A 56,758-nucleotide genomic window follows, 5' to 3' on the forward strand; every position below is an offset into this window, starting at 1 on the left:
TGGAGGAGAGGGTACACCCGATCCCATCCCGAACTCGGCAGTTAAGCTCTCCATCGCCGATGATACTGCATATCTTCTTGCGGGAAAGTAGGCCGTTGCCAAAGATTGTTAGAAAGCCCCCGACGCCACCGGCGCGGGGGCTTTCTCGTTTGCCTCCGCCCCGGCCCGCCAAACCCCTCTCTCCCCCCACATGCCACGTCTGTCGCGCCGTCACGCGGCATGGAGATCCTCCCCGTGCAGCCAGCACTGCTCCGCTTGCAGTTTGACGAGGAACATGCGCCCCTGATCCTCGCGCGCTTTGGCCTGATGGTATTTGAAGAGCCAGCGTTCGTTGCCGGCCGGGCCAAGTATTTCTATCTTGCCTGTCTCATGCGACAGGACGTAGCGGAAAGCTTTGCCCAGGCCGTTTTGTGACTGCCTGGCCTGTTCCACCAGGGAGCACGCGCGGGCAATGGGGATCTGAAAGCGATTTTTCACGCCGGTCACAGGGCGGCATTGGAAGAGATAATAGGGCATTACGCCGACGCGGATCAGACGTCGCAGCAAGTCCCCCATGGTTTTTGCGTCATCATTGACCCCGCGCAGCAGCACGGTCTGATTGCGCACGATCAGGCCGCAGCGGTTGAGGGCCTCCAGAGCCCTGTGCGCCTCTTTGGTCATTTCCCTGGGATGGTTGAACTGGGTCACCACATACAGGCGTTTCCTGCGCCCATATTCACTGAGCATCTGCAGCAGTTGCCGGTCCTCATAGATGCGCATGGGCAGGACCACGGGCGTGCGGGTGCAGATTCTGACGGCGTCCAGATGCTCCATGCCGCAGAGCGCTTCCAGGTATCCCCTGAGAACAGCCGCAGGCGTGAGCAGGGCGTCCCCGCCGGAGAGCAGCACATTGTTGATTTCCGTGTGTTGCCGGATATAGTCCAGAATTTTGTCGCACGCGCCCGGGGCTTGCCGGCCTTTTTGTTCCTCAAGGCCTACCATGCGTTTGCGGAAACAATGGCGGCAGTACATGGCGCAGGCGCTGGTCGTGAGAATCAGCGCCGTCTGGCGGTATTTATGCTGGAGGCCGTCCAGAATCGTGTTGGCGCTCTCGCCGCTGGTATCAAAGCGGCCGTCGGGATCCCATTCCTCACGGTCCGGCACGCACATTTTTCTGATTGGATCGTGCGGATCGGTCGGGTCCACAAGGGACAGATAATAGGGCGGAATAGAGAACGGAAAACGCCTGGCAATTTTTTCCAGATCCCGCACATGCGCAGCATCCAGCGCAAGAGGTTCCCGCAGATCCCGGACTTGCGCAAGATTTTTTTGCAAGAGGCTTTTCAGCGGCATAAAAAATCTCCTTTTCATCTATTCAGATCAAGATAACACGATTACCTGATTCAGGGAAAGATTTTTTTCTTTCTTTCAGTGAAGATAAGATGAAAAAATTATGATTGTATAATCAGGAAAAATGTATCTGAAAAATGTATTCATATAATTTTTTACTATAAATATTAATTTTGAAATATAATTTTTTATAAGTGTATTTAAAAAAAACTGCACAATAGTACATATATGATGCTATCTGCTATGGTTTTTTGTGAACTGCTTGCGGTCTGATTGTGACATGCCTGGCCCGCTCTTTGCATATTTCCCGGCAAAGGCCTGTACGGTCCGGGGCAGGGGCTTTGCGCCGGTTTTGCCCCCGGGCCGCGGAAAAAGGAGCTTACCATGCAAGACGCCATGTTCAGCGGGCTCTTCGGCGCGCTGACCACTGAACACCGTATGAATTTCATTGCCAATAATTTGGCGAACGTGAATACCCACGGCTACAAGCGCGACACGCTCGCGTTCAAGGACACTATGGCTTACTACGCGCACGATGAAATCCGCGAGCCGCTCATGAATCTGCGCTCCGAGCCGCTTTTCCCGGAGCCAAAGAACATGGCGCGGGCGCGCGTCGCGGTATCCCGCATAGATTTTTCCCAGGGTTCCATGCAATTCACCGGCGACCCGCTGGATGTGGCCATCTGCGGCGAGAACGCCTTTTTCCGGGTGGCCACGCCTACGGGCGACTATTTGACGCGCAATGGCCATTTTCTGCTTTCCGAGGACGGTACGGTGATGACGCCCCAGGGTTTTGCCTTGCAGGGCGTGGGCGGCAACATCGTCATCCCGCCGGGGACGCGCAACGTGCAGATCAGTGGCGACGGCCAGGTGATAGCCGACGGCGTGGCGGTCAACCGGATTGCCTTGTTCAGCGTGGATGAGCCCCAGAATCTGGAAAAGATGGGTCATAATCTTTTCCGGCCGCGCGAAAACACGCAGGTTGCCGAAGACGACGCCTATCTGGCCGGGGCGCGCGTGGAGCAGGGTTTTACCGAGGCGGCCAATGTGGAAGTGGTTTCCGAGATGGTCAATATGATTGAAGTGCAACGCCAGTTCGAGGCCTATCAGAAGGTCATGCAGACGTCGGACACGCTGGATCGCGCGGCCAATGAAAAAATAGGCCGCCGTCAGGGCTAGGGCGTTTTGCTCATGAAAACAGTTCAACGCTCTGGCAGGGCGAAGCCATGCCCGCCCGCGTCAGCCGTTGGCGGCTGTGCCCCGGCAAACCCGCCGGGTCCGGGAAAAGGCGCGCAACCCGGTCGGATATGAGGAGATTTTCCCATGATGCGTTCTCTGTACACGGGCGCCACCGGCATGGTGGCCCAGCAGCTCAACATTGATGTCATTTCCAATAACCTGGCCAACGTCAACACCACGGGCTTCAAAAAAAGCCGGGCCGAGTTTGAGGATCTGATGTATCAGACCATGAAAATCGCCGGTTCCATTACCGACGGCGACAACCGCCTGCCTGTGGGCATTCAGGTCGGCATGGGCGTGCGGCCCACCGCCGTGCACAAGTTCTTTACCCAGGGCGATTTTCAGAATACCGGCAACACCCTGGACGTGGCCATTGAGGGCGACGGCTTTTTTCAGGTGGATGTCAACGGCGAGCTTATGTACACCCGCGCCGGCTCCTTCAAGCTGAATCAGGACGGCACGGTGGTCACGGCCAACGGCTACATCCTGCAGCCGGAGTTTGCCGTGCCCCCGGAAACCAAGAACATTGCCATTTCCTCCTCAGGGCATATTGCGGCCCTGGACGCCCAGGGGCAGGAAATCGCGGGCGCGGACATACCTTTGTATACCTTCATCAATCCGGCGGGCCTGGATGCCCGCGGCCGCAACCTTTACACGCCTACCGAAGCTTCGGGCGCGGAAACCGAAGGCGTGCCCGGCACGGACAACGTGGGCACTCTGGCCCAGGGCTTTTTGGAAATGTCCAATGTGGAAGTGGTGGATGAGATGGTCAATATGATCGTGGGCCAGCGCGCCTATGAAGTGAACTCCAAGTCCATTCAGACCTCGGACTCCATGTTGGGCATCGCTGTGCAGCTCAAGCGCAGCTGATGAGGCTTGCCATGATTTTCCGCCGCGTTGACACCTGCCGCGGGTTCTGGGCGGCCTTGGCGCTCTGTCTGGCTCTGCTGCCGGTCTGGGCCTGGATTTCAGGATCGGTCCCGGCGTGTGCCGCGGCGCAGGGCGGCGTGCCGCAGGCCGTCTGGCAGGACACTGATCGCAACCACCGCCGTTCCCCGGCCCAGATCAAAACGCAATTGCGGTCGCCGCAGGTTCGCGCCGCCCAATTGCCCCTTGCCCCTGAAGCACAGGCGCAGCGCGCCGCCAAAACCAGGGACCTGCTCGCGGCCAATGCAGTGCCGCTGGCCCGCGAGGGGCAGGTGGAAATGCTCGGCCAGGGCGACTGGCGGCTCAAAGTGGCCGCGGCAGCCGTGACCAGCGGCGATATGGTCCTGTTGGGCGACATCGCAAGCCCCTTGGGGCAGATCGACCCGGCGCTCTGGGCGGATCTCAAAGCCCGGCGGCTCTGGCCCGCGCCGCCGCAAGAAGGCAAGCCTTTACAGGTGAATCGTTCCCGGCTTTCCCAGGCCCTGCGCCAGAGTCTCGGCCCGGAGCTCGCCGCGCGCTGCATTCTGCCCACCTCGCTGGTGATCCAGCGCGGCGGCCTGGTGATCAGAGAGGATGATTTGCGCGCCTATGTTGTCAAAAGCCTGACTCCACAACTGGCCGTCATGCCCGGCGAAGCGGAATTGAACGAGTTCAGACTGCCGGAATATATTTTTCTGGCCCATCCGCAGCAGCGCGTGCAACTGGAGCCCGGCAAACTGAGCCCTGGCCGCGTGGCCCTGCGCTTTGTCGTGCAGGAGGCCGACGGCACAGTGCTGCGCCGGGTGGCGGGTACGGTCAATCTGACACTCTGGATCACGACAGCCGCGGCCGCCCGACCCCTGAACAAGGGTGACGCGCTGACGCCCCAGGCCGTAACCTTCATGCGGATCAACGCAAGTCAGTTGCGGGATCTGCCGTGGGACGGCCACGGCGGCCCCTGGCAGGTGACGCGCAGCCTGATGGCGGGCGAACCCATTTTACAAAGCGATCTTGCCAGTCAGCTTATGGTCCGGCGCGGCGAGGTAGTGACCCTGCGGTACGCGCGCGGCAATGTGAGAATGACGACCCAGGCCGAAGCCCTGGCCGACGGCGAGCCCGGCGCCACCATTCCGGTGCGGAATTTGCAAACGAAAAAGCAGGTCTACGCCACCGTCAAAGACGGCAATACCGTGGAGATACGCTAGAGCCCGCGCCGAATGAGCGTCCAAACCGCATTTTTGCGCGAAATGATGGCGGCGAAGTGATTGAAAATGAATATTTTCAATCAAAAAATGCTCTAATGTCGGGAGCTTTCCCGGCGCAGTGGGCGGGCGTTGCAGAAACGCAAGGCCCGGGAGGAGAAGAGAATATGGAAACACGCCGGATTGTTGCAGTCCTGGGACTGGCTTTTTTACTCTGCGCCGGTTGCGGCGGCGGCGCGCACAAGCGCCCGGCATTGCAGACCCCTGTCACGCCGCCCCAGGAATATCGCCAGGAAACCAGCGGGCCGGACAATCCGGGCTCCCTGTTCGCTGCCAGCGAGGAGGAACCGCTGTTTTCCGACAGCCGCGCCCGCCGCGTGGGCGATATTGTGGTGGTCAAGCTGGTGGAAAACACCAAGGCCCAGAACAAGGCCGAAACCACGGCTGACAAGGACAGCTCCAATGACTACCAGGTCAACGCCATGCTCGGCAAAAGCCGATCCGGCTTTCTGCCGCTGGTGGGCGTGGGGCCGGAGGCCCAGATCGGCATGCCCGCGCTGAGCACCACCTCGGTCAGCGATCTTACGGCCACGGGCAAGACCAAGCGTGAAAACTACGTCACCACCTCTCTGGCCGCGCGCGTGTTGCGCGTGCTGCCCGGCGGGCTGTTGCAGATCGAGGGCGCGCGCGAGATCCGGGTTAATGAGGAAACCGAATACATGGTTGTGCGGGGCATGATCCGCGCCAAGGATGTGGACGCGGAAAACAGCATCCTTTCCACCCAGATTGCGGACGCAAGCATTGAATATTACGGCCGCGGCGTGCTGGCCGACAAGCAGAAGCCGGGCTGGTTCACCCGACTCATGGACAATATCTGGCCTTTCTAGGGCCCTGAATCATACATTCATCTGCCCTTCAAGGCACAGCCGCACTTCGCTCCCACGGATGCTGTCGCATCGCCGCCAGGGCTGCCGCAGAAGATGCGGCAGCCCTGCGCGACTCCCCCCGGCATATTGCGCCCCGGACAGGCACGCGCTATGGTGGTTCGTTCCTGACATCAGCCCGCGGCGGCAAGCCGTTTCCTATGACAGTACATGACATTCGCGCGCTTCTGGCCTGCGACAAGCCCACGGTGGGCACCTGGCTGCAACTGCCCTCAACCGACGTGGCCGAGCTCATGGCCCGCGCCGGGTATGACTGGGTGGCCGTGGACATGGAGCACGGCTCCTTTGGCTGCGCCGGCCTCCCGGACATCTTCAGGGCCATTGAGTGCGGCGGCGCCGCGCCTTTCGCCCGTCTGCCCGAGGCCGCCAAAAGCTGGATCAAGTCCGCTCTGGAAGCCGGGGCCCAGGGGCTGATCTTTCCCATGATCGAAAGCAGGGCGCAGCTTGATCAAGCCATTGACTGGGCCATATATCCGGGGCAGGACCACTGGCGCGCAGCCGGTGAAACCGCCGCGGAATACCGGGGCGTGGGCTATTGCCGGGCCAACGTCTTTGGCAAGAACTTTGAAGCCTACCGGCAGGAGCGCGCGCCCGAGCTTTTTCTGGTGGCCCAGATTGAGCACATCCGGGCCGTGGACAATCTGGACGCCATTCTGGCGCATCCCCGCCTGGATGCCATCATGGTGGGGCCTTATGATCTTTCGGGCAGCATGGGGCTGACGGCGCAGTTCGAGCATCCTGACTTCAGGGCGGTCATGGATCGCATCCAGGCGGCCTGCAAGCGCCGCAACGCGCGCATGGGCCTGCATATCGTGCAGCCCGACCCGGCGGAACTGGCCCGGCAGGTGGCGGCGGGCAGCCGCTTCATCGCCTACGGCATTGATTCGGTATTTCTGTGGCAAGGGGCCGAGCGGCCCGACAGGGAGAAAGCACTGTGAAAATCACTGTCTTCGGCGGTTCCGGCTTTCTGGGCTCGCATATCTGCGATAAGCTCTCCGAGGCAGGCCATGCGGTGACCATTGTGGATCTGCATGCCTCGCCCTGGCTGCGCCCGGGCCAGACCATGCTCACGGGCGACATTCTGGACGAGGAGACTGTGCGCGCGGCCGTGCAGGGCGCGGATATGGTCTTCAACTATGCGGGCATCGCGGATATCGGGGAGGCCAACAACCGCCCGGTGGACACGGCCCGGATCAATGTTCTGGGCAATGTGATGATCCTGGAGGCCTGCCGGAGGGAAGCTGTCCGGCGCTACGTTTTCGCCTCTTCTCTCTATGTTTACGGCAAATCCGGCGGTTTTTACCGTTGCAGCAAACAGGCCTGCGAAATTTATATTGAAAACTACCAGGCCGCGCACGGCCTGCCCTACACGATTCTGCGCTACGGCTCGCTCTACGGGCCGCGCGCGGACACGCGCAACGCCATCCACCGCTTTGTGCACGAAGCCCTGACCACGGGCGCGATTACCTATTACGGCGCGCCCACGGCCCTGCGCGAATATGTGCATGTGGATGACGCCTCCACGGCTACCCTGGCCGTGCTGGCTCCGGAATTTGAAAACCAGAATATCATCATTTCCGGCAACCAGCCCATGCGCGTGGGGGATCTGTTCAAAATGATCGGCGAAATGCTGGGCAAAGAGCTGACCGTCAAGTATCAGAATGATCCGAACAGCGGGCATTATCAGATTACGCCCTACGCCTTCATGCCCAAGATGGGCCGCAAGCTGGTCCCGCCGCTGACCGTGGACCTGGGGCAGGGCATCCTGCGGGTCATGGAGGAGGAGCACAAACGCCTGCATCCGGAATTGCAGGCCGAGGGGGGGTATCTGGTTGCCACGGACGATTAGAGCATTTTCTGATTGAAAATGGATATTTTCAATCAAAAAATGCTCTCGTGAGCCGGAAAAGGCGGGTATCGTCGCTGCCGCCATGCCCGGGATCGGCTCCGGCTTCCCGCAGCGCCGCCGAGCATGGCCGGCGTTTCGTTTTCCCATGATTTTTTTCATCGCGATCCTGCAGAAAGGAGCTCTTGTCATGAATATCATTGCCATCATTCCCGCGCGCATGGGTTCCAGCCGGTATCCCGGCAAGCCGCTCGCGCTGATCCACAATGTGCCCATGGTCGGGCATGTGGCCTTTCGCACGGCCATGAGCAAAACCCTCTCCGCCACCTATGTGGCCACCTGCGACGCCATCATCGAAAATTATTGCAGGGATGCGGGGCTCAAATGCGTCATGACCGGCGATCACCATGTGCGCTGCTCCACGCGCACGGCCGAGGCCCTGCTCAAGATCGAAGCCGAAACGGGCCGGAAGGCCGACATCGTGGTCATGGTCCAGGGCGACGAGCCCATGGTCACCCCGGACATGATCGACGCTGCCGTGGCGCCCATGCTCAAGGAGCCCGCCATCAACGTGGTCAATCTGATGGCCGAGATGGATACCCTGGAGGAATTTGAAGATCCCAACGAGGTCAAGGTGGTGGTGGATCGCCACAATAACGCCCTCTATTTTTCCCGCGAACCCATTCCCTCGCGCAAAAAGGGTTCGGACAAGGTGCCCATGCGCAAGCAGGTCTGCGTCATCCCTTTCCGCCGCGACTATCTGCTGCGCTTCAATGAGATGGAAGAAAGCCCCCTGGAAATTTACGAGTCCGTGGACATGATGCGCATTCTGGAATACGGCGACAAAGTGCGCATGGTGCCCACGGATGGCCGCACCTGGAGCGTGGACACGCCCGAGGATCTGGCGCGCGTGACCCGGCTCATGGAAGGCGACGCCCTGATGCGGGAGTACGGCAAGTAGATGGCCGGGCCCGGCCCTTCCGCCCCCGCGGGGCGCGCAGATTCTCCGGGCACGCCGGGCCGCCGCGCCCGGCTGGGGGCTGCTCTGGAAGAGCTCTGGATTGCGCTCTTCGCCTGGGTGCCCACGCCTGTGGGGCTGCTGCTGCGTCTGGCGGCCTGGCGCTGGCTGTTCGCCCGCTGCGGTTCCGTGCGCTTCGGCACCGGGCTCACCCTTATGGGCTGCCGGAACATGGAGCTCGGCAACGGCGTGCGCCTGGGCCGCGGCTCGTTTGTGACCGCCAATGACGGCAGGCTGGTCCTGGGCGACAATGTGGCGCTTTCCCCCTGCGCGCATCTGGGGGCCGACGCCGGGCGCATTGAAATCGGGGCTCACACGGCCATCGGGCCAGGCACGGTGATCCGCGCCGCCAACCATCGTTTCGAGCGGCAGGATCTGCCGATCATGCGCCAGGGGCATCAGCCGGGGCAGGTGATTATTGAGGAAGATGTCTGGATCGGCGCCAACTGCGTGATCACCCCTGACGTGCGCATCGGGCGCGGGGCCGTGGTGGGCGCGGGCGCGGTGGTCACGCGCAATGTGGCTCCCTTCAGCATTGTGGGCGGGGTTCCGGCCAGGCTGATCGGGCGGCGCGGGCAGGGTATGAGCGCCGTATAGGGTCTGCTTCCCGCCGGGTGGCATTGCCGCGAACCACCTCAGCCACCATGTTTTTCCCCGGCGGCGCTTCATCCACCCTCCACGCTTTTCAAGGGATGAGCAAAAAAATGGCATTGCAATGTCTGGTTTTTGACTGCGACGGCGTGATTTTGGACAGCGTGCCCGTCAAGACGCGCGCCTTTGCCCGGCTGGCCCAGCCTTTCGGCGACGAGGCGCGGGATCGCTTTGTCATGTATCATACCGTGCATGGCGGCGTCAGCCGTTATAAAAAGTTCCAGTGGTTTTTCCGCGAAGTGCTGGGCCGCGAGATCAGCGCCGAGGAATCCGCGGACTGGGGCCGCCGTTTTGCGGAATACGCCCTGGACGAAGTGCGCCGCTGCCCGCTGATCCCGGGCGTGGCGGATGTGCTGGAGACCTGGCGCGGCAGGCTGCCGCTCTATGTCTGTTCCGGCGCGCCCGCCGAAGAGTTGCGCATGGTGCTGCGCGAGCGCGGGCTTGAGCGGTATTTTACGGGCATTTACGGCTCGCCGCCTGCCAAGGCGCTGTTGCTGGCCGAAATTGTGCGTGTGGCCGGCGTGCTGCCCGAGCACGTCCTGATGGTGGGCGACGCCGTGACGGATCGCGACGCCGCGGAAAGCGTGGGCACGCTCTTTTACGGCGTGGGCGCTGAACTCAAGGGCGGCGATTTTCCCTGGGGCGCGGATCTCGCAGGCTTGAGCACATGGATTGCCGCCCGGGTTTAGAGCGTTTTGCTAATGAAATTAGAGCATTTTCACTTTGAAAATGCTCTGCTGACGCGAAAGCGGCAGCCGCCGCAACGCGGCGTACATTCAGGCGAAAACCGCGTTTTTCGCCTGAATGCCACCTTTGACTTTCATAAAAAGTCAAAGGTAATCTGCTCTAGAGCGGTTTGCTGTTGAAAACGGCAACCGCTCTGGCCCCACGCGGGATCTGCGAGCTGAAAACAGCAACGATTCGCTGAGACGGCGGAGAGCACTATGCGGGATATAGAAGTGGCGGCCGGGATTATCTGGCGGAACGGGCGCTTTCTGGCGGCGCAGCGCCCCACGGACAAACCTTTGGAAGGCTATTGGGAGTTTCCCGGCGGCAAGCTGGAAGGCGGCGAGAGCCCGGCTGAGGCGCTCGCCCGTGAACTGGCCGAAGAGCTGGGCATTGGCGTGCGCAAGGCCGCATTCTGGCAAAGCCTGAGCCATAGCTATGCGGAGCGCGGCTTTCGGGTGCGCCTGCACTTTTTCCATGTCACGGCCTTTACTGGGGAGCCCTGCCCCGAGGAAGGCCAGAACCTGCGCTGGATCAGCCCTGCCGAGGCTGCTCACCTGCCTTTTTTGCCCGCGGACGCGGGAGTGCTGGCGCAGTTGCCGCCCCGGGGGCCGGGCACGGCGGAATAACCGGAGCGCGGCGGATGGAAAAAAATGCCCTGGTGGCGCCGGTCGTGAAATGGGCCGGTGGAAAACGGCAACTGCTGGGCGCATTACAGCCTTTGCTGCCCCGGCGCATTACCTGCCAGAGCATTTTCAAAGTGAAAATGCTCTAAGATAAATTCCAGCACTGCGTCGGCCAGCAGGGCCGCGGCCTGGGTGACGCGCGGGGCCAGGGGCGGGGCTGTCAGCACGTCCGTGCTGAAATCCCCCACCAGAGTCAATGGTCCCAGGCGGCGTTTTTGCATGGGCGGACCGCCGTAGCCGCCCATGCCCGAGGCGCTGGCCACCAGGCGTCCGCTCAGGAGGGCCCGCTCCACGAGCATGGTTTTGGCTTCCGGATCGTCCAGGGCCTCCAGCCAGATGGGACAGGCCGGCAGAATTTCCGGCAGATTGTCGGGGGTCAGGCGCAGTTGGCGCGTGTCCAGCCGTATGTCCGGATTGAGCTCCCGCAGCAGATCGGCCAGGGCTTCGACCTTGGGTCTGCCCAGATGGCGCGGCCAGTAGTGCTGACGGTTCAGGTTGGAGGGCTCCACCACGTCGTCGTCCACCAGCAGCAGATGCTCCACGCCGCAGCGCGCCAGCATGAGCGCCGCGTTGGAGCCCAGACCGCCCGCTCCGGCCACGCCCACGCGCGCGGCTTGCAGCAGGGCCAGTTGTTCAGGCCTGAAATAGCGCCTCAGACCCTGGCGCAAACTGTTGCCCACGCGCGCTTTCCTCCTGCCTTTGCGTGTGAATCCCGCTGTTCTAGGCCGCTGTTCTATGCCGCCGGGTCCTCCCAGTCCTTGAGCACAGCCTGATAGCCGATGCCTGCCAGCGCGGCGGTCATTTCCGCCAGGCTGCGGCGATCGGAGATTTCAAACTGGCCGGGGTTGTGTTTGTCCTCCGTGGCCCTGCCGCCCACGGCGGTGGAGACCCCCGCGGAAACCCGCGTGACGCCGAGCGGCACCAGATGATTGCGCATGAAGGCGCTTTCGCGGCTGGAACAGGTGATGCCCGCGCGCGGCAGAAAGCAGCGCATGGCCGTGACGTATTGCACCAGATGCCGATCATCCACCGCATGCTGCACGTCAAAGTCGCCCTCGTGCGGGCAGATGCGCGGGATGGACACACTCACGTCCACGCCCGGGAAGTTGCGTTGCAGCCACCAGGCGTGCAGGCCCGTGGCAAAAGCGTCCTGCTCGAAGGATTCCAGGCCGAGCAGCGCGCCCAGGCCCAGGGAGCGCATACCCGCGGCCGCGGCGCGTTCCGGGGCATTGAGACGGAAGGCATAGTCGTGTTTGGGCCCCACGGGGTGCAGCCAGGCGTAGAGCTCGGGATTGTACGTTTCCTGAAACATGGTCATGCTGTCCACGCCCGCTTCCAGCAGCAGGGCATATTCCGCTTGCGTCAGAGAATAAACCTCAATGCCGATGGAGGCGAACAGGGGCTTGATCCGGCGCACCACCGAGGCAATGTACAGGGGCGAGGAGAGTTTGGGCGCGTCGCCCGTGAGCAGCAGGATGTGCTGAAAGCCCATGTCCGCAATGGCCTTGGCCTCGGCATAGGCTTCGTCCACGCTGAGATGGCGGCGGGGCTGCTTGTTTTTGGCATTGAAGCCGCAGTAGCGGCACTGATTGGTGCAGACGTCCGAAATGTACAGCGGGGTGAAGATGTTCACGGCCCGCCCGAAATAACGCAGCGTCAGCTCCCGGGCCTTGCGGGCCATGGCTTCCAGATGGGGCTGGGCCGCGGGCGAAAGCAGGGTCAGAAAGTCGGCAGGTTGCAGCACATCTTTTTCAAGCGTGGCGCAGACCTTGTCCGGGGTGGCCGCGGCCGTGCCTCGGGAACGGCGATCAGCGGGCCAGTTTTGCAAAAAATGCTGAAAATTTTCCATCTGAGCTATCCTTTAGAGCAGATTACCTTTGACTTTTTATGAAAGTCAAAGGTGGCATTCAGGCGAAAAACGCGGTTTTCGCCTGAATGTACGCCGCGTTGCGGCGGCTGCCGCTTTCGCGTCAGCAGAGCATTTTCAAAGTGAAAATGCTCTAGCGTTGGGCCGCAAGCAACAAATGAGGCTCTGTGCTTTCCGGCCGGCAGGGCAAGCCCTGCGACACAGGGACAAGACGCCAATGCAAACGGAGCAGGCGACGCAGCCCATCTCTGCCGCCGCGCGCTCTCCGCTTGTTCTTCTCCGAAAGTCGCAGGCTGCCGGGAACAGAAAGATCCTGTCCTTAGCGTATTTTTTTGATTGAAAATGGATATTTTCAATCAAAGAATGCTCTCATTCATGAGCAAAACGCCCTAGCGCAAAAATCCCGTGAGCGGCGAGGATGCTTCCGCGCCCGCGCCCCGGGCTTTGACGGCGCCCGCGCCGGCCAGCCAGGCATTGCGCCCGGCCTCCACGGCCTGCCTGAAGGCCCTGGCCATGCGCACAGGGTCTTCCGAAGAGGCAATGGCCGTATTCACCAGACAGGCCGCGGCGCCCATTTCCATGGCTTCACAGGCCTGCGAGGGGCGGCCGATGCCCGCATCAACCACCACAGGCAGATCCAGTTCCTCAATGAGAATGGCGATCATCTCTCTGGTGCGCAGGCCCCGGTTGGTGCCGATGGGCGCGCCAAGGGGCATGACCGCCGCGGCTCCGGCCTGCGCGCAGGCGCGGGCCACATACAGATCCGGATTGATGTAGGGCAGCACGATAAAGCCTTCCCCGGCCAGAATTTCCGTGGCTTTGGCGGTTTCGTAGCCGTCGGGCAGCAGATGGCGGGTATCGGAAATAACCTCGATCTTGATCCAGTCGCCGCAACCGGCGGCCCGGGCCAGCCGGGCCAGGCGCACGGCCTCGCCGGCAGTGCGCGCGCCCGATGTGTTGGGCAGCAGGCGCATGGTTTGAGGAATATGGCTCAGTATGCCCTGCTGGCCTTTTTCCACCCGGCGCATGGCCACGGTGATGACTTCCGCGCCGCTGGCCTCGGCCACTGCCGGGATCAGGCTGTCGGCGCTGTATTTGCCCGTACCGATGAACAGACGGCTTGCAAGGGTCACGCCGCCGACCACAAAGGGATCATTCATGCTGCTCTCCGCCAGAATTCTTTGAAACAGGGAAAGAAAAGAAACGCCGCGCCGCCGGAACCTCTGCCTTTTGCAATGCTGCGCGGCGTAAAGGCCGCGATCCGCCAAAATGGGATAGCCCGGCTGCCCCCGCGTCATTTGCTGACGTGCCGCGCCGAGGCGCGGGATTTGAGCCATGCGCCACGGAATTGCCCCGGCGCGGCGCTAGCCGCCGCCCACGAACTGCACAATCTCAATGACGTCGCCGCTGTGCAGTTGCGTGGCGGCAAAGGCGTCAGCGGGAATGATCCTCCCGTTGCATTCCACGACCACGGTCTTGGGGTCGTGGCCGCGCGCGCGCAGCAGATCCGCCAGGCTGGCGGCTTCGGCGCAGGTTTCGCTTTGGCCGTTGACGATCAGATGCATGTCAGACCTCCGACAACAAAAAGCCCGCTGAACCTGAACGGCTGCGGGCAAGCACAGACCCGCGCGGGCGGGCTGGTCAGCTTCCCTTCGTCAGCACTATCTGCGTCAGGTGCAGAACCGCGCGCGTGCGCGGTTCTAGGGGTCAGGGCGCTCACACCCTTTCTCAGCCATGATGGCTCCCCCAGCCGGATGCAAAAAGATAGTCCCGGCGAACAAAGAATGCAAGCGGCATCTGCGGCTTTGACAAAGCCCCGCGTTTGCCGCGCAAGCCCGCGCCCGGCTCAGGCTGCGCGCCCCCGGGATTTTTTCAGCCGGATGAAGAGTTCGCGCAATTCCCGGCGGGAAAGGCCGAGCATCCGGGGCACGGCCAGGCAGAGGCTCAGGCAGAGCAGGCTGTACAAGACGCCGGAAACAAGAAAGCGCCCTGCCGAATCCAAATCCCCGATGCCCAGTCTGATGGTCAGATCGCGGCAGGCGAAAGCCAGCAGGGCGAGCGCCGCAAGGCTCCAGATCTGGTGGGCGAGGTTGCGCCAGAAGCTCAGCGGCAGAAAACGCGAGGCCAGCCAGAGGTACAGATTGACGGTCAGGCATTGCACGCCCACGGTTTTCAGGGCCAGGCCCACAGCGCCCAGATTGAGGCCCAGGAACTCGCGCGGGGCCAGAAGAAACCAGGCCGCGGCAAAGCCGTAGACGCACTCCAGGGCCGCAATGTTGCGCAGCACGCGGGTGCGGCTTGTGGCGTGGAAGACCGAACCGGCCAACTGGCCGTAGGCCTGATGCAAGGGGTACAGGGCCATGATCTGCACGGGCAGGACGGCCGCCGCGAATTGCGCGCCGCCGAAGATGTTCACCAATGCCGGGGCTTCGGCCAGAGTGAAGCAGGAGAAGTAGGCCGCCACCACATAGAGCAGGGGCGCGAAGCGGGTCAGCAGCCGGGCCATGGTCTCGCGGTCGTTCCGGCCCCAGGCGATGGAAAGCTCACGCATGATCAGCGGGGTCATGGCCGAGACGAAGAGAAAGCAGGCCATGCTGACTTTTTGGGACAGGGCGAAAAAACCCTGTTCCGCGCTGCCGTCAAACCATTGCAGCAGCCAGCGCTCGGCCGTGAGCAGAAGAAAGGAGAGCAGGGCCTGTACAAAGAGCGGGTGGCTGTAGTCAAAAAATTCCCGGCAGTAGGCGCGGCTTTGCGTACCGCTTATGTGCAGGCGCAGCGCCTGGTCGCGCTCGCGCCAGTGGCGGCGCGTGACCAGCCAGTAGCCCAGGGCCGTGGCTCCGAGCATGAAATATTGCTGCGCGAAGAGTGTATGGATGTTCAGTTGATCCGACCAGAACAGCCCGGCCAGCAGGACCACGGCCAAAAGCGAGATCAGGGTGCGCGCCATTTCCGAGGGCACAGTGGCTCCCACGGCGTCGTTCATGGAGCGCAGCACCCGCCCCCACCAGGTCAGAAAGGCCCAGAGCGCGGCCAGAGGCGCGAGCCAGAGCGGCACGTCGGGCATGAGCAGGCCGCCCATTGCGGGGATCAGCATACACAAGGCGGCCAGCAGGCTGATCAGGGCCACCAGCAGACTGACCCGGAAGTAAAAGCCGATCAGCCCGCTTTCGTTCTGGCGGCGCGACAGGGCATTGTAAAAGCAGGTGGAGGTGCCCATGTCCAGAAAGCCGGAAAGCTGCTGGAAAAGATTGGTGGCAAAGCTGTAATTGCCATACATGCGCGGGCCCAGAGCGCGCGGCAGAATGGCTTCCATGACCAGATACACCGGAACGGAAGCCATATTGGCCAGCAGCTTGAACATATAGCGGCGGGCCAGGGTGGGAGTTGGGCCTTGCATGCGGGCAGCCTAGCGTAGTTCTGCCTTGCGCTCAAGCAGGCGGCGCTTGGGAGGGATTCGCCTTTGAGATGATTTCCGTAAAAAATTCATTGTACTTTTCCATGGTTGCAAAAGGAATTTCACTCTGAAAGCGAATCCTTCCCGTCCCGTGGCATGTTTACGGACGCAGACTTTTGCCGTATGACAAAGCGGTTGCCGGGCGCGCAAACGCGCCGGGGCGTAGTTGTTCTTTACCCCAAAGGATCGCCGCCATGAATGACGCACGCAGCAAAAAAATGAAGAGTGGGCTGGAAAAAGCCCCGCATCGTTCTCTGCTCTATGCTCTGGGCCTGACCAGGGAAGAAATGGAACGCCCTCTGGTGGGCGTGGTCAACGCCGCCAGCGAGGTGGTGCCGGGCCATATGCATCTGGACGCCCTGGCCTCGGCCGTCAAGGCCGGGGTGCGCATGGCCGGCGGCACGCCCCTGGAGTTCCCGGCCATTGCCGTGTGCGACGGCCTGGCCATGAACCATGAGGGTATGCGCTTTTCCCTGCCTTCGCGTGAATTTATTGCGGATTCCATTGAGATCATGGCGCGCGGCCATGCCTTTGACGCCCTGGTCTTCATTCCCAACTGCGACAAGTGCGTGCCCGGCATGCTCATGGCCATGCTGCGCCTGAACCTGCCGTCCGTTCTGGTTTCCGGCGGCCCCATGCTGCCCGGCAACCTCGGGCCGCACGACCGCGGCGATCTGATCACGATTTTTGAAGCCGTGGGCCGGGTGCGCAGCGGGAGCATGAGCGAGGAAGAGCTGGAACACATGGTCGAGCGGGCCTGCCCGGGCTGCGGCGCCTGCGCGGGCATGTTCACGGCCAATTCCATGAATTGCCTGGCGGAAACCATCGGCGTGGCCCTGCCCGGCAACGGCACGATCCCGGCGGTGAGCGCGGCCCGCGTGCGCCTGGCCAAGACCGCTGGCATGCGGGTCATGGATCTGCTCGCAAACCAGATCCGCCCGCGCGACATCGTCACGCCCGATGCCGTGGCCAATGCCGTGGCCGTGGACATGGCCCTGGGCTGCTCCACCAACACGGTGCTGCATCTGCCCGCCATCTTCGGCGAGGCGGGCCTGGATATGGGGCTGGAGGTCTTTGACGAGGTAAGCCGCAAGAGCCCCAACCTCTGCAAACTCTCGCCCGCGGGCAGGCATTTCATGGTGGATCTGGACAATGCCGGGGGCATCCCCGCGGTCATGAGCGAGCTGGACAAGCTCGGCCTGATCCACAAGGACTGCCTGACCGTCACCGGCAGGACCGTGGGCGACAATCTCAAGGATCGCAAGGCGCGCATCCTGGACCCGGATGTGATCCGCCCCCTGGGCCAGGCCTATTCCAAGCAGGGCGGCATTGCCGTTCTGCGCGGCAGCCTCGCGCCGGGTGGGGCCGTTGTCAAGCAATCGGCGGTTGCCCCGGAAATGATGCGCCGCGACGTGCGCGCGCGGGTTTTTGACTCCGAGGAAGACGCCATGCGCGCGATCCTGGACGGCAAAATCCAGCCCGGCGACGGCGTGGTGATCCGCTACGAGGGCCCGCGCGGCGGCCCGGGCATGCGCGAAATGCTCTCGCCCACCGCGGCCATCACCGGCATGGGCCTGGGCAAAGACGTGGCCCTGCTCACGGACGGTCGTTTTTCCGGCGGCACCAACGGCGCGGCCATCGGCCACATTTCGCCCGAAGCCGCGGACGGCGGCATCATTGCCCTGGTGCGCGAAGGCGACATGATCCGCATCGATATCCCGGGCCGCAAGCTGGATCTGCTGGTGGACGAGGCCGAGCTTGAGCGGCGCAAAAGCGAGCTTGAAGCGCCGCGCAAGGACTGTCCCTACCCGGTGCTCAGGCGCTATGCCCATCTGGTCAGCTCCGCGGCCACGGGCGCGCGCTACAGGGAAATATAGAGCGTTTTAAAAGCAATATGCTCTAAAGTTCTGCAGCTCTCCGGCTGCCGTCATGGGCCAGAGGTTTCGCAATTTTTTTCCTGCGTGCGGAGGGATTCACCTTTAGAGAAGAGTACCTTTGACTTTTTATGAAAGTCAAAGGTGGCATTCAGGCGAAAAACGCGGTTTTCGCCTGAATGTGCGCCGCGTTGCGGCGGCTGCCGCTTTCGCGTCAGCAGAGCATTTTCAAAGAGAAAATGCTTTGGAAGGTGAATCCCTCGCTTGCGCATACGCTTGACATTTTTTTCTCAATGTGCGATTTGTCAAGTGCGAGCGAAAGCTGCAAGAGAGCACCCGCGCTGCGCCGTGAACACAAGCGCGCCGCCACGGGGTCGCCGAAGGGGCAAGGCCGCCAGGCTGAAACTCTCAGGCATCAGGATTGCAGCCGGACGCACCTCTGAACCGCCCCCCAGCGCGACAGAGCCAATGCAAACGCGGGAGCTTTGCCGTGGCCGGTCGCGCGAGCCTGATTACCAACAATCCGCTTTTTTCCACCCGCAGCCCTGCGGGCCTTGATGTGCGCCTTGTGGACGACGACGCCCGCGCCGTGCTGATCCGCGCGCGCGATCTGGTGCATCGGGGCTGGCGTCTGGCCAATCATCCGCTGTACGGCAATTTTCGGCCACACCAGCAGCCCTATCGCTCCATTGTTCTGCTTGTGCCCGCGGCAGGCAAGAGCGCCGCGGGCAGGAGGCAGGCGGCGGCCGGAAGGAGCGAAGGCGCGGTCGCGCCCGCTGCCCATGCTCCCCCCCAGGGCCAGACGCCTTTTGTGCCCGGTCCCGCCACGCAAGCGACTCCGGCCTCCCGCGCCGGGCAAAGCCCCTCCGGCTGTCTTGCTCCCGTCGATCCCGAATCCCTGCATTTTCTGGAACAAGCCCTGTTGCTGTACCAGAGCCCCTCTGCAAACATCCGGCAAAGCCGTCCGGAAGACCTGCCTGAAATCATGCGCCGCGACTGCGCGCTTTTGGATTACGAATTGCTCAAAGCCACGCTGGACAGCCTGCTCTGACCTGCGCCGGTCGGGCCGGTCCGGTCCGTGGCAGGCGCAAGGGCAAAGAGCGGCATGCCCCTCTTCTCGCGACGCGCGGCGGCGTTGCGTGGGCCTGTTGCCCGCGAATCCGGAGCGCGGGTCCGCCGTTTTCTCTCTGCGAACTCAATCAGCCCAAGGCTGACGACCGTCTGACCCAAGGAGTTTGTCGTGAATCTGGAACTGCACAAGATTGAAATCCGCAAACTGGAATGGGGCTCGCACACCGGCGCGCGCGACCATGTGCTGACCGTCAACAAGGAAGAGCTGGTCCAAATGCTGCTGGAGGATCAGGCCCTCAAAAATGTGCGCGTGGAGCTGGTTCATCCGGGCGAGAGCGCGCGCATCCTGCCCTGCAAGGACGCCGTGGAACCGCGCTGCAAACTGGAAGGCCCGGGCGAGGTTTTTCCCGGCTGGATCGGGGACGTGGAAACCGTGGGCCAGGGGAAAACTCTGGTTCTCGCGGGCGCGGCCGTGCTGACCACGGGCCGCCTGGTGGCCCCGCAGGAAGGCATTGTGGACATGAGCGGGCCCGGCGCCGCGTACACGCCCTTTTCCCAAACCTGCAACGTGGTCCTGGTCTTTGAGCCCGCTGAGGGCGTGGAACTGCACGCGCTGGAGGCCGTCTATCGCCGGGCCGGGCTCAAGGCCGCGCATTATCTGGCCTCCTGCTGCAAAGAAGTCAGGGCCGATGCGGTGGAATCCTACGCGTTCCCGCCGCTGGCCGAGGCCGTGAGCGCGTATCCCGGTCTGCCCAGGGTGGGCTACCTCTACATGCTTCAGTCCCAGGGACTGCTGCATGACACCTGGGTGTACGGCGTGGACGCCAAAAAAATCCTGCCCACCCTGATCAGCCCCACGGAGGTCATGGACGGCGCGATCATTTCCGGCAACTGCGTTTCGGCCTGCGACAAAAACAGCACCTACATGCATCTGAACAACCCGGTGATCGCCAGCCTCTATGCCCATCACGGCAAGGACATCAATTTTGCGGGCGTGATCATCACCAATGAAAACGTGACCCTGGCCGACAAAAAGCGCAGCTCTTCCTATGCCGTGAAGCTGGCGCGCATGCTCGGCGTGGACGGTCTGGTCATTTCCGAGGAAGGCTTCGGCAACCCGGACGCGGACCTGATTATGAACTGCTGGAAAGCCGAGCGCGCGGGCATCAGGACCGTCCTGATCACCGACGAGTATGCCGGACGCGACGGCTCAAGCCAGTCACTGGCGGATTCCTGCCCCGAAGGCGACGCCTGCGTCACGGCGGGCAACGCCAATGCGCTCATTGTGCTGCCGCCCATGCAACGGGTCATCGGCGATCCGGCCACAGCCGAAGTCATTGCCGGCGGCTTCTTCGGGGCCCTGCGCGAAGACGGCAGCATGGAGGTGGAGTTGCAGGCCATCATGGGGGCCACCAACGAGCTGGGATACAGCCGCATCGGCGGCCGCACGTTGTAGGCAGCGCCTTTTTGACTTCCGGCTGCACCCTTCTAGGAACAGCGCGGAAATGACACAGGAAGGAGTGGAGTATGGCATATCGCGTCATTCACTATATCAATCAGTTTTTCGGCGGCATCGGCGGCGAGGACAAGGCGGACGCGGCCCCGGAAACGCGCCAGGGCGTCGTGGGCCCGGGCATGGCCTTCAAGGCCGCGCTGGGCAATGAAGCCGAAATCGTGGCCACCTTCATCTGCGGCGACAACTATTTCGCCAACAACATGGATGCCGTGACCGCCCAGGTGGTGGAAACAGCGCGCGCCTGCAAGGCCGACGCCCTGATCGCCGGGCCTGCCTTCAATGCCGGGCGCTACGGCGCGGCCTGCGCGGCGGTCTGCGCGACGGTCCGGAAAACTTTGGGCATCCCGGTGGTCACGGCCCTGTATCGTGAAAACCCGGGCGTGGATCTGTTCCGCAAGGAGATTCCCATTGTGGAGGCCGCGGACTCCGCGCGCGGCATGGCCAGGGCCGTGCCGGTCATGGCCCGGGTGCTGCTCAAGCTGCTCAAAGGCGAGGAACTGGGCTCCCCGGCCGAGGAAGGCCTGCTTGAAAAAGGCATCCGCCAGAATATCTTTTATGATCAGCCCGGCGCGGAACGCGCGGTGCGCATGCTGAGCAAAAAGCTCAAGGGGGAGCCCTTTGTCACGGAGTACAAGATGCCGGTCTTTGACCGCGTGACCCCGCGCCCGCCCGTGGCCGAGATGGGCAGCGCCAAAATTGCCGTGGTCACTTCCGGGGGCATCGTGCCCATCGGCAATCCGGATCATATTGCGGCTTCCAGCGCCCAGAACTACGGCGAATACGACATCAGCACGGTGACGGATCTGCATCAGGGCGAATACCAGACCGCGCACGGCGGCTATGATCAGACCTATGCCAACCAGGACCCGGATCGCGTGCTGCCCGTGGACGTGCTGCGCGATCTGGAAAAGGAAGGCCGCATCGGCTCCCTGCATCATCTCTTTTACAGCACCGTGGGCAACGGCACGGCCGTGGCCAGGGCCAGGGATTTTGGCATCGAGATCGGCAAGCGCCTCAAGGACGCCCAGGTGCAGGCGGTGATCCTCACCTCCACCTGAGGCACCTGCACGCGTTGCGGCGCAACGCTCGCCAAAGCCATTGAGGACACTGCCGACGTGCCGGTGGTTCACATGTGCACCATTGTGCCCATCTCTCTGAGTATCGGGGCCAACCGCATTGTGCCCACCGTGTCCATCCCGTATCCCCTGGGCAATCCCGAGCTTTCCCCGGATGCGGAAAAGGCCCTGCGCCGCGCACTGGTGGAGCGGGCCTTGACCGCGCTGTCCACGCCCGTGGCCGAGCAGACGGTCTTCAACAAATAAGAAACAGGGAGAAGGCCGCGCCGCCGGAGCAGAGCGGCGCGGCTCAAGGAGAGAGCATGGAACAGCGTGAACTGGTCATTATCGGGGCCGGACCGGCCGGGCTTACTGCGGCGGTGTACGGCAAACGCGCGGGCCTGGATGTGCTGGTGCTGGAAAAAGGCAAAGCCGGCGGCCAGATTTTAGTCACCAGCGAGATCGAAAACTGGCCGGGCACGATCTCTGCCTCGGGCGCGGCCCTGGCCGACAGTTTCCGGGCGCATGCCGAGCACTTCAAGGCTGAATTCCGCACCGCGCAGGTCAACGGTCTGCGGCCCGGGGGCGGCAAAACCGTGGTAATCACGGACAAGGGCGAAATCGAGGCCCGGGCCCTGATTGTGGCGAGCGGGGCCAATTTTCGCAAGCACGGCTGCCCGGGTGAAAAGGAATTCATGGGCAAGGGCGTTTCCTATTGCGCGGTCTGCGACGCGGCTTTTTTCGAGGATCTTGAGGTGGCGGTCATCGGCGGCGGCAATACCGCGGTGGAAGAAGCCTGCTACCTGACCCGCTTTGCGGCAAAGGTTTATATCGTGCACCGCCGCGATCAGTTCCGCGCGGATCGGCTGGTCGCCGAGCGGGCTCTGGCCAATCCCAAAATCGTGCCCATCTGGGACAGCGTGCTGGAGGCCATTGAAGGCGACGGCCTGGTGGAACGGATCGTGCTCAGAAACGTGAAGAGCGATCAGAAAAACGCGCTTGCGGTCAACGGCGTCTTTATTTTCATCGGCACCCTGCCCAATGCCGCGTTTTTGAACGGCGTTGTGCACACCGTGGACGGCGGCTGGATCGTCACGGACGAGAACATGAAAACCTCCGCGCCCGGCATTTTCGCGGCCGGCGACGTGCGCAACACCGCGCTGCGCCAGGTGGTCACCGCGGCCGGGGACGGGGCGCGGGCCGCCATGTCCGCGTATGCCTATATCATGGAACATAAATAGCGGCTTGCCGGGCGCGCAGAGCGGCCCGCGACGGCTGTTTTTACGCTAAGGAGCATCACATGGGCAATGTCGGCATCAAAGGCACGGCCTACTGCCTGAATTTCGCGCCCGAGCTGGCCCTGCACTACGGCGGCACACCCTCTCAGGAGCGGCGCGCCAAGCCGGATTCCGAGTATTTGCAGACCCTGCCCGGCCGCGCCCAGAGTTACGAGGAGGCCGCGGGCTACGCGCCCAACAAGGCCTACATCGGAGCCATGTCCGTGGACGATCTGGCCAGGGCGCCGACGCCCTGGCTGGAACATCCGGGCGCGCCCGAGCGTTACGGCAGGTTCGGGGAGATCATGCCCGAGGATGAGTTCCTCGGCTTTCTGGACATCTGCGACGTTTTTGATCTGATCTGGCTGGAAAAGGACTTTGCGGCCGCCGTGCGGGAAAAGCTGGCCCGGGATCCGGCCGTGGGCGAAAGCCAGTTGGCCCGCCTGGAAGCCGGGCATGAGGCCGCGGAGATCGCCCAGGCCGTGGAAAAGCACGGCGCGCTGCCCCTGTACAGCAAGGGCAGGGTGGCGGGCTGCTGCCGCCGGGCCCATGACTCGGACGAAAACCTTTCGGCGCATGTGATGCTGGAAAACCTGGCCTGCAAGGCCAGCGGCGTGCTGGCGCTGCTGCACATGATCAAAAACTGCGGCCTTGAGCCTTCGGACATCGACTTTGTGGTGGAATGCTCCGAGGAGGCCGTGGGCGACGTGATGCAGCGCGGCGGCGGCAACATGGCCAAGGCCGTGGCCGAAATCGCGGGCTGCGCCAATGCCAGCGGCTTTGATGTGCGCGGCTTCTGCGCCGGGCCGGCCGCGGCCGTGATCGCCGGAGCGGGCATGGTGGCCTCTGGCCTGCGCAAAAACGTGGCCGTGGTTGGCGGCGGCTCCTTGCCCAAGCTGTATATGAACTCCCGCGATCACATCAAAAAGGGGCTCCCGGCCCTGGAAAACTGCATGGGCAGTTTCGCGATCCTGCTTGTGCCGGATGAAGGCAGCCTGCCCGTGATCCGCCTGGATTCCATCGGCAAGCATACGGTGGGCGCAGGCGCGGCCCCGCAGGCCATTACTTCGGCCCTGACCTTTGAGCCGCTCGCCCGTCTGGGCCTCACGCTTACGGATGTGGACAAGTACGCGCCCGAACTGCACAACGCTGAAATCACCCTGCCCGCGGGCGCGGGCAACGTGCCGGAGGCCAATTACAAGATGATCGCGGCGCTGGCGGTCATGAAGGGCCAGCTCAAGCGTGAGGAAATCCCGCAATTCGCGGCAGAGCGCGGCATTCCGGGCTTTGTGCACACCCAGGGGCACATCCCCTCGGGCGTGCCCTACATGGGGCATGCCTGCGACGCCCTGGCGGCCGGAACAATCAGGCGCGCCATGATCATCGGCAAGGGCAGTCTGTTTCTGGGCCGCCTGACCAATCTGGCCGATGGCGCGTCCTTCATCATGGAGGGTCCGGGCCGCGGCGCGCCCCGGGCCGCCGCAAGCGCGGCAGCGGGCGTGAGCAGGGATGATGTGCGGGAAATGCTGCTGGACGCGCTTTCGGAACTGGCCGCCAACCTGCAGAAAAGTTGAGGTCTGTCATGGCGGATATATATGCAGGCAAACAGGCGCGGCAGAGCCCAGACCCCGATACTTCCGACCGCAACAAACGCGCCCTGATCGGCGAAGCCCTGGCGGAGCTGGTGGCCGCGGCCGGAGGGGGCGGCCCGCGCCTGCGCATCGGCCTGATGGCCGCGGGCGGCGAAGTGCCGGTGGAAGACTATCTGCAGGGCGCGGCCCTGGCCATGCGCCACGATCCCCGCATCCAGGCCGTGGGCCTGGGCCCCAGGCCCGACGCGCTTCTGCCCCCCGGTATGGATTGGATTGAGACTCCGGCCTGCGAGGCCGATATGGCCGCGGCTATGGAAAAAGCCCTGGAAAGCACTGGCCCCGGGGCGTTGCAGGGCGCTGTGGCGCTGCACTATCCCTTCCCGGTGGGCGTTGCCACACTGGGCCGCATCCAGACCCCGGCCAGGGGCAGACCCATGATCCTGGCGTCTTCCACGGGCATCAGCGCGCCGCACCGGGCCTGCGCCATGCTGCGCAACGCCCTCTACGGGATTGCGGCGGCCAAGGCCCTGGGCGTGGAAAATCCGAGCCTGGGCGTGCTCAATCTGGATGCCGCGCCCCAGGTTCTGCGCGCGCTGGCTCGATTGCGGGAACGGGGCTACCCCGTGCGCTTTGGAGAAAGCGTGCGCAGCGACGGCGGCGCGCTGCTGCGCGGCAACGATCTCCTCGCGGGCGCGGCGGATGTCTGCGTCTGCGACACCTTGACCGGCAACGTGCTGATGAAGGTCTTCGCGGCTTTCAACAGCGGCGGCGTCTACGAGACTGCGGGCTGGGGGTACGGCCCGTCGGCCGGGGAAGGCTGGGACAAGGTGGTTTCCATCATCTCCCGCGCCTCGGGCGCGCCGGTCATCGCCAATGCTCTGGCCTGTACGGCGCAGGCCGTGCGCGGCAATCTGCCGGGCAGGGTGACCGAGGAGCTCAGAGCTGCGCGGGCTGCGGGCCTGGACGGAGAACTGGCGGCTTTGGAACCGCAGGCCGCGTCAGCGCAGGACGCGCCGCCGGCCATGCCGCCGGTCGAGCCCACGGATGAGGAAATCCACGGCATTGACGTGCTGGATCTGGAAAATGCGGTGCATGCCCTGTGGAAAGTGGGCATTTATGCCGAAGCCGCCATGGGCTGCACCGGCCCGGTGATTAAGCTGGCGGCCGCGGCCAGGGCGCGGGCCGGGGAAGTGCTCAGGGCAGCGGGCTATGTATAGGGCCTGGAGCTTTGCGTGCCGCGGCGGCAGGAACGGCGGCTTTTTTGCCCTTCTTCTGCCCCGTGGAGCAGACGGGCGTTGCGCCAGCGCCCAACGCACGCGTGAAGCCGCCCCCGGCCGACAGGGAAGAGAGAAGTTCTTAGAGCATTTTCTCTTTGCAAATGCTCTGCTGACGCGAAAGCGGCAGCCGCCGCAACGCGGCGTACATTCAGGCGAAAACCGCGTTTTTCGCCTGAATGTCACCTTTGACTTTCATAAAAAGTCAAAGGTAATCTGCTCTAGTCTGCATTGAAAGGCTTTGGCCCGGCGTGCGGCGCGGGAGCATTGCTGCCCTGAAGTCGGGCGAAGAAGGGCCGGGCTCAGGCGACACTGCCGCGACAACTCAACCAGCGAGGTGGATTATGCTCATTGTGGACAAGGAAAATTTTGAAGCCGAGGTGCTGAAAAGCGCTGTGCCGGTCATTGTGGATCTCTGGGGCCCGCAGTGCGGCCCTTGCCTTGCGCTCATGCCGCAGGTGGAGGAACTGGCCGGCCAGTATGAAGGCAAAATCAAATTCTGCAAGCTCAATGTGGCCGAAAACCGCCGCCTGGTCATTTCCCTGAAGGTCATGGCCGTGCCCACCATTCTTTTTTACAAGGGCGGGCAAAACGTGCAGCGGATCAGCAGCGACCAGGTGACCCTGGAAGCCATCAGGGCAGGCGCGGAAAGCTTGTTGCAGTGAACTCTTCGCCAGGGGAAATCCTTTCCCCGGTCGCCGGATTGCGCGGCGGCGCATGACTCTGGCGGATAAGCCGTGTAAACCAAAAGGAGATTGGCATGGGCAAGTTAACCGGCAAGAAACTGCTGCTGCTGGGCGAGCGGGACGGCGTTCCCGGCCCGGCTATGGCAGCGGTATTCGCCAACTCGGGAGCCGAAGTGCTGTTTTCGGCCACCGAATGTTTTGTCTGAACAGCCGCAGGCGCCATGGACCTGGAAAATCAGCAGCGCGTGAAAGACGCCGCTGAAAAGGTCGGGGCGGAAAACCTGGTGGTGGTGCTCGGCTCTTCCGATCCCGAAGGGGCGGAAATTTATGCCGAAACCGTCACTCTGGGCGACCCTACCTTTGCCGGTCCGCTGGCCGGAGTCCCGTTGGGGCTCTGCGTGTACCACATTTTTGAAGAGGAAATGAAAAGCGAGGCTGATCCCGCGGCCTGGGAAGAGCAGATCGCCATGATGGAAATGGTGCTGAACACCGAAGCTCTGGCCGCGGCAGTGAAAAAAATGCGCGAGGCCAACAGCAAATATATGCTGTAAGCCGCAGGCAAAAGCGCAAGGCGTCCGACCCCGCAGGGCGTTCTGCCCTGCGGGGTTTTTGCGTCTTCTCCTGGAGCATTTTGCTCATGAAAGGCGCAAAACGCTCTCAACAGACACGGCCCTGACTGTGGGAGGAAAGTCCGGAGAGGCGCTTTGCGCCAGCCTGCTGTTTACCGAGCGGGCAAAAGCCCGTAAAGAGAAGCTATGATTTTTTTACATGCCCTGGGTGGAATTTTCGGCCTCTTGCTGGTCGGCATGGTGGGCTATCTGCTGGCCTGGAGAGGCTGGTTTTCTACGGAATCACAGATGCTGCTGCCCAGGATCGTCACCTATGTGGCGCTGCCGCCCTATCTCATGTCCACGTTCATGAGCTCCTTTGACCGCGACAACTTTCTGCATCTGCTCTACGGCTCGCTGCTGCCTTTCAGCTCGCTGGCGGTGACTTTTGCCCTTGCCTTTGCGGCGGCCAGGCTGTTCCGGGTGCAACGCCGTCATTTTGGCCTCTTTTGCGCCTGCGTCTCCAACTCCAACACCATTTTTGTGGGTATTCCGGTCAATGTGGCCCTGTTCGGGGAAGAATCCCTGCCCCATGTGCTGCTCTATTATTTTGCCAGCACCATTTTTTTCTGGACCGTGGGCAATTACGCGATCAGCAAAGACAGCGGGCAGGGCAAGGGAAAAGTCCGGCTCATGGACAATATCCGGCACATATTTTCGCCGCCCATGCTGGGCTTTCTGACCGGCCTGACTCTGGTTTTGTGCAAGATCACCCTGCCGCCTTTCCTCCTGGACGCGGCCAGACTCCTGGGCAACCTGACCACGCCGCTGTCCCTGCTTTTCATCGGCATCACCCTGTATACCATTGATCTGCGCAAAGTCCGTTTTGATCGTGATCTGATTCTGGCCCTGGTTGGCCGCCTGGTGGTCAGCCCTCTTGTAATCATGCTTCTGGTGCCGTTTTTTCCGGTTCCCGAGCTGATGGCCAAGGTTTTCATCACGCAGGCCTCGCTGCCGGTTTTGATGCAGGCCGCCATTGTAAGCGCCCATTACGGCGCGGACGCGGAATTCGGCGCTCTGATGGTTTCACTCTCCACCCTGTTTTCGATCATTACGATTCCTCTGTACATGACCCTGCTTTAGAGCGTTTTGCCAATGAAATGAGCAAAATGCTCTAGAGCAGATTACCTTTGACTTTTTATGAAAGTCAAAGGCGGCATTCAGGCGAAAAACGCGGCTTTCGCCTGAATGTACGCCGCGTTGCGGCGGCTGCCGCTTTCGCGTCAGCAGAGCATTTTCAAAGAGAAAATGCTCTAACGTTGCGCAGTATCAGGCATCCTCATCCCTGATCGCGGGAGGTACAGCCACGCTGGTGGTGAGAATCCGCCGTCGCGCCGGGGCTGTCACGCTTTCTTCCACGGCCGCTCGCCGCAAGGATGGTTCGGGCAAACCGTTGTAGAGAGACCAGAAGGCCGGGTAAAGAGCGGTCATGATGCCGGGATTGCCCAGTTTCAAATGCGGCCTGGCACAGGCGGCCAGGGCCAGGCCAAGGGCCCAGGCCGGAGCGGGCGCGTTCCAGGCCGAGGCGATGCTTTCTTGTGATGATTTGCACAATCTGCCTTCGGCATCGGTTTCCAAACCCACGGCATGCAGAAAACTTGCGACTTCATCCGTGTCCGCGGCAGAGGGCAGCGGCGGCAGCACGGCCTCGCCGCCGCGCAGAGCCGCGCAGGCGGCCAGGGCCAGGGGCAGGGGCGTCCAGTCTGCGGGAACATCCGACAGCGCGTGCGCGGCCAGGGCAGGGAAATTCTTGAGCGGCGTCGCGGCCCTGGCGCGAATCTCCCCGCCTGCCTGCCGCAGATCCAGGCCAAGGGCCTGGAGCAGATCCCACCCGGCCAGGGCCCCGGGCCATTGGGGCCAGATCCCCGCAAGGCGCGCTTCGCCGCCCAGAGCCAGGGGCAGGGCCAGCAAAAAAACGGCCAGTTCCGGCTCCAGCGGCAACTCCGGCTGCGGCGGCAGGCGCAAGGGGCCCGGGGCAACACGCACGCGGGCGTTCTCGACAACCACGTCGGCTCCGGCCGCCCGCAGAATGGGCAGCGTGCGGGCCAGAATCAGTTTTTGCAGCGGATGGGCCGCAAGATCCAGGGTCAGGGCGCGCTCATACAAGGGCGCGGCCAGCAGAATGCCTTCGGCCAGCTCCGCCGGAACATCGGCGGGCAGCGTCGCCGTATCCGGCAGAATGCCAGAACACTCCAGACGCGCGGGCAAGCCGTTGCTTTTGGGCACCACATGCACAAGGCGCGCGCCCAGGGCGGGCAGAAAACGGCGGGTCGCAGAAAAATCCGCCAGTTTCAGAGCCGACTCGCCGCTGATTTTGGCCCGCGAAGGGCGGCCCAGATAATGCCCGAGCAGAAGAAAAAAATTCCAGGCGCTGTCGCCCGCATACAGCACCTTGTCCGGCGCGCCCACAGGCGCGGTCGCGTGGGCGGTCACGCCGTCTTCCTCGCGGTTCAGGCCGGCGCCCAACTGGTTGAGCATCTTCACGCAATCCACAATGGGGTCGTTCATCAGGCAGGGCGCAAGGCGCAGCCCCTGGCCCGTGGCCGCGGCCAGCATGAGCCACGCCCTGGTGGCGCGGCAGGCAAGGGGCGCGGGCATGAGCAGGCGCGCCGGCCGCGCGGGCGGCGCGAGGTTGAAGGCTGTGCGGCGATCCGCGCCGCGCTCGGGCGCGTCCTGATCCTCCTGCCCGGCGCTTGGCCGGGGCAGGAATTCCACCTCCTGCATCAGGGAAAAGAAACGGCCCGAGAGGCGCGCGTCGCGGCTGACGCGGGAGACGGCGGCCTCCCAGGATTTCCGCAGGATTTTTTCTTCGGAGGGCTCCAGAAAACCCTGGCTGTTGTACATGCGCGTCAACAGATTGCGGCGGCGCAGCAATAACTTGAGTATGTCGCGGTCAATGTCCGAGACCACGTCGCGCAAAGCGCGGCGAGGCCGTGTGTCGTGCGGTCTGTCGTTCATGCTGCATCCTTAAAGATTGGTGGCGATGCCCGGCGGGTTTCGGCCATGCGGCGCAGGCGGCGCCCGGCCTGCGCAAGCCTGTTAGCCCGAAACGCGGTCGCTGGCAAGGCCGATGTGCCCGCGCGGGGGCATTTGTTGCCTCACGCGGCGGGTAAAATTCTGCAAGGGTCTTTACACGCTCCAGATTTCGCTATAGTCTTCAAAGAGTCTCCAGACAGGCTTTTCAGGGCACTGGCCTGTGAAGAACCCGCGAATTTTTGCAAAAGGGGCTTGACGCGGAGAGCGTTCGCTTGTTACTAAATGCGCAAGCCATGCGCCCTCATCTTTCGAGCGGCGCAATGACGAGGCGCGCTCACTGGCAATCGCGCGTGCCTCGCCCAGGGCTGCGGATTTTTTGTAACACTTTAAGAGTTGGAGGATACGTATGCCGACGTTTGTCGATCCGTCCAAGTGCGACGGCTGCAAGGGTGGCGAAAAGACGGCCTGCATGTACATCTGCCCCAATGACCTGATGATCCTCGATCCCGAGGAAATGAAGGCTTACAACCAGGAGCCCGACGCCTGCTGGGAATGCTATTCCTGCGTGAAAATCTGCCCCCAGGGCGCCATCACGGCCCGCCCCTATGCGGACTTCGCGCCCATGGGCGGCACCTGTATCCCCATGCGTTCGGCCGATTCGATCATGTGGACCGTCAAGTTCCGCAGCGGCAATGTGAAGCGTTTCAAATTCCCCATTCGCACTACGCCTGAAGGCTCGATCAAGCCGTACGAGGGCCGGCCCGAAGGCGCCAGCCTCGACGACGCGCTGCTGTTCACCGAAAAAGAACTGGCCAGGCCCAAGGAAGTGCTCGGCAAGAAGTTCGACGTGACCGAAGCCGACAAGGTCTACACCTCCCAGGTTCACGGCCGCTGAGCCGCTTTCAACCATCAGTGCGATAAGGAGAAACTGTTATGCCTATGATTCCCGTGAAGGAAGCGACCAGGGGCGTGCCCATTTCTGAACCTGAAATCAAAGAGCATCAAGTCGACCTGCTGATCGTGGGCGGCGGCATGGGCGCCTGCGGCACCGCTTACGAGGCTGTGCGCTGGGGGGACAAGCATGGTCTGAAGATCCTGCTTTGCGACAAGGCCGCGCTGGAGCGTTCCGGCGCCGTGGCCCAGGGCCTCTCGGCCATTAATACCTACCTCGGCGAAAACAGCGCCGACGACTATGTGCGCATGGTCCGCACCGACCTCATGGGCCTGGTGCGCGAAGATCTGATCTTCGACGTGGGCCGCCATGTGGACGACTCCGTGCATCTGTTCGAGGATTGGGGCCTGCCCTGCTGGATCAAGGCCGACGACGGCCACAACCTGAACGGCGCGGCCGCCAAGGCCGCGGGCAAATCCCTGCGCAACGGCGACAAGCCCGTGCGTTCCGGCCGCTGGCAGATCATGATCAACGGCGAGTCCTACAAGTGCATCGTGGCCGAAGCGGCCAAGAATGCCCTGGGCGAAGACCGGATCATGGAACGCATCTTCGTGGTGAAACTGCTGCTCGACAAAAACACCCCCAACCGCATTGCGGGCGCCGTGGGCTTCAACCTGCGCGCCAACGAAGTGCATATCTTCAAGGCCAACGCCATCATGGTGGCCGCAGGCGGCGCGGTGAACGTGTACCGTCCCCGCTCCACGGGCGAGGGCATGGGCCGCGCCTGGTATCCGGTCTGGAACGCGGGTTCCACCTATACCATGTGCGCTCAGGTCGGCGCGGAAATGACCATGATGGAAAACCGCTTCGTGCCCGCCCGCTTCAAGGACGGCTACGGCCCTGTGGGCGCGTGGTTCCTGCTCTTCAAGGCCAAGGCCACCAACTCCAAGGGCGAAGACTACTGCGTGACCAACAAGGCCATGCTCAAGCCGTATGAGGATCGCGGCTACGCCAAGGGCAACGTGATCCCCACCTGCCTGCGCAACCACATGATGCTGCGCGAAATGCGCGAAGGCCGCGGGCCCATCTATATGGACACCAAGACCGCCCTGGTCAACACCTTCGCCTCCCTGAACGAAGAGGAGCAGAAGGATCTCGAGTCCGAAGCCTGGGAAGACTTCCTGGATATGTGCGTGGGTCAGGCCAACCTCTGGGCCTGCACCAACACCCAGCCCGAGGAGCGCGGCTCCGAGATCATGCCCACCGAGCCCTACCTGCTCGGCTCGCACTCCGGCTGCTGCGGCATCTGGGTCTCCGGCCCGGACGAAGACTGGGTTCCTGAAGACTACAAGGTCAGAGCCGCCAACGGCAAGGTCTACAACCGCATGACCACCGTGGAAGGCCTGTTCACCTGCGCCGACGGCGTGGGCGCTTCCGGCCACAAGTTCTCCTCCGGCTCGCACGCCGAAGGGCGCATCGCCGGCAAGCAGATGGTGCGCTGGTGCGTGGATCACAAGGATTATCAGCCCGAGTTCAAGGAAACGGCCGAAGAGCTGCGCAAGCTCATCTACCGCCCCTATGACAACTTCATGGCCGGCAAGGCCGCGTCCACGGATCCGGTGGTCAACCCCAACTACATCGCGCCCAAAAACTTCATGATGCGCCTGATCAAGTGCACCGATGAATACGGCGGCGGCGTGGCCACCTACTACACCACCTCTCAGGCTCTGCTGAACACGGGCTTCGACCTGCTGACCATGATGGAAGAAGACTCCGAAAAGCTGGCTGCCCGCGATCTGCACGAACTGCTGCGCTGCTGGGAAAACTACCATCGCCTCTGGACGGTGCGCCTGCACATGCAGCACATCGCCTTCCGCGAGGAATCCCGCTATCCCGGCTTCTATTACCGGGCCGACTTCATGGGCCTGGACGACAGCAAGTGGAAGTGCTTCGTGAACTCCAGGTTTGATCCCGCCACCGGCGAGACCAAGATCTTCAAGAAGCCTTATTACCAGATCATCCCCGACTAGTCGGCGATTGTCATTGCAAGAGGGGCGGCCGCAAGGCCGCCCCCGGATTGCCGCAAACCAATGGCAATCCCGGGCTGCGTGCCCGTTTGCCGGGGCCGACCGTGTGGCGGCCGCCCCAGAATGTTGACAAAACCCGCTTTACGGCCTTCACGCCGCCGGGCGGGCGGCGCAGAAACCAGGCCTTGCCGGCCGGCGCCTCATGCTCCTTGCGACCGGGGAAACGCGCGGCCACAGAAACGCGGCAATCCCCGCGGCCTCCGGTCGTGCCGCACACGGTAACGGCAGCGTCCCTGCGGGATGCCTTCCGGGCAAAAGCCGCGCCGGGCTCCTGGTTTTCGCTTGCCTTGCGTTGTCAACGCTCTGGGCCGGTCGCCTGGCGGCCGCCCCTTTTTTCCTGCGGCGGAGGGGCGGTTCACCCTCTTCAGCCGCGATGCAACAACGCAGGAGGATATCCAGGATGTCCAATGCCATTCTCGTCGTGGGCGGCGGCTTTTCAGGCCTCACAGCCGCCAATGAAGCGGCGGAACTGGGCCATGACGTCTATATCGTCGAAAAGTCGCCCTGGCTTGGCGGCCGTGTGGCCCAGCTCAACAAATATTTTCCCAAACTCTGTCCCCCCTCCTGCGGCTTGGAGATTCAGTTCCAGCGCATCAGGAAAAATCCGCGCATCAAATTTTTCACCCTGGCCGAGGTCACAGGGCTGACGGGCGTAAAAGGCGATTACAGCGTGCGGGTGCGCCTGAGCCCGCGCCGCGTTGCTCCCCACAATGTGGATTTCAGCCTTTTGGCCTCCGCGCTTGAAGGCGAAACCCCGGATGCCTTTGAGTTGGGGCTTTCCAGGCGCAAGGCCCTCTACAAATCCATGCCCTTTGCTTTTCCCGGGCGCTACGTCCTGGATGTGCAGACGCTCTCCAAGTCCGACGCGGCCCGGGTGGCGGGCAACAAGTTTCTCAATCCTGTCGAAAAAGCGCGCGAAATTGAGCTTAAGGTCGGCTCCATTGTGCTCGCCACAGGCTGGAAGCCCTATGACGTTACCCGTTTGAGCAATCTGGGCGCAGGCACGGTGAAAAACTGCATTTCCAATATGCAGATGGAACGGCTCGCCTCGCCTTTCGGGCCTTCCAGGGGCCGCATTGTCCGGCCTTCGGACGGCAGGCCCCCGCGCAGAATCGCCTTTGTGCAGTGCGCCGGCTCACGCGATCAGAATCATCTCAACTATTGTTCCTACATCTGTTGCATGGCCACACTGAAACAGTGCCTGTACATTGCGGAGCAAAATCCGGACGCTCTGATTACCGTGTATTACATTGATTTGCGCGCGCCCGGCCGCTATGTGAATGTGCTTGAGAAAGTCAAGGCCCTGCCCAACGTGCGTTTTGTCAAGGGCAAGGTGGCCGACGCGGTCCAGGCCGAGGGCGATATGGTGAGAATCACTGTGGAGGACGCCGTGCGCGGCGAAAAACTCACTCTGGATTATGAGCTCGTGGTGCTGGCCACAGGCATGCAGCCCTCGCTGGCCGGCGAAAATTTGCCGCTGCCCGTGCCGCTGGATGAAGACGGCTTCATTGCGGGCGGCGAGGAGGCCGGCATTTTCGCCGCCGGTTGCGCGCGCATGCCTCTGGATGTGACGCGCTCGGCGCAGTCCGGCACAGCCGCCGCCCTGAAGGCGGTACAAACGGTGAAAGGGAGGTAGGCGGCATGGCCGGTAAAATTGGCGTCTATTTTGACCTGCAGAATATCGGCGGGGGGCTCGACGTGGAAGCCCTGGCCGCGCAGTTACGCGAAAAATGGGGCGAGCTCACGCCTGTGGTCAAGGTCTGCCCGGTGCTTGCCGAGAGCGTGGACGAGATCAGGGCGGACATTGCGGCGCAGGGCCTTGACGGGGTGCTGCTCTGCGGCGCTTCGCCGCGCGTGGACGCGGATCTCTACCGCTTCCCCGTGCAGGTGGAACATGTGAACCTGCGCGAGCAATGCGTGCTGGCGTTCAAAGATCCCCAGGCCAGCTCCGCGCCCGCGAGGGACGGCGCGCCCGAATTGCTCACGCTCATGGCTCGCGATTATCTGAACATGGGCGTGGTCAAGCTCCAGAAAAGCGAGGTTCCCGATTCGGCGGCCGTTCCCGGCACGCCGCGCATTCTGGTCATCGGCGGCGGCTGGACAGGCCTTACCGCGGCTGCCGAAGCCGCGGCCACGGGCTATGAGGTCGTGCTGGTGGAAAAGGCCGACAAACTGGGCGGCGCAGTCAACAATATTCCCGTGACGTCGCCCCAGGGCCCGCTCTGGACCGACAAACAGCCCGCGGATCTGGCCGCAAAGATCAGCCGGGTCACGAATGATCCCAAAATCACAACGCATCTGAACGCGCAGATGCAAAAGCTGGAAGGCCAGCCCGGCGCGTTCACGGCTGTGATTGCCACGGCCGGGGGCCCGGTTTCCGTGGAAGTGGGCGCCGTGGTTCTGGCCTCTGGCTGGGCGCCTCTGGACGAAAAATACCTGGCCCCCATGGGCCTGGGCAAAAGCCCCAGGGTGGTGCACGCGGCCCAGTTCGGCAAAATGCTGTCCGCAGGGGAAGTGACTGCCCGGCGTATTGCCTTTGTGCTGGATACCACGCTGGCTGAGGAAGCCGTGGCCGCCGCCGGGGCCCAGGCCGACGCCGCCGGGGCCCAAGCCGTGGCCGAAGCCGCCAGGCCCGCAGCAGCCGAGGCCGAGGGCGAGGCAAAGCCTTTTGTCAAGGAAGATCTGGAATCCATCCGCCACCTTGCCTACTCCAACGCGGTGAACAGCGTGGGCATGCTGCGGCTGGCCAATATCGTCTGCGAAAAGACCAACGACGCGGTTCAGGCTTTTATCCTGTACAAGAACATGACCGTGCCCGGAATTCTGGAGCGCTTCTACAAGAAGATGCAGAATCGCCTGGGGATCATGATGACCAAGGCCGATGTGACCGCGATCCGCGAGGCCGGCGATCACATGGTGGTTTCCTGCCAGAATACCCTGCTGGGCATGGATTTTGATCTGGACGTGGATCTGGTGGTGCTGCCCACGGGCCTGGTGCCCACCACGGCCAAGGATGTGGTGGTGGAATTTGCCTACCGCCAGGGTCCGGACTTCCCGGATCTGGAACTTTTTGACGGTTTTGCCGATTCCAATTACATCTGCTTTCCGTATGAGACCCGGCGCACCGGCGTGTACGCCGCGGGCTGCGTGCGCCAGCCCATGACCATGGACGCCTGCGAGGAAGACGCGCGCGGCGCGGTGCTCAAGGCCGTGCAGAGCATTGAGGCGGCCGGGCACGGGGTTGCTGTGCTGCCGCGTTCCGGCGACGCCTCCTACCCGGTGTTCAATTTCGTGCGCTGCACCCAATGCAAGCGCTGCACCGAGGAATGCCCCTTCGGCGCCCTGGATGACGACGAGAAAGGCACGCCCAAGCCCAACCCGGCCCGCTGCCGGCGTTGCGGCACCTGCTTCGGAGCCTGCCCCGAGCGCGTGATCTCCTTTGCCAACTACAATATTGACCAGATCGGCTCCATGATCCGCGAGGTTCAGGTGCCCAGGGACTTCAAGAAAGAAGGGCCGCGCATCCTGATTCTGGCCTGCGAGAACGACGCCTACCCGGCCCTGGACATGGCGGGCATGCGACGCAGGGCCTGGAGCCCCTATGCGCGTATCATCCCGGTGCGCTGCCTGGGTTCGGTCAATGCTATATGGGTCTCCGACGCCATGAGCAAGGGCTTTGACGGCGTGATGCTCCTGGGCTGCAAATACGGCGACGACTATCAGTGCCACTTTGTGAAAGGCTCCGAGATCTGCGCCAAGCGCAGGGACAATATTGCCGAGACCCTTGACCGTCTGGGCGTGCAGCCCGAGCGGGTGGAACAGCTTGAAGTGGCCATTGACGAATACGACACGGTTCCCGACCTGATTGACGGCTTTGTGGGCCGGATCATGGAGCTGGGCCCCAACCCGTTCAAGGGCATGTAGGAGGATGGCAGCAATGGCACAATCTACGCTTAAACCGGATCTGGAGTTTGCCCGGGAGCTCGGGGAAGCCGGGGGCGAGTCCCTCAAGCAATGCTTCCAGTGCGCCACCTGTTCGGTGGCCTGCCCGCTCTCCCCGGCCAACGCTCCGTATCCGCGCAAGGAAATGGTCTGGGCCTCCTGGGGCCTGAAGGAAAAACTGCGCGGCGACGTGGATCTCTGGCTTTGCCACAATTGCGGCAACTGCTCGGATCTCTGCCCGCGCGGCGCCAAGCCCGCGGACGTGATGGCCGCGGCCCGCAATGTGCTCTACAAGGATTTGACCGCGCCCGCCATTGTGGGCAAATGGATGAGCAAAGCCTCGGGTCTGCCCATTCTTTTCGCCATCCCGGCGGTGCTCTGGCTGATCGTCTGGTGGCTCCGCGCCGGCTGCAACAACGGCGAATGGTTCCCGCGCGCGGCTGACGGCCGGATCGTTTTCGGCCAGATTTTCTACGGCGACTACACCATTGACCCCATCTTCATGCTCACCTTCTTCGGCGCGCTGTTCATCCTCTCTCTCGGGGTGCGCAAACTCTGGAAGATGTTCCAGCCTGACGGCACGCTCATGGTGATCGGCAAAACCAAAAGCTGGGTCTTCCACCTCTGGGATGTGCTCTGGGAGGAAGTCATCACCCACCGCAAGTTCGACGAGTGCGAGGACGGCCCGGTCACCGGCAAGGATACGCCCAACCGCAAGTACGGGCATGCGATCCTGTTCTGGAGTTTTGCGATCCTGGCCTGCGTCACGGCCATCGTGGCCCTGGGCCATTGGGGCGGCAAAATTATTCCCCTGATCAAAATCGAGACGCCCATGCCCCTGACCTTCCCGGTCAAAATCCTGGCCAATATCGGCGCGCTGCTCCTGCTCATCGGCCTGGCCCTGCTGACCGCGCGCCGCATGCGCCTGAACCCCGCGGATCACGGCTCCAGCTTCCAGGACTGGTATCTTTTGGGGATCATCTGGCTGGTGGCCGTGACAGGCGTCCTGGCCCAGTGCTTCCGCCTGGCCGACGCCATCAGGCCCGCTTTTGTGATTTATTACCTGCATCTGGTCTTTGTCTGGATGCTCTTTGCGTATCTGCCCTGGTCCAAATTGGGGCATTTTGTGTACCGCACGGCGGCGCTGCTGTACGTCCGCATGTACGGGCGAAGCTGAGCGGGCAAGGCAGAAAGAAAGAGCAACGCATCAAAGTAAAAAATACGATCTCCGAGGAGGAGGCCGCCATGTCTGATAGTGATCGCAAAGTGTTTCCCGTGGAATCGGTTCTGGCCCTGGTGGTGGGCAAAGAGGGCGTGGACGTTAAGGATCTCGCCGGCTATGTGGTGGGGCGCTCCGTTGCCTGCGACTGTTGCGCCAAGGCCGCAGGGCCGTTTGCCGCGGCGTGGCTGGCCCGCTGGTATCCGAAATTCATGGATCTGACCTGGAGCGAGGATCAGTCCTGGGAAGGTTTTGTCAGCCGCGCCAGGGGCGCGCTGGGCGACAATATCTCGCTGACGCCCATGGACGGCCGCACCAGGGCCCTTGCCGCGCAGACGCTGGACTGCCTGGCCGAGACCTATGGCAGCCTTGTGACGCAAACAGCCGCGGCCGCGAAGCTGGAAGAGCGCGTGCGCGCCCTTGAGCCTGCCGAGGCCAGAGCCGAGGCCTTGCAGAAAAAGTGCGACGAACTGGAAGCGAAAATCAAGTCCCTGAATGCGGACATGGGCGGCCTGCGCAAACAGCTTGCCGAGTATCAGGGCAAAGTGGCCGTGAATCATGACGAGCTTATGCAGAATATCAAGGACGCCATCAAGGACGGTCTCAAAGGCATGGTGGTGGGCGGCGCTGCCGCAGGAGCCGCCGCTGCCGGGGCCGAGGAAGCCGCGCCCGCAGCGCAAAGCAGCGTGCCGGATGACTTCGGCTTCGGTTCTTCCGGCAGTGACGCCGACGGATTCGGCTTTTAGAGCGTTTTGCTCATGAAATGAGCTAAACCGCTCTGGCGTCAGCTCCCGCGGCCGTCAGAGCGGTTGCCGTTTTCAACAGCAAACCGCTCTAGAGCAATTTCACTTTGAAATTGCTCTGCTGACGCGAAAGCGGCAGCCGCCGCAACGCGGCGTACATTCAGGCGAAAACCGCGTTTTTCGCCTGAATGCCACCTTTGACTTTCATAAAAAGTCAAAGGTAATCTGCTCTAGAGCATTTTGCTTTTGAAATTATTCAATTTCAAAAGCGGCGCTGCCATCATTTCGCGTCCAGGCTTCAGCCGTTGCGACGAAGGAAGCTACGGATGAAGACAGCAACTGGTTACTGCGGCAGCCAGTCAACGCAACCGCTGTCGCTATCCGTAAGCAAGCAAAGCTTGCTAACGGCTACCGCAACGCGGTCTGGACGCTCATTCGGCGCGGGCGTCCGCTCCCGCGGCCGCCAGAGCAATTTCAAAGTGAAATTGCTCTAGTAGCGCTCCGGCATAAAGTGCGGGGGCGGGGCGTTTTCAGGCTGATCGGCCAATTTGTCGCGCAAGAGCCGGATGACTGCCAGCGCGTCGGCGATTTGCTGCTCCAGCCTGTCCAACTGCTCCTGTTGGAGCGTGAGCGCGTCGTTGAGTTCCCTGAGCTGCTCTTCCTGAAAAAAGCTGATCTCTTCCAGGCGGGTAAGGCGATCTTCGGCATCAGACATTTTTTCTCCTTGCAGACTGAGGGGGCTTTTTCCCGGCTGCAATCCGGGCTGCGGAAAGAGCGCATGTTACCTTTGAAAGGCTCTAGAGCAATTTCACTTTGAAATTGCTCTGGCGGCCGCGGGAGCGGACGCCCGCGCCGAATGAGCCTGAAAACCACGCTTTTCAGGCGAAATGATGGCAGCGCCGCTTTTGAAATTGAATAATTTCAAAAGCAAAATGCTCTAAAGGTAGACAGCCATGACTGAGCAAACACCGCGCAATCTTCGCAATGATCTGAAGGGGCGCTCCGGCCTGCGGCGGATCTGGAACGCCTGTCTTTATTCTTGTGACGGCTTTGTTGCCGCCTGGCGGGACGAGCAGGCATTTCGCCAGATCGTCTGGGGCTGCGTGTTCGGCCTGCCCCTGGCTTTCTGGCTGGGCCAGACCTGGGGGGACCGCGTGCTGCTCAGCCTGGTGCTGCTCATTGCCCTTCTGGTGGAGCTCCTGAACAGCGCCATTGAAAACGTGGTTGATCGTATCTCGCCGGATCTGCACCCCTTGTCCAAAAAAGCGAAGGACATGGGCAGCGCCGCGCAGCTCATTGCCCAGATGGGCATCCTTCTGGTCTGGGGCACCTATGTGGTCTCCCGTTTTCTGTAGAGCGGGTTTGGATTGAACGTCTCTCATTGAGAGCGTTCAGCTGCTTTCATGAGCAAAGCACTCTAGAGCAGATTACCTTTGACTTTTTATAAAAGTCAAAGGTGGCATTCAGGCGAAAAACGCGGTTTTCGCCTGAATGTACGCCGCGTTGCGGCGGCTGCCGCTTTCGCGTCAGCAGAGCATTTTCAAAGTGAAAATGCTCTAGCGTGAGCCGGAACGCGGCCTTTTCCGCCGCTCTGCCGCGCGTGGGGCCTGGCGTTCGTCAGAACCGGCGAGCGTGGCCATGAGGATGCGATGCTGGCGCAGGCGGGCAGCGTCGGAGCGGGCCACGTAAATGGCTTCCCCGCTTTCGTCCCGGCCGCAATAATACATGGCCGTGGCAATGGTGCCCGGCGTGGGAATAAAGCACTGGGTCTGGCGCGGGCTCCAGCGGCGCTGCCGCAGCCAGCGGGCCAGGATGCGCATATCCTCGTCAGTGCAGCCGGGAAAGGCGCTCATCAGGTAGGGCACCACATATTGCTCGCGCCCCGCGGCCCGGCTTTGGCGCGCGAAGCTTTCCAGAAATTGTTCAAAAACCGCGAGCGGCGGTTTGCGCATCAGGGCCAGCACCGAGGGCGCGCAGTGCTCCGGGGCTACCTTGAGCTGGCCGCCGGTAAACTCCCCGGTATAGGCGGCCAGGGCCTCGGGCTCGCGCAGCGCCAGATCGGCGCGCACGCCACTGGCCACGCGCACCTGCTTTACGCAGGGCAAGGCCGCTGCCGCGCGCAGCAGTTCCACATGTTTGCGCTGCGGGGTCACAAAAGCCTTGCAAACAGAAGGGAAGCAACAACTGGAGCGGCGGCAGCCGCCGGCATGAGACGCGGCGCCGCCCTGCGCAGTTTCCGCGTCCAGGGCGCAATGCGCCTGCCACATATTGGCCGTGGGGCCGCCCACATCGGAAATCGCCACCGGTCCTTTGCCCCGCGCCATGTTTTCCTCTCCCAGGCGCTTTGCTTCGGCCAGAATGGACGCGGTCGAGCGTGAGCTGATTTTTCGTCCCTGGTGCAAGGCCAGGGAACAAAAGGAGCAACCGCCGCCGCAGCCCCGGTGGCTGGTGATGCTGGTGCGCAGCATTTCCGCGGCCGGAATGGGCTCCGCATAGGCCGGATGAGCCTCCCGGCAAAAAGGCAGGCTGTAGAGCTCGTCCATTTCCGCTGTGCTCAGTGGCGCTGCCGGAGGAGCCAGCACCAGAGCGCGGCCCTGGACAGGCTCAAAGGCCCAGGCGTCGCCGCGGTGTACCTGGCGCTCCAGCTCTTGCGTAAGTCTGAGCAATTGCTCCGGTTCCGCCAGAAGGCGTTCATGGCCGGGCAGAACAATGCCCGGTGCAGCGGCAAGCGCTTCCGGCAGATTGGCCGGGCGACCGTCGGCGTCCAGCCTGTCGATCCAGGCCGTGCCCGGAATGCCCGGCAGATCGCGCCCCTGCTCCAGTCGACGGGCGCATTCCAGAATCGCGCGTTCGCCCATGCCCCAGATCAGCAAATCTGCCTTGGCGTCCATGAGCAGAGGGCGGCGGAGGGTGTCGGTCCAGAAGTCATAGTGGCTGACCCGTCGCAGGGAGGCCTCAATGCCTCCCAGCACAACGGGCAGGCCCGGAAAAGCCCGGCGCGCCAGATTGGCATAGACCAGGCAGGCCCGGTTGGGCCGCGCCCCGGCTTTGCCGCCCGGGGTATAGGCGTCATCATGACGTTTTTTGCGAAAGGCCGTGTAATGGGCCAGCAGAGAATCCAAAGCCCCGGCGCTGACTCCGGCGAAGAGGCGCGGCCGCCCCATGACCAGGAAATCCTCGGGCGTGTCCCAGCGGGGCTGGGCGATCAGGCCGGTTTTCAAGCCGTGCCGGATCAGCCAGCGCGCCAGCAGCGCGCAGCCGAAGGAGGGATGATCCACATAGGCGTCGCCCGTGATCAGCAGCACGTCCAGCCCGTCCCAGCCCAGGGCGCGCATTTCCGCGGCGGACATGGGCACAAAGCGCGGCTGGCCGTTGGAGCAGGCATGTTGGGCCCGGCCGTGGGGCGTGCCTGGCGCGGGCTCTTTGCTGCCCGCAGCCGCGGACGCCTGGCCGCGCGGAAAATCCGGGAAGACGGGCCTGCTTTGGGGCCGCAACGCGTTGCGGCGGCCCCCTGCCCCTTTTCCACGGTCACACGGAGCGCGTGCCGCGCTGTTGCGCGGGCCCGAAGCGGAAGCGGCGACCGCTTCAGGCCGCCGCTGTGTGTCATCCGCGCCTTTTCCGTCCGATTGCGGTTCCACAAGCCGCCAGGGAACGGGAAAGGGCGGAGTTTTGGATTTATCGGCCATCAGGCGGCGTCAGCAAAGGCATGCTGGCGTTGCCCGGCGGGGGAATAATCGGATCGCCGGGCATATTGTTCATGCGCACGCCCTGTGTCTTGGCGGCCGGGGGCATAGTGCCCGGTCTCATGCCTGCGGCGTGATCCTTGCTGAAGATTTCCCATTCCTCACGCACCACAACGCCGTCGCCGTTTTTGTCGATGGACTTGAAGGCCTCTTCCCGCATACCGGGAAAGGTGGCCATGAATTCCTCAAGAACCACCTTGCCGTCGTTGTTCCTGTCCATTTCAGCGAATTTGTCCTTGGGGGCCGTGCCTGGCTTTTCCGCGGCCAGGGCGGGCAGGGCCAGCAGACTCAACAAAGCCAGCAGGCCGAACATCTGCCAGAAGGCCGACAGATCAGGCAAACGCAATAAACGCGTCATAGTATGCTCCTTGTAAGGCAACCAAACGGTTGCGGTTATCTCTAGGCAGCGATCTAAAGATCGCGTGCGGCGGGGATGCCGGTCGGCTTCAACCCGCCGCATTTAGTATCCTTCAATCCGGGCGCGCTGTCCAGTCTTGCCGCGAAGCGGCGCGGCCGCTCAGGCGAAATTTTCCCCTTCGCGCTCCACGCGCTCAATGAAGAGCAGCAGGTTGTCGGGCTCGCCTTTTTTGTGATCGTCCGGGTAGAGCAGGGCGGACATGTAAAAAACGGACTTGAGCTGCAAGGCGGTGCGCGCGCTGCCTGAAAAGCGCTCCAGAGCCAGGGCCAGATTGAAGCGCGGCTCGCCGGGCAGGGGCGCGAGCAGGGGCTTGGCTTGCTCGCTCAACGCTGCCAGCAGCTCGGCTTTTTCACGCATTTTTTCAGTATAGCCGGGTACGTCGCCTTTTTCCAGGCGTTGCAGGGCCTCGCGCTCCACCGCCATAATCGCGGCGTGCCGTTCCCTGAGCCATTGGATAAGCCGGGCCAGGGCCTCGCCGCTGGCGGTGGTCTGCTCGCTCATGGCCTTCTCCTTTGCGTTGGGGACAGGCAAAAGCCCGGCCGCGAGCCGGGCTTTTGCAAGGTCGGTCAGTCCCAGTGGCGTTTGTCTTCAATGGGCCGGATCTGCGGGGGCAGGCTGCCCGGAGCCAGAATGCGCAGCTCGGGACGCAGTTTGATCTTTTCGCGGAACTGGTGAAGCAGTTCTTCTTCGCGTTTGAAACCGCTGGTTTCGATGAAGAGCGTCATTTCATCAATGCCGCCCGGATTGGTGACCTCGATCTGCCAGCGTTTGATCTCCTCAAAGCGGCTCATGACCTGCTCGACCTGATGCGGATAGACGAACATGCCCATGATCCGGGCCGTGGTATCCACGCGGCCCACAATGCTGCCCAGGCGCGGGCTGGTCCGCCCGCAGGCGCAGGGGCTGCGGTCGATGTAGGAGAGATCGCCCGTGGCCAGGCGGATCAGCGGATAGGTCTTGTTGAAGGCCGTGACCACGATTTCGCCCACTTCGCCGTCCTTGAGCGGGATGCCCGTATCCGGGTGGCAGATCTCCACATAACAGCGGTTGGCGATGTGCAGGCCGACCTTGTGGAAGCACTCGTAGCCGATGCAGCCCACGTCCGCGGTGCCGTAGCCCTGGCGCATGATCAGATCGTATTTCTTTTCCATCTGGGAACGCATTTTTTCCGAGAGGCGCTCGCCGGTGACAAAGGCCACTTCCAGAAAGAGATCCTTGCGCAGGTTAAGGCCCTTTTCTTCGGCTTTCTGGGCCAGATGCATGAGAAAGCTGGGCGTGCCCACATAGCCGGAAACGCGCAGCTTCTGCATGATGTCAAGCTGGGTGGCCGCGTCGGACGGCCCGGCCGGAATCACCGCGCAGCCCAGATTGCGCAAGGGCTCCTCAAACATCAGGCCCGCGGGCGTGAGCTGGTAATTGAAGGTGTTCTGCACCGCGTCGCCGGGGCGGAAGCCCACGGAATAAAAGGCCTCGGTATAGCCCCAGTAATCCTCTCCGCGATCTTCGGGATCAAAGATGGGGCCGGGCGAAAGAAAGATGCGCTTGAGCTCGCCGATATCCTTGGTCAGAAGCCCGCCCAGGCGCGGCCCCATGGACTGCAGAAAGATCAGCTCTTTCTTTTTCAGGATGGGGATGTGTTTGATGTCCGAAAGGGTTTTGAATTTTTCAACATTGAACTGCGCGCGATCGAAACGTTTTTTGACGTCTTCGGAATAGCGGTAGGCATACGAGAGCAAGTCTTTAAGCTGGATCAGGCAATATTGACGGCGCTCGCTTTCATCAAGCACTTCGCGGCGGCTGTATATGCCTTCTGTACGGTCTTTACGGGTCATACCCACTCCAGATGGCCGATGTTAGAGAACAGTAAGGAAGCAGAACATAGCCACTCCATTGGGAAAGCGCAAGTCTTTTTTATAAAAATTAATAATTTGCATGAGTTATGCAAATACACAGCAGAGCATTTTCAAAGAGAAAATGCTTTGCGCTCCGGCCAGGCTCGGCCAAAGCCGTGAAGGCAGGAAGATCCGCCGTTCGGCAACTGCCTTACCCCGCTTTTCCGTGTTTGATCCGGGCCTGATGCGCCTTTTCCAGGTTCACGGCGCGTTGCTTCAGGCTGTCGTACACCGGCTGCGAACCCAGGCTGTTGGCGGTCAGGGCGGCTATGTAGGCCGCCACCAGCACCGCCGGGATGTTCTGGAAAGAGTTGGTCATTTCGATCACCAGGGCCGTGCCCGTAAGCGGCGCGCGCACCGTGGACGCGAACAAACCGGCCATGCTCACGAGAAGCACCGTGGCAATCTGATCCGGGCTGATGCAGGACAGGGAAAGCAGCATGGAGGCCACGCAGGCGCCGGCAATGGCCCCGCCGAGTAAAATGGGCATCAGCAGGCCGCCGGACACGCCCGAAGCCGAACTGACGCAGGAAAAAATAACTTTGACGCCGAGCAGCAGCAAAAGCGCGCTCAGGGGCAGGGGCAGCTTTTCCAGGGCCGGGGCGCTCACCCCGAAGCTGGCCAGCACCTGCGGATAAAAGTAGAGCAGAAGGCCGCTGAGCAGAAAGGGGGTCAGCACCCGCAAGGGCTGCGGCAATCGCGAGCGGTCGGCCCAGAGCACCATGCGGATCAGGATGCCGTTGTACAGCACGCCCAACATGCCGGTCACAGCACCGAGCAGGGGCACGATCCACCATTGCGGCAGACTCAGAAGCTCCGTGCGGCTGAAAGGAAAGATCAACCCGAATCCGAAGAGCACCTGGATCACAAACCAGGCCGCAAAAGCCGCCACGGACGTGAAGATCAGCATGGGCGCGCTGATCGGGGTCTTCATTTCCTCAAAGGCGAAACAGAGCCCGGCAGCGGGCGCGCCGAAAGCCGCGGTCAGCCCGGCCGCGCTGCCGCCAATCAGATAGCGCGGCATTGTCGCGGCCCGATCCTCGTGCCAGATGTGCCCCACGCCGCAGCCCACGGCCGCGCCCATCTGGATGCAGGGCCCCTCGCGCCCCACGGACAGGCCGCCGGTCAGGGAAACCAGGGTGGCCAGAAACTTGGCCCAGATCACCGTGGCCCAGCGCATGGGCAGATGCCCGGCCACAGTAAGCTCTACCTGAGGAATGCCGCTGCTTGCGACCAGGGGCTCATAGCGCAGAAAAAGCCAGGCCAGGGCCGCCAGGACGAGCAATGCGGCAAAAATGCTCGCGCCCACCCACGGATCGGCCAGGCTGTGGCCCTCCACATAACGGACAATCAGCATGTTGATCAGGTCAAAGGCCCGGCGGAACAGGCCGATCACCGCGCCGGTGATGCCGCCGGTGAGCAGGGCCTGCAGCAAAAGCTGCCAGACGCCCAGGGTGCGCAGGGCCTGCAAATCTCGCAGGGTGGGGGGAATAAGAGTGTGAAAGGCCACGAAAAAGCTCCTTGCGGGTGCTGCAACGTAGAGAGAAGTATGGCCGGAACCCGCGCAACATTCAAGCTTTCCTGCGCAATGGCCCCGACGCAGTGGCAGCGGTACCGTCTGCATCCGGCCGGATGCCAGGGCATTTCCCCAAGCCGTGTCCAGCCCTGACGCGCCGCGCACGCAGCACGCCCCCGGCCACTTTTACCGCTCCCGTGGCAATATGCCGATATTTTTGAAGATATTTTTTAAATGCCCCTGTGGGGGCCAATTTGCCAAAAAGGGCTTGCCAAAGCCGGGGCAAGCGGGTACAAAACATCTTCATCCACAGCGGCGCGCTGGCGCCCAAAAGCCGAGGTAGCTCAGTTGGTAGAGCAGGGGACTGAAAATCCCCGTGTCGGCAGTTCAATTCTGTCCCTCGGCACCATCTGAAAATCCCACAAAGTCCCGCAAGAGCCAGAAAGCCTTGCGGGACTTTGCTTTTGCGGATTTTCATTATCTCGCCACGTCTCGTCAGGCAGCCCTGGCCGCCATGTTGTCCCCTTGATTGATCCGTGTTTGCATCTTACATGTACACGAGCCCAGGACGCTGCCCCTGGACGATCGGTAGAACCAGGCCATAAGCAACGTGAATCGTGTATCCGGAAATCCTGCGCTGCCTGTTGGTGCAGAGCGCGCAGAGTCGGGGGTTGGGAAAAGCAGGGGATTTTTGCTTCGCGCGTGATCGACCGTCGAAAATGCAGGCCCTGTCTTTGGCCGGGCGCGTACTGGCCCTTCTGAAAACAGCCGCCCGCAATTTCGGTCAGGATTGCTTGAATGTGAGGACGCGCTCAACGGGCGCCGCGGCGCAGAGGACGACAGGCAATGACGGAATGGGACGCAAAAGATGCGGCGCTTCCCTGCGAAAGCGCGGCGGAACGCGCGCTTTTCAAGGCCGCGTACGGGTATTTTTTTTCTCCGGACGCGGCCGGGCTCACCTTGCTGGAGCGGCATGTCCGTGGCGAAAAGGCCGAGGGTTTGCGCGCCGCGGCGCTGGTCATGCAGGCCGCCAATGCCGAGCTTGACGAAGAATGCCGGGAGATTGGCGCGCTCTTCGCCCGGCAGGGCCAAACCCTGGCCTGCGGCCCTGGCTGCACGGGCTGCTGTTTCCAGCTTGTGCTCTGCACTCCTTTTGAAGCCGCGCTGATCGGCATGTACATGCGGTCGCGCCCCGAGCTTGGGGCTTTTTTTCTCACGTCCCACCAAAAGTGGGATGCCGCCACAAAGAATTTCCGGGAAAGTTATCTGGCCTGGGCAATACAACGCTACAGAAACGGCGTGGACGACGGCACGCATTGTCTGCTGGATTATTATCTGGCCTGCCCTTTTCTGGACAACGGCCGCTGCCGCATCTATCCGGTCAGGCCTTATGCCTGCCGCAGTTGCGTGGCCGTGTCCGGGGAATGCCGCAGCCCGACGCAGCCGGGCGAAAAACCGGGCATGCATAATATGGAACTCGCCGCGTACACCCCGCACAAAAAGGCGCGCGAGGCCGCGCTGGCTCTTTTGTGGAAATCCGTGGGCCTTGAGCCCGCGCAGACCAGACCGCGCATGCTGGCGGAACTTGTGCGGCTTTGGCTGGAGTCGGGCGCTGCCGCCGTGCTCAAGGCCTGCGCAGCGCAGCGGGAAGAGTGAGCCCCCTGCCGATGTTGATCATGCGCGCCGCGCGCCGCCAGGGCTGCCGCAGAAGATGCGTCAGCGCTGCCTTGGCTGAAAAGCGCCTGCGCGAGATCGGCTTGCCGCAGGGTCAGGGCTGGGAGTCGGGCCCGCGCAGCACAAAAAGCCTGGCGGCCAGAGCTTCCAGCACGCGGCTCGGGGTGACGCCGTAGCGCAGGGCCTCCTGCGCTTCCGCCAGCCAGTGGCCGCAGACGGCGCGGCCGCGCGCGTCCAGGGTTGCCAGGGCCGCGTCCAGGGGGCGCTCCGCCTCCCCGGCCAGCACCCGGGCCAGGGCTTTCTGGCAGCAGAGCAGCAAACGCCCGGCCAGGGCCGCGTCGACAGCGCCTCTGGCGGAAACGCGATCCAGAAAGCCGCGCCCCTCGCGCAAAAAAACAGCCAGGGCGTCTTCCCAGGGGGCCAGGCTTGCGTCCTGCGCGCGGCTGTCCGGCCAGGGCAGGGTCAGGCAGAAAGAGCGGGAAACCAGGGTGGGCAGCAGTTGCTCGCGCTGCGGCGCCAGCAGCACGAAAAGCGTGGAGGGCGAGGGTTCTTCGAGGGTTTTGAGCAGGGCGTTGGCCGCCTCATCGCGGGTCAGGCTCAGCCCCATGAGCAGCACCACCCTGCGCCCGGCGCCGTGCGGCGCGTCGCGCAAACGGCTTTTCAGCTCGCGCACCCGCTGCATGTTGAAAGCCCGCACCAGCCCGGGATTTTCCTCATCCTCGCGGTTGCCGATGCGCCCGTCATAGGCGCAGAGATCCAGATATTCGCCGGAAGCGATCTGCATACAGATCGCGCAGCTCAGGCAGGGGCTTTGGTTTTCCCGCGCATGGGGACAGTTGCAGCGGCAGGCCCAGTAGCGGGCCAGATCCAGGCGCTGTTCCTCGCAGCCGCCTTCCAGCAGGAGCACCTGGGGCGGCGCGTCGCCCAGACGGTCCAGAGCGCCCTTGAGGCGGTCAAAAGCCGCGTGGGCAATGGCGGGAAGCAAGGCCTGATCCATAGAAAACCCTAAGAGCAGATTACCTTTGACTTTTTATGAAAGTCAAAGGTGGCATTCAGGCGAAAAACGCGGTTTTCGCCTGAATGTACGCCGCGTTGCGGCGGCTGCCGCTTTCGCGTCAGCAGAGCATTTTCAAAGTGAAAATGCTCTAAGAGCCGGATGCGGCAGGGCAGGCCAATATGTGCGCCCGGCCGCGCCGCGCGGAGGTAACGCGCCCCGTTCAGCGGACAATGGTCTGTTGGCGATCCGCGCCCACGGAAAGCAGGGAAACCTTGACGCCCGTCAGTTCTTCAATGCGCCGCACATAGGTCTGCACCGCAACCGGCAGATCCGCAAACGACGCACATTGGGAAATGTCTTCCTCAAAGCCGGGCAGTTCCTCATACACGGGCGTGACGCGTTCCAGCGCGCCTTCTTCCTGCGGGAGGTATGCAACGCGCCGCCCCTGGCAGTCGTAGGCCACGCAGATCCGCAGGGCGGGCAGGTTGCGGAGCACGTCCAGCTTGGTGAGGGCAATGTCCGTGAGCCCGTTGAGGCGCACGGTTTCGCGCAGGATCACGGCGTCCAGCCAGCCGCAGCGGCGCGGGCGGCCCGTGGTGGCTCCGAATTCGTGGCCGTTGCTGCGCAGATAGCTGCCCGTGTCGTCCAGCAGTTCCGTGGGGAAGGGGCCGGAGCCCACGCGGGTGGTATAGGCCTTGACGATGCCCACAATCCGGTCGAGCCTGGAGGGCGCGACGCCGCTGCCCGCCGAGGCGTTGCCCGCCACGGTGTTGGAAGAGGTCACAAAGGGGTAGGTGCCGTGATCAATGTCCAGGTGAATGCCCTGCGCGCCCTCGAAAAGCACGTCCCCGCCGTCGTTCACGGCCTCATGGATGCGGCTTTCCACGTCCGTGAGATAGGGAATCAGGCGCGGAGCCAGTTGCAGCAACTCGTCACAGACCGCAGCTTCATCCAGCGTGTCGTATTTGTACAGCTCGCGCAGCAGCACGTTTTTTTCCAGCAGGGCGTGACGCACTTTTTGGCGCACCAGCTCGGGATTGTCCAGATCCCCGGCGCGCAGGCCCACGCGGGCGGCCTTGTCCTCGTAGCAGGGGCCGATGCCCCGGCCGGTAGTGCCGATCTTGTGCCCGGCGCGCTTGGCTTCGCGGGCTTTGTCCAGGCTTTTGTGATAGGGCATGATCAGATGCGCCTTTTTGCTGATGCCCAGTCGCGCGGGCGAAACGTCAATGCCCCTGGCCTTCAGGTGGTCCACCTCGCGCAGGAAAACTTCGGGGTCCAGCACCACGCCGTTGCCGATCAGGCAGATCTTGCCTTCGTGCAGAATGCCGGAAGGAATCAGGTGAAGAATGGTCTCCTCGCCCTTGACCCTGATGGTGTGCCCGGCATTGTTGCCGCCCTGAAAGCGCACAATGACCCGGCTTTGGGCGCTGAGCATGTCCACGATCTTGCCCTTGCCCTCGTCTCCCCACTGTGCGCCGATGATAACCGTGTTTGCCATGACTGTTCCTGTCTGAAAGTCCGGCCGTAAAAGCGGCCTGTTGTCGTACAGCAGCAAGCGTCCGTGGCGCGCGGCTGCGCGCGGGAAAAGATCGCCGCGCAAAGGCGGATCAGGGGACGCAAGATCTTGATAGTATCTACCCCGGATGGCCAGGCAAGTCAAATGCCTGATCTGTGCTGCCGTGCCGCAGTCGCGGCCAATCCGGCGCTCTGGGCGCGGGAAGGGGCAGGGGAGTCAGCGATCCGAATCCGGGGCGGGCTTGACGCTTTTGAAAGGCAGCACACGGCAGCGCCGGGAGAGACTCTCGGGCCGCTCCTGAGCGCGGTCCGCGTTTTCCAGGGCAAAGCCGGGCACGAGATTGTCCACAGCGTCGGCAGGAGGCTCCCCGCGCAATTGGGTCTGCCGCGACCAATAGTAATTGAAAAGCTGGTTTTTCCAGCGCTTGGCCTGGATCAGCGAAAAAATCAACGCCGCTTCTTCCCAGCGCTTGGTGGGTTCAAAGCGGGCCGAGGCCGTGGCGTATTTGCTCCACAGCGACATGAGCGAGGCTTCGTCTATGGCGTCCAGTTGGCGCGCCAGCCGGGCGAGCAGTTTTTCCATGTAACCTCCGGGTTCCCGTCGCCGACCTATGTATGTCGTTGCGCCGGCTTCGTCAACGCGCAAGTGCGTCAGCCCTGCCCCGGGCAAGAGCGGCTCTGGCCCTGAGAAAGCTTTTGTGCTAGGGAATGCCTTCCACGACCGCGCGGCAGGCGGCGCAAACGTCGTTGACATAGAGCGTTTTGCTCATGAAATGAGCCAAACGCTCTGACAGGGCGAAGCCATGTCCGCCGCGAGCGTCAGCCGTTGGCGGCTGTGCCGCCTTACGGATGACGACAGCAGAGACAGGCGCAGGCGAAATGTACTTTCGCCGTTAAGCGCCGGAGCGAGCGTTTCAAAAGCAATATGCTCTAGTACCGGAGGCAGCATGTCGGATCTCAAGGCCATGTACAGCACCGTCCACAAGGACGCTTTCCCGGAAACCATGACCATCATCCTGGGCGAGGAAAAGCTCGTTTATGAGAAGCGCGTCTGGACGCTGGAGCAGGAAGAAAAAGGCCTGCGCTACGGCGAAAATCCGGATCAGCCCGCCGCGCTCTATGCCCTCAGGCAAGGTTCCCTCTCCTGCGGCGGCCTGACCTGGCGCGGCCCGGGCAACGGCATTGTCTCGGCGCTCACGGAAAGCCAGATGATCCAGGCGGGCAAACATCCCGGCAAGACCAACCTGACCGACGTGGACAACGGGGCCAATATTCTCCAATATCTCACCGAACGCCCGGCGGCCGTGATTTTGAAGCACAACAACCCCTGCGGCGCGGCCTGGACCCATGACGGCGTCGCCGCCGCGCTTGAGCGGGCCTTCTGGTGCGATCGCATTGCGGCCTTTGGCGGGGCCGTGGTGGTCAACCGGCCTTTCAGCCGCGAAGCCGCCGCAATGGTGGCCGCCAGTTATTTTGAGGTGGTGGCCGCGCCGGCCTTTGAAGAAGGCGCGGTGGAGATCCTCAAGAGCCGCAAGAACCTGCGCATCATGGAACTCCCCGGCCTTGGCCGCCTGGAAGAGCTGACCCGCTCGGCTTTTCTGGACATCAAAAGCCTGGCGGACGGCGGCATTATCGTGCAAAAATCCTTTGTAAACCGCATCCTGGCGGACGCCGACTTTCTGCCTGCCGCGGCCACGGACAAGGAGGGCCTTGAGGTGGTTGCGCGCGCGCCGGACAAGGCCGAACTGGCGGATCTGCGTTTCGCCTGGGCCGTGGAGGCGGGCGTGACGTCCAACTCCGTGATTTTCGCCCGGGACGGCGCCACTCTGGCTATCGGCACCGGCGAGCAGGATCGCGTCGGTTGCGTGGAGCTGGCCGTGCACAAGGCCTATACCAAGTATGCCGACGCCCTGGCGTTCAGGGAGCAGGGGCTTTCGCTGTATGATCTCAAGCAGAAAGCCGCAAATGATGCCTCCCTGGCCGAAATCCTGAGCGCCATAGACGCGCGCGCGCGCGAGGCCCGCGGCGGCCTGATCGGCTCGCGTCTGGTTTCCGACGGGTTTTTTCCTTTCCGGGACGGCGTGGACGCCGCCATTGCCCAGGGCGTCACGGCCATTGCCCAACCCGGCGGCTCGTTGCGCGACGCCGAGGTGATCATGGCCTGCAATGAGGCGCAGCCGCAGGTGGGGATGGTCTTTACCGGCCAGCGATCCTTCAAACATTAGGCAGTCCCCGGCCTGCCACCGGGCAAAAATCTGAATGTCAAGGCAACCTGTTGCGCGTTGCCGATCATGCCAGCCGCGTTCAAGGTATCGCTATGGACAATCCCTGCTGTGCCCCTTCGCCCTTGCCGGCCTCCGTCAACGTGCCCCGGCTCTGCGTGTCCGCCTTGTCCGGGGGCGGCGGCAAGACCCTGTTGTCTCTGGGGCTGGCGCGGGCCCTGGCGGGCATGGGCGTGGCCGTCAAACCTTTCAAGAAAGGGCCGGATTATATTGATGCGGCCTGGTTGTCCCTGGCTGCGCAATGCCCGGCCACCAATCTGGACCCGTACTTTCTGCCGCCGCCGCGCTTGCGCGCGCTGTTCGCGCATGCCGTGAGCGCGGTCGCGCCTGCCCGGGCCGCGCGTCAGACGGGCGCGGACGGCGCGGCCCTGCCACTGGCCCTGGTGGAAGGCAACCGGGGCCTTTTCGACGGGCTGGACGCGGCGGGGTCCTGCTCCACGGCGGAACTTGCGCGGATTCTGGCCTGCCCGATCCTGCTCAGCCTGGACTGCACCAAGATGACCCGCACGGCCGCCGCGCTGGTGCAGGGCATGCTCCATTTCGAGCCGGGTCTTTCCTTCTGCGGCGTGGTGCTCAATCAACTGGGCTCGTCCCGGCATGAGAGCGCGGTGCGCCGCGCGCTGGAGCAATACACGGATCTGCCCGTGCTGGGCGCAGTGCCGCGCCTGCCGGAAAATCCCCTGCCGGAACGGCATATGGGCATTGCCTGCCGGGGAGAGACCCTGGCTGAGGATGCCGGGCGCATCCTGGACAGCCTCGCGGATCTGGCGCGCGCGCATGTGGATCTTGCGGCCGTGCTGGCCGCGGCCCGGGCGGCCCCGCCGCTGCCGGTGGAAGGGCCTTTCTGGCCCGGGCAGGAGGCCGGGGCGGTCGCGTCCCTGCAGGTGGCAAGGCCGCACAATGAAAGCAGCGCACTGACCAGCGCCGCGGCAACGGCTGCGCAAACGTCGCGGCACGCGGTCGCCGCCGCGACAGCCGGGCCGCGCATCGGCTATGTGCGCGACGCGGCGCTCTGGTTTTACTATCAGGAAAATCTGGAGGCCCTTTCCCGCGCAGGGGCCGAACTGCTATGTCTTTCCCTGCTGGATCACGGCGCGCCCTGGCCCGAACTGGACGGCCTCTACCTCGGAGGCGGCTTCCCCGAGGACAGCGCGCCGGAGTTGAGCCGCTCCCGGCATCTGACCGCGCTGCGCGGCCTCGCCAACGCAGGCGCGCCCGTTTATGCCGAGTGCGGCGGTTTCATGCTTCTGGCCCAAGGCATTGAACGCGAAGGGAGACTCTGGCCCATGAGCGGCGTTTTTCCGGTCACAGCCTGCTTTTGCCCCAAACCGCAGGGCCTGGGCTATGTGCGCGGCAGGGTGGCGCGGGAGAACCCGTATTTCCCTCAAGGCCTGGAAGTGCGCGGGCATGAGTTTCATTACTCGCGCTGCCACTGGAGCGGAGAAGCCCCGCTCTGCGCCCTGGATCTGGAGCGCGGCAAAGGCATGGGCCAGATGGCGGGAAGGTGCCGCGACGCCCTGATTCATAAGCGCGTCTGGGCCGGCTACACGCATATTTTTGCTCCGGCAACGCCCTGCTGGGCCCATAACTTCGTGCTCGCGGCCCGGCGTTTCAGGGAGGAACAGGCAGCCGCGCGAGGGGGGAGCCGCCTTGAGTGAGACAGCGCGCGTTTCCGTGATTATCCCGGTCTGGAATCTCTGGAAGATGACCGCGGCATGTCTGCAATCCCTGGCCGGGCACACGCCCGCGGGCTTGGTGGAAGTGCTGGCGGTGGACAACGGCTCCGACGACGCCACGCTGACCGAACTGGAGCCGTTGGGCCGGGCTCTCTGGGGCGGGGCCTTCCGCCGCGTGCGCCTGCCAGAAAACCTGGGCTTCGCCAAAGCCTGCAATGCCGGGGCCCGCGTCGCCACGGCGGATCTGCTCTTTTTTCTGAATAACGACACCACCCTGACCCCGGGTTGGCTTGACCCCCTGATCCGGCTTTTTGACGATCCCGCCCTGGGCGCGGCCGGGCCCCTGCTGCTCTATCCCGACGGCACTGTGCAGCACTGCGGCATTTATCTTACGCCTTTTCTGCGCGTGGGGCATCTTTACGAGCACTTTCCAGGCGCTCATCCCGTGCCCCGCAAGGCGCGGCCCTTGCAGGCCATCACCGGCGCGGCCATGATGCTGCGGCGAACGGTTTTTCAGGATTGCGGCGGCTTTTGCGAGGAATATCTCAACGGCTTTGAAGACCTGGACCTCTGTTGCAGCTTGCGCCACAAGGGGCTCAAAGTGGCCGTGGCCGGACAAAGCGTGGTGTATCATCATGCCAGCCAGACGCCCGGCCGCTTTGAGAACGACACGCGGAACGGCGGCCTGCTTCTGCGGCGCTGGGGGCAAAGTCTGCGCCCGGACCTGCACTATCTGGCGGCGCTTGACAAGTACCGTATGTGCATCGGGCCTTCGCTCTCCTGCTGGACGGCGCTGAGCGAGAGCCGGGAACAGGCGTTGAACGCCGCCTGCGCGGGCAGGGAGTTTGACGAAGCCGCCTGCCGGGCCCTGCTGGAGCAGGAGCCGCTGTGGCTCGGCGGCCGTTTGCTGCTGATGCAACGGCTGGAAGAGCAGGGGCAAAGGCCCGCGGCCCTGGCTGCGGGCATGGCGGCCCTGCGCTTTTTCCCCCAGGTTGCGATCCAGAGCCGGGTTTTGCGGCTGGCCCGCAAGGAGGGCTGGCACGACGCCCTGCCGTCCTTGATCCGCAACGTGCAGACGGAGTTGGAAGACAATGCCGATCGCTACCGGCCCCGGGTGCTGGAGGCCCGCCGCAGAGCGTATGCCGGGGGCGACATGGCGCTGGCCGGGCTGCTCAACGCCTGGCTTGCGCGCTACGGGGCCGGGAAGGCGCAGGGGCTGTGAACGTGGATTCCCCCGCGCCCTCCCGGGCATTGCGGCGGGTTATGCCGAAATGCGCCGACGCCCCCAAAAACAGGCTCCAGAGCATTCTTTGATTGAAAATATCCATTTTCAATCACTGCGCTGCCGTCATTTCGCGTCCAGAACGCGCTATTCCTGTGTGAAACGATACAAGCGCACGGCCAGGGGCTGAATATCGCGGCCGCCCATGGCCGAGACCACAAAGGCGTAGTTCCGGCTCTGCCCGGCGGGCGGGCAGGGACCGCGGTAGTGCCTGGTCAGGCCGCCTTCCGGAATGGTGCTTGTGCCGTCATTGGGCCAGGAGCCGCCGCCGAAGAAGTTCTCCTGATCCCCGTATTCCACGAGACGCACGTCAAAATGCGTCGTGCCCGCAGGAATGCCGGAGATCTGGATCTCAGGCGAGATGCGCGAGCAACGGTGTACATCGCGCAGGCTTACGGATATGGTCATGCCGTCTTGCGCGCCGTCGGCATCGTCCTTTGCGGCGCAGGCAGACAAAAGCAGAGCCGCCAGGAACACGGGCAGCATGGCCCTTGCGGCTCCACCGGATATGCGTAAAAACATCTGAGGCCTCCATGAGCAATTGCTTTCTTCAGCTTTTGAAAGGTATAACCAATAGTCATGGCTAAGACAACAACCATCAGGAGTCGTTTATGTCAATTCTTGCCGACAGCGTGAGCGGGTATCTGGGGCATGCTTCCTGGATACGCCGCATGTTCGAGGCCGGCGGTCAGCTCAAAGCGCGCTTCGGCGCGGAAAACGTCTATGACTTCAGCCTGGGCAACCCCGATTTGCCCGCGCCCGCCGCGGTGGCCCGGGGATTGCGCGCCTTCGCCGAGCACGCGGAAGAGCCCTTTGCCTTCGGCTACATGCCGAACGGCGGCTATCCATGGGCACGCGAAAAACTGGCTGCCCACCTCAGCGCGGAGCAGGGCGTCAGGCTCACCGCCGACGACGTGCTCCTGAGCTGCGGCGCGGCCGGAGGGCTGAACGCCTTTTTGCGCGCCGTGCTCAATCCCGGCGAGGAAATGATCAGTTTCGCGCCCTACTTTGTGGAATACGGCTTTTATGTGGCCAATCACGGCGGCTCCTTCAAGGCCGTCATGAGCAAAAAGGATACCTTTG

The 56,758-nt window shown here is 62.9% G+C and carries 53 protein-coding genes, 1 tRNA gene, 1 rRNA gene and 1 riboswitch (1 of these 56 cut by a window edge); of the genes, 36 read left to right on the top strand and 19 right to left on the bottom strand.

Features of this window, described 5'->3' with window-relative positions; all coding sequences use genetic code 11:
• Positions 1-104 (top strand): 5S ribosomal RNA (rrf, locus tag G7Y52_RS00745); the annotation flags it as partial.
• 106 nt (positions 105-210) lie between these two features.
• Here rrf and G7Y52_RS00750 read toward each other — a convergent pair.
• Positions 211-1,332, bottom strand: coding sequence for a KamA family radical SAM protein (locus tag G7Y52_RS00750; protein WP_165064566.1), 1,122 nt, complete (start codon positions 1,330-1,332; stop codon positions 211-213).
• 381 nt (positions 1,333-1,713) lie between these two features.
• Between G7Y52_RS00750 and G7Y52_RS00755 the strand changes: the two genes are divergently transcribed.
• The 11 genes from G7Y52_RS00755 to G7Y52_RS00805 all read left to right on the top strand — a co-directional run bounded on the left by G7Y52_RS00755 (position 1,714) and on the right by G7Y52_RS00805 (position 10,490).
• Positions 1,714-2,508, top strand: a complete 795-nt coding sequence (locus G7Y52_RS00755) for a flagellar hook-basal body protein (RefSeq protein WP_165064569.1) — start codon at positions 1,714-1,716, stop codon at positions 2,506-2,508.
• 144 nt (positions 2,509-2,652) lie between these two features.
• Positions 2,653-3,438, top strand: coding sequence for a flagellar basal-body rod protein FlgG (gene flgG / locus G7Y52_RS00760; protein WP_165064572.1), 786 nt, complete (start codon positions 2,653-2,655; stop codon positions 3,436-3,438).
• 11 nt (positions 3,439-3,449) lie between these two features.
• Entirely contained in the window at positions 3,450-4,679 is a 1,230-nt protein-coding gene (gene flgA, locus G7Y52_RS00765; protein ID WP_241159546.1) for a flagellar basal body P-ring formation chaperone FlgA, read from the top strand.
• A 164-nt stretch (positions 4,680-4,843) separates the two neighbouring features.
• The gene (locus tag G7Y52_RS00770) at positions 4,844-5,563 is read left to right on the top strand and encodes a flagellar basal body L-ring protein FlgH (protein ID WP_165064578.1); all 720 of its coding nucleotides are present in this window, start codon (positions 4,844-4,846) and stop codon (positions 5,561-5,563) included.
• Positions 5,564-5,760: 197 nt separating this feature from the next.
• Positions 5,761-6,558 (top strand): aldolase/citrate lyase family protein, encoded by a 798-nt coding sequence (locus tag G7Y52_RS00775; protein WP_165064581.1) that lies wholly within the window; start codon positions 5,761-5,763, stop codon positions 6,556-6,558.
• Entirely contained in the window at positions 6,555-7,469 is a 915-nt protein-coding gene (locus G7Y52_RS00780; protein ID WP_165064584.1) for an NAD(P)-dependent oxidoreductase, read from the top strand. Before G7Y52_RS00775 ends, G7Y52_RS00780 begins: the two co-directional genes overlap by 4 nt.
• Positions 7,470-7,656: 187 nt before the next feature.
• Positions 7,657-8,427, top strand: a complete 771-nt coding sequence (locus tag G7Y52_RS00785) for a 3-deoxy-manno-octulosonate cytidylyltransferase (protein WP_165064587.1) — start codon at positions 7,657-7,659, stop codon at positions 8,425-8,427.
• On the top strand, positions 8,428-9,081 hold the full coding sequence (locus tag G7Y52_RS00790; protein ID WP_165064590.1) for an acyltransferase: 654 nt from the start codon (positions 8,428-8,430) through the stop codon (positions 9,079-9,081).
• Between the two features lie 107 nt (positions 9,082-9,188).
• Positions 9,189-9,824 (top strand): HAD family hydrolase, encoded by a 636-nt coding sequence (locus G7Y52_RS00795; RefSeq protein ID WP_165064593.1) that lies wholly within the window; start codon positions 9,189-9,191, stop codon positions 9,822-9,824.
• A 12-nt stretch (positions 9,825-9,836) separates the two neighbouring features.
• Complete coding sequence (locus tag G7Y52_RS00800) at positions 9,837-10,001, top strand: hypothetical protein (protein ID WP_165064596.1); 165 nt, start codon at positions 9,837-9,839, stop codon at positions 9,999-10,001.
• A 78-nt stretch (positions 10,002-10,079) separates the two neighbouring features.
• Positions 10,080-10,490 (top strand): (deoxy)nucleoside triphosphate pyrophosphohydrolase, encoded by a 411-nt coding sequence (locus tag G7Y52_RS00805; protein ID WP_165064599.1) that lies wholly within the window; start codon positions 10,080-10,082, stop codon positions 10,488-10,490.
• 83 nt (positions 10,491-10,573) lie between these two features.
• Here the strand turns inward: G7Y52_RS00805 and thiF are convergent, their stop codons facing one another.
• The 6 genes from thiF to G7Y52_RS00835 all read right to left on the bottom strand — a co-directional run bounded on the left by thiF (position 10,574) and on the right by G7Y52_RS00835 (position 15,811).
• Complete coding sequence (gene thiF / locus G7Y52_RS00810) at positions 10,574-11,227, bottom strand: sulfur carrier protein ThiS adenylyltransferase ThiF (protein ID WP_165064602.1); 654 nt, start codon at positions 11,225-11,227, stop codon at positions 10,574-10,576.
• 53 nt (positions 11,228-11,280) lie between these two features.
• A complete protein-coding gene (thiH, locus tag G7Y52_RS00815; protein WP_165064605.1) occupies positions 11,281-12,396 on the bottom strand; it encodes a 2-iminoacetate synthase ThiH in 1,116 nt (371 codons plus the stop codon).
• Positions 12,397-12,401: 5 nt separating this feature from the next.
• The gene (locus G7Y52_RS00820) at positions 12,402-12,632 is read right to left on the bottom strand and encodes a hypothetical protein (RefSeq protein ID WP_165064608.1); all 231 of its coding nucleotides are present in this window, start codon (positions 12,630-12,632) and stop codon (positions 12,402-12,404) included.
• A gap of 171 nt (positions 12,633-12,803) precedes the next feature.
• Positions 12,804-13,574, bottom strand: coding sequence for a thiazole synthase (locus G7Y52_RS00825; protein ID WP_206215155.1), 771 nt, complete (start codon positions 13,572-13,574; stop codon positions 12,804-12,806).
• 204 nt (positions 13,575-13,778) lie between these two features.
• Positions 13,779-13,979 carry a sulfur carrier protein ThiS gene (gene thiS, locus G7Y52_RS00830; protein WP_165064611.1) on the bottom strand — a complete coding sequence of 67 codons (201 nt, stop codon included), beginning with the start codon at positions 13,977-13,979 and terminating at the stop codon, positions 13,779-13,781.
• A gap of 281 nt (positions 13,980-14,260) precedes the next feature.
• Positions 14,261-15,811, bottom strand: a complete 1,551-nt coding sequence (locus G7Y52_RS00835) for a lipopolysaccharide biosynthesis protein (protein WP_165064614.1) — start codon at positions 15,809-15,811, stop codon at positions 14,261-14,263.
• 251 nt (positions 15,812-16,062) lie between these two features.
• Here G7Y52_RS00835 and ilvD point away from each other — a divergent pair, with 251 nt between their 5' ends.
• Positions 16,063-17,745: a dihydroxy-acid dehydratase gene (ilvD, locus tag G7Y52_RS00840; RefSeq protein WP_165064617.1), complete on the top strand. Its 1,683-nt coding sequence runs from the start codon at positions 16,063-16,065 to the stop codon at positions 17,743-17,745.
• Between the two features lie 50 nt (positions 17,746-17,795).
• Here the strand turns inward: ilvD and G7Y52_RS00845 are convergent, their stop codons facing one another.
• Positions 17,796-18,014, bottom strand: coding sequence for a hypothetical protein (locus G7Y52_RS00845; RefSeq protein ID WP_165064620.1), 219 nt, complete (start codon positions 18,012-18,014; stop codon positions 17,796-17,798).
• 43 nt (positions 18,015-18,057) lie between these two features.
• Positions 18,058-18,176: riboswitch (glycine riboswitch) on the top strand.
• Between the two features lie 56 nt (positions 18,177-18,232).
• Between G7Y52_RS00845 and G7Y52_RS00850 the strand changes: the two genes are divergently transcribed.
• From G7Y52_RS00850 to G7Y52_RS00895, 10 genes are all read left to right on the top strand, one after another.
• A complete protein-coding gene (locus tag G7Y52_RS00850; RefSeq protein ID WP_165064623.1) occupies positions 18,233-18,793 on the top strand; it encodes a GrdX family protein in 561 nt (186 codons plus the stop codon).
• A gap of 189 nt (positions 18,794-18,982) precedes the next feature.
• Positions 18,983-20,269, top strand: a complete 1,287-nt coding sequence (locus tag G7Y52_RS00855) for a glycine/sarcosine/betaine reductase component B subunit (RefSeq protein WP_165064626.1) — start codon at positions 18,983-18,985, stop codon at positions 20,267-20,269.
• A gap of 71 nt (positions 20,270-20,340) precedes the next feature.
• Complete coding sequence (gene grdB, locus G7Y52_RS00860) at positions 20,341-21,651, top strand: glycine reductase complex selenoprotein B (protein ID WP_165064630.1); 1,311 nt, start codon at positions 20,341-20,343, stop codon at positions 21,649-21,651.
• A gap of 56 nt (positions 21,652-21,707) precedes the next feature.
• Positions 21,708-22,625, top strand: coding sequence for a thioredoxin-disulfide reductase (gene trxB, locus G7Y52_RS00865; RefSeq protein WP_165064634.1), 918 nt, complete (start codon positions 21,708-21,710; stop codon positions 22,623-22,625).
• A gap of 59 nt (positions 22,626-22,684) precedes the next feature.
• A complete protein-coding gene (gene grdC / locus G7Y52_RS00870; RefSeq protein ID WP_165064636.1) occupies positions 22,685-24,235 on the top strand; it encodes a glycine/sarcosine/betaine reductase complex component C subunit beta in 1,551 nt (516 codons plus the stop codon).
• A gap of 8 nt (positions 24,236-24,243) precedes the next feature.
• On the top strand, positions 24,244-25,470 hold the full coding sequence (gene grdD / locus G7Y52_RS00875; RefSeq protein ID WP_165064639.1) for a glycine/sarcosine/betaine reductase complex component C subunit alpha: 1,227 nt from the start codon (positions 24,244-24,246) through the stop codon (positions 25,468-25,470).
• Complete coding sequence (locus G7Y52_RS00880; RefSeq protein WP_165064642.1) at positions 25,463-25,762, top strand: hypothetical protein; 300 nt, start codon at positions 25,463-25,465, stop codon at positions 25,760-25,762. The genes grdD and G7Y52_RS00880 overlap by 8 nt, the downstream gene beginning before the upstream one ends.
• A 109-nt stretch (positions 25,763-25,871) precedes the next feature.
• Positions 25,872-26,192, top strand: a complete 321-nt coding sequence (locus G7Y52_RS00885) for a thioredoxin domain-containing protein (protein ID WP_165064644.1) — start codon at positions 25,872-25,874, stop codon at positions 26,190-26,192.
• 95 nt (positions 26,193-26,287) lie between these two features.
• Entirely contained in the window at positions 26,288-26,764 is a 477-nt protein-coding gene (gene grdA / locus G7Y52_RS00890; protein WP_165064647.1) for a glycine/sarcosine/betaine reductase complex selenoprotein A, read from the top strand.
• Between the two features lie 204 nt (positions 26,765-26,968).
• On the top strand, positions 26,969-27,904 hold the full coding sequence (locus tag G7Y52_RS00895; protein ID WP_165064650.1) for an AEC family transporter: 936 nt from the start codon (positions 26,969-26,971) through the stop codon (positions 27,902-27,904).
• 186 nt (positions 27,905-28,090) lie between these two features.
• Here the strand turns inward: G7Y52_RS00895 and G7Y52_RS00900 are convergent, their stop codons facing one another.
• Positions 28,091-29,779 (bottom strand): 3-phosphoshikimate 1-carboxyvinyltransferase, encoded by a 1,689-nt coding sequence (locus tag G7Y52_RS00900; RefSeq protein WP_165064652.1) that lies wholly within the window; start codon positions 29,777-29,779, stop codon positions 28,091-28,093.
• Positions 29,780-30,203: 424 nt separating this feature from the next.
• On the opposite strand from G7Y52_RS00900, the gene aprB reads away from it, so the two are divergent.
• From aprB to G7Y52_RS00930, 6 genes are all read left to right on the top strand, one after another.
• Complete coding sequence (aprB, locus tag G7Y52_RS00905; RefSeq protein ID WP_165064655.1) at positions 30,204-30,692, top strand: adenylyl-sulfate reductase subunit beta; 489 nt, start codon at positions 30,204-30,206, stop codon at positions 30,690-30,692.
• Between the two features lie 38 nt (positions 30,693-30,730).
• Positions 30,731-32,719, top strand: a complete 1,989-nt coding sequence (gene aprA / locus G7Y52_RS00910; RefSeq protein ID WP_165064658.1) for an adenylyl-sulfate reductase subunit alpha — start codon at positions 30,731-30,733, stop codon at positions 32,717-32,719.
• A 457-nt stretch (positions 32,720-33,176) separates the two neighbouring features.
• Positions 33,177-34,412 (top strand): FAD-dependent oxidoreductase, encoded by a 1,236-nt coding sequence (locus G7Y52_RS00915; RefSeq protein ID WP_165064661.1) that lies wholly within the window; start codon positions 33,177-33,179, stop codon positions 34,410-34,412.
• A gap of 5 nt (positions 34,413-34,417) precedes the next feature.
• Entirely contained in the window at positions 34,418-36,700 is a 2,283-nt protein-coding gene (locus tag G7Y52_RS00920; RefSeq protein WP_165064664.1) for a hydrogenase iron-sulfur subunit, read from the top strand.
• A 13-nt stretch (positions 36,701-36,713) separates the two neighbouring features.
• Positions 36,714-37,895, top strand: coding sequence for a quinone-interacting membrane-bound oxidoreductase complex subunit QmoC (gene qmoC, locus G7Y52_RS00925; RefSeq protein ID WP_165064666.1), 1,182 nt, complete (start codon positions 36,714-36,716; stop codon positions 37,893-37,895).
• A 68-nt stretch (positions 37,896-37,963) separates the two neighbouring features.
• Positions 37,964-38,683: a hypothetical protein gene (locus G7Y52_RS00930; RefSeq protein WP_165064669.1), complete on the top strand. Its 720-nt coding sequence runs from the start codon at positions 37,964-37,966 to the stop codon at positions 38,681-38,683.
• 487 nt (positions 38,684-39,170) lie between these two features.
• Here G7Y52_RS00930 and G7Y52_RS00935 read toward each other — a convergent pair whose 3' ends face one another.
• Positions 39,171-39,395: a SlyX family protein gene (locus G7Y52_RS00935; protein WP_165064672.1), complete on the bottom strand. Its 225-nt coding sequence runs from the start codon at positions 39,393-39,395 to the stop codon at positions 39,171-39,173.
• 238 nt (positions 39,396-39,633) lie between these two features.
• Between G7Y52_RS00935 and G7Y52_RS00940 the strand changes: the two genes are divergently transcribed.
• Complete coding sequence (locus G7Y52_RS00940) at positions 39,634-40,035, top strand: diacylglycerol kinase (protein ID WP_165064675.1); 402 nt, start codon at positions 39,634-39,636, stop codon at positions 40,033-40,035.
• Positions 40,036-40,236: 201 nt separating this feature from the next.
• Here G7Y52_RS00940 and G7Y52_RS00945 read toward each other — a convergent pair whose 3' ends face one another.
• The 5 genes from G7Y52_RS00945 to G7Y52_RS00965 form a co-directional block, all read right to left on the bottom strand.
• The gene (locus G7Y52_RS00945; RefSeq protein ID WP_165064925.1) at positions 40,237-42,030 is read right to left on the bottom strand and encodes a YgiQ family radical SAM protein; all 1,794 of its coding nucleotides are present in this window, start codon (positions 42,028-42,030) and stop codon (positions 40,237-40,239) included.
• A gap of 325 nt (positions 42,031-42,355) precedes the next feature.
• Entirely contained in the window at positions 42,356-42,781 is a 426-nt protein-coding gene (locus G7Y52_RS00950) for an EF-hand domain-containing protein (protein ID WP_165064678.1), read from the bottom strand.
• 159 nt (positions 42,782-42,940) lie between these two features.
• Positions 42,941-43,342 (bottom strand): hypothetical protein, encoded by a 402-nt coding sequence (locus G7Y52_RS00955; protein ID WP_165064680.1) that lies wholly within the window; start codon positions 43,340-43,342, stop codon positions 42,941-42,943.
• Positions 43,343-43,407: 65 nt separating this feature from the next.
• A complete protein-coding gene (locus tag G7Y52_RS00960) occupies positions 43,408-44,673 on the bottom strand; it encodes an AMP-binding protein (RefSeq protein ID WP_165064683.1) in 1,266 nt (421 codons plus the stop codon).
• A 211-nt stretch (positions 44,674-44,884) separates the two neighbouring features.
• The gene (locus tag G7Y52_RS00965) at positions 44,885-46,243 is read right to left on the bottom strand and encodes a ClC family H(+)/Cl(-) exchange transporter (RefSeq protein WP_241159547.1); all 1,359 of its coding nucleotides are present in this window, start codon (positions 46,241-46,243) and stop codon (positions 44,885-44,887) included.
• Positions 46,244-46,582: 339 nt separating this feature from the next.
• Here G7Y52_RS00965 and G7Y52_RS00970 point away from each other — a divergent pair.
• Together G7Y52_RS00970 and G7Y52_RS00975 are read left to right on the top strand one after the other, a co-directional pair.
• Positions 46,583-46,658, top strand: a tRNA-Phe gene (locus G7Y52_RS00970).
• 437 nt (positions 46,659-47,095) lie between these two features.
• Entirely contained in the window at positions 47,096-47,905 is an 810-nt protein-coding gene (locus tag G7Y52_RS00975) for a YkgJ family cysteine cluster protein (RefSeq protein ID WP_165064689.1), read from the top strand.
• A 112-nt stretch (positions 47,906-48,017) separates the two neighbouring features.
• Here G7Y52_RS00975 and G7Y52_RS00980 read toward each other — a convergent pair whose 3' ends face one another.
• The 3 genes from G7Y52_RS00980 to G7Y52_RS00990 all read right to left on the bottom strand — a co-directional run bounded on the left by G7Y52_RS00980 (position 48,018) and on the right by G7Y52_RS00990 (position 51,018).
• The gene (locus G7Y52_RS00980; protein WP_165064692.1) at positions 48,018-48,920 is read right to left on the bottom strand and encodes a DNA polymerase III subunit delta'; all 903 of its coding nucleotides are present in this window, start codon (positions 48,918-48,920) and stop codon (positions 48,018-48,020) included.
• Between the two features lie 220 nt (positions 48,921-49,140).
• Positions 49,141-50,418, bottom strand: a complete 1,278-nt coding sequence (locus tag G7Y52_RS00985; protein ID WP_165064695.1) for an adenylosuccinate synthase — start codon at positions 50,416-50,418, stop codon at positions 49,141-49,143.
• Positions 50,419-50,652: 234 nt separating this feature from the next.
• Entirely contained in the window at positions 50,653-51,018 is a 366-nt protein-coding gene (locus tag G7Y52_RS00990) for a hypothetical protein (protein ID WP_165064698.1), read from the bottom strand.
• A 364-nt stretch (positions 51,019-51,382) separates the two neighbouring features.
• Here G7Y52_RS00990 and G7Y52_RS00995 point away from each other — a divergent pair, with 364 nt between their 5' ends.
• From G7Y52_RS00995 to G7Y52_RS01005, 3 genes are all read left to right on the top strand, one after another.
• On the top strand, positions 51,383-52,660 hold the full coding sequence (locus G7Y52_RS00995; RefSeq protein WP_165064701.1) for an IMP cyclohydrolase: 1,278 nt from the start codon (positions 51,383-51,385) through the stop codon (positions 52,658-52,660).
• Between the two features lie 92 nt (positions 52,661-52,752).
• On the top strand, positions 52,753-54,375 hold the full coding sequence (locus tag G7Y52_RS01000) for a cobyrinate a,c-diamide synthase (RefSeq protein ID WP_165064705.1): 1,623 nt from the start codon (positions 52,753-52,755) through the stop codon (positions 54,373-54,375).
• Entirely contained in the window at positions 54,368-55,615 is a 1,248-nt protein-coding gene (locus G7Y52_RS01005; protein WP_241159548.1) for a glycosyltransferase family 2 protein, read from the top strand. Before G7Y52_RS01000 ends, G7Y52_RS01005 begins: the two co-directional genes overlap by 8 nt.
• A gap of 147 nt (positions 55,616-55,762) precedes the next feature.
• Here the strand turns inward: G7Y52_RS01005 and G7Y52_RS01010 are convergent, their stop codons facing one another.
• Entirely contained in the window at positions 55,763-56,197 is a 435-nt protein-coding gene (locus G7Y52_RS01010) for an MbtF (RefSeq protein WP_165064708.1), read from the bottom strand.
• An 89-nt stretch (positions 56,198-56,286) separates the two neighbouring features.
• Between G7Y52_RS01010 and G7Y52_RS01015 the strand changes: the two genes are divergently transcribed.
• Positions 56,287-56,758: the beginning of a pyridoxal phosphate-dependent aminotransferase gene (locus G7Y52_RS01015; RefSeq protein ID WP_165064711.1), read on the top strand. It continues 719 nt past the right edge of the window; 472 of the gene's 1,191 nt are visible here — the first part of the coding sequence; it begins with the start codon at positions 56,287-56,289; its stop codon lies off the right edge, out of view.

Origin of the sequence: Desulfovibrio sp. ZJ200, from assembly GCF_011039095.1 — a bacterium.
Taxonomy (GTDB): Bacteria; Desulfobacterota; Desulfovibrionia; order Desulfovibrionales; family Desulfovibrionaceae; genus Desulfovibrio.

Coding starts and splice junctions, on each gene's coding strand:
- G7Y52_RS00750 (WP_165064566.1), bottom strand. CDS start 1,332: ATGCCGCTGAAAAGCCTCTTGCAAAAAAATCTTGCGCAAGTCCGGGAT.
- G7Y52_RS00755 (WP_165064569.1), top strand. CDS start 1,714: ATGCAAGACGCCATGTTCAGCGGGCTCTTCGGCGCGCTGACCACTGAA.
- flgG (WP_165064572.1), top strand. CDS start 2,653: ATGATGCGTTCTCTGTACACGGGCGCCACCGGCATGGTGGCCCAGCAG.
- flgA (WP_241159546.1), top strand. CDS start 3,450: ATGATTTTCCGCCGCGTTGACACCTGCCGCGGGTTCTGGGCGGCCTTG.
- G7Y52_RS00770 (WP_165064578.1), top strand. CDS start 4,844: ATGGAAACACGCCGGATTGTTGCAGTCCTGGGACTGGCTTTTTTACTC.
- G7Y52_RS00775 (WP_165064581.1), top strand. CDS start 5,761: ATGACAGTACATGACATTCGCGCGCTTCTGGCCTGCGACAAGCCCACG.
- G7Y52_RS00785 (WP_165064587.1), top strand. CDS start 7,657: ATGAATATCATTGCCATCATTCCCGCGCGCATGGGTTCCAGCCGGTAT.
- G7Y52_RS00790 (WP_165064590.1), top strand. CDS start 8,428: ATGGCCGGGCCCGGCCCTTCCGCCCCCGCGGGGCGCGCAGATTCTCCG.
- G7Y52_RS00795 (WP_165064593.1), top strand. CDS start 9,189: ATGGCATTGCAATGTCTGGTTTTTGACTGCGACGGCGTGATTTTGGAC.
- G7Y52_RS00800 (WP_165064596.1), top strand. CDS start 9,837: ATGAAATTAGAGCATTTTCACTTTGAAAATGCTCTGCTGACGCGAAAG.
- G7Y52_RS00805 (WP_165064599.1), top strand. CDS start 10,080: ATGCGGGATATAGAAGTGGCGGCCGGGATTATCTGGCGGAACGGGCGC.
- thiH (WP_165064605.1), bottom strand. CDS start 12,396: ATGGAAAATTTTCAGCATTTTTTGCAAAACTGGCCCGCTGATCGCCGT.
- G7Y52_RS00825 (WP_206215155.1), bottom strand. CDS start 13,574: ATGAATGATCCCTTTGTGGTCGGCGGCGTGACCCTTGCAAGCCGTCTG.
- thiS (WP_165064611.1), bottom strand. CDS start 13,979: ATGCATCTGATCGTCAACGGCCAAAGCGAAACCTGCGCCGAAGCCGCC.
- G7Y52_RS00835 (WP_165064614.1), bottom strand. CDS start 15,811: ATGCAAGGCCCAACTCCCACCCTGGCCCGCCGCTATATGTTCAAGCTG.
- ilvD (WP_165064617.1), top strand. CDS start 16,063: ATGAATGACGCACGCAGCAAAAAAATGAAGAGTGGGCTGGAAAAAGCC.
- G7Y52_RS00845 (WP_165064620.1), bottom strand. CDS start 18,014: ATGCGCAAGCGAGGGATTCACCTTCCAAAGCATTTTCTCTTTGAAAAT.
- trxB (WP_165064634.1), top strand. CDS start 21,708: ATGGAACAGCGTGAACTGGTCATTATCGGGGCCGGACCGGCCGGGCTT.
- grdC (WP_165064636.1), top strand. CDS start 22,685: ATGGGCAATGTCGGCATCAAAGGCACGGCCTACTGCCTGAATTTCGCG.
- grdD (WP_165064639.1), top strand. CDS start 24,244: ATGGCGGATATATATGCAGGCAAACAGGCGCGGCAGAGCCCAGACCCC.
- G7Y52_RS00880 (WP_165064642.1), top strand. CDS start 25,463: ATGTATAGGGCCTGGAGCTTTGCGTGCCGCGGCGGCAGGAACGGCGGC.
- G7Y52_RS00885 (WP_165064644.1), top strand. CDS start 25,872: ATGCTCATTGTGGACAAGGAAAATTTTGAAGCCGAGGTGCTGAAAAGC.
- G7Y52_RS00895 (WP_165064650.1), top strand. CDS start 26,969: ATGATTTTTTTACATGCCCTGGGTGGAATTTTCGGCCTCTTGCTGGTC.
- G7Y52_RS00900 (WP_165064652.1), bottom strand. CDS start 29,779: ATGAACGACAGACCGCACGACACACGGCCTCGCCGCGCTTTGCGCGAC.
- aprB (WP_165064655.1), top strand. CDS start 30,204: ATGCCGACGTTTGTCGATCCGTCCAAGTGCGACGGCTGCAAGGGTGGC.
- aprA (WP_165064658.1), top strand. CDS start 30,731: ATGCCTATGATTCCCGTGAAGGAAGCGACCAGGGGCGTGCCCATTTCT.
- G7Y52_RS00915 (WP_165064661.1), top strand. CDS start 33,177: ATGTCCAATGCCATTCTCGTCGTGGGCGGCGGCTTTTCAGGCCTCACA.
- G7Y52_RS00920 (WP_165064664.1), top strand. CDS start 34,418: ATGGCCGGTAAAATTGGCGTCTATTTTGACCTGCAGAATATCGGCGGG.
- qmoC (WP_165064666.1), top strand. CDS start 36,714: ATGGCACAATCTACGCTTAAACCGGATCTGGAGTTTGCCCGGGAGCTC.
- G7Y52_RS00930 (WP_165064669.1), top strand. CDS start 37,964: ATGTCTGATAGTGATCGCAAAGTGTTTCCCGTGGAATCGGTTCTGGCC.
- G7Y52_RS00935 (WP_165064672.1), bottom strand. CDS start 39,395: ATGTCTGATGCCGAAGATCGCCTTACCCGCCTGGAAGAGATCAGCTTT.
- G7Y52_RS00940 (WP_165064675.1), top strand. CDS start 39,634: ATGACTGAGCAAACACCGCGCAATCTTCGCAATGATCTGAAGGGGCGC.
- G7Y52_RS00945 (WP_165064925.1), bottom strand. CDS start 42,030: ATGTCCGCCGCGGAAATGCGCGCCCTGGGCTGGGACGGGCTGGACGTG.
- G7Y52_RS00950 (WP_165064678.1), bottom strand. CDS start 42,781: ATGACGCGTTTATTGCGTTTGCCTGATCTGTCGGCCTTCTGGCAGATG.
- G7Y52_RS00955 (WP_165064680.1), bottom strand. CDS start 43,342: ATGAGCGAGCAGACCACCGCCAGCGGCGAGGCCCTGGCCCGGCTTATC.
- G7Y52_RS00960 (WP_165064683.1), bottom strand. CDS start 44,673: ATGACCCGTAAAGACCGTACAGAAGGCATATACAGCCGCCGCGAAGTG.
- G7Y52_RS00975 (WP_165064689.1), top strand. CDS start 47,096: ATGACGGAATGGGACGCAAAAGATGCGGCGCTTCCCTGCGAAAGCGCG.
- G7Y52_RS00980 (WP_165064692.1), bottom strand. CDS start 48,920: ATGGATCAGGCCTTGCTTCCCGCCATTGCCCACGCGGCTTTTGACCGC.
- G7Y52_RS00985 (WP_165064695.1), bottom strand. CDS start 50,418: ATGGCAAACACGGTTATCATCGGCGCACAGTGGGGAGACGAGGGCAAG.
- G7Y52_RS00990 (WP_165064698.1), bottom strand. CDS start 51,018: ATGGAAAAACTGCTCGCCCGGCTGGCGCGCCAACTGGACGCCATAGAC.
- G7Y52_RS00995 (WP_165064701.1), top strand. CDS start 51,383: ATGTCGGATCTCAAGGCCATGTACAGCACCGTCCACAAGGACGCTTTC.
- G7Y52_RS01000 (WP_165064705.1), top strand. CDS start 52,753: ATGGACAATCCCTGCTGTGCCCCTTCGCCCTTGCCGGCCTCCGTCAAC.
- G7Y52_RS01010 (WP_165064708.1), bottom strand. CDS start 56,197: ATGTTTTTACGCATATCCGGTGGAGCCGCAAGGGCCATGCTGCCCGTG.